The sequence below is a fragment of the Micromonospora sp. NBRC 110009 genome, assembly GCF_030518795.1.
Classification (GTDB): domain Bacteria; phylum Actinomycetota; class Actinomycetes; order Mycobacteriales; family Micromonosporaceae; genus Micromonospora.
Map to the genome: position 1 here is coordinate 2,934,684 of NZ_CP130427.1, position 56,804 is coordinate 2,991,487.

General features: G+C 73.2%; 49 protein-coding genes and 1 pseudogene (1 of these 50 only partly in view). 29 read left to right on the forward strand and 21 right to left on the reverse strand.

Annotated elements, in window-relative coordinates; genetic code table 11:
* The 3 genes from Q2K19_RS14085 to Q2K19_RS14095 all read right to left on the reverse strand — a co-directional run.
* Positions 1–1,349, reverse strand: the start of a protein-coding gene (locus Q2K19_RS14085) for a lamin tail domain-containing protein (protein WP_302771317.1). It extends 1,924 nt beyond the left edge of the window; 1,349 of the gene's 3,273 nt are visible here — the first part of the coding sequence; the start codon lies at positions 1,347–1,349; the stop codon falls past the left edge of the window.
* Positions 1,350–1,443: 94 nt separating this feature from the next.
* Positions 1,444–2,460, reverse strand: a complete 1,017-nt coding sequence (locus Q2K19_RS14090) for a GNAT family N-acetyltransferase (protein ID WP_302772484.1) — start codon at positions 2,458–2,460, stop codon at positions 1,444–1,446.
* A 72-nt stretch (positions 2,461–2,532) separates the two neighbouring features.
* A complete protein-coding gene (locus Q2K19_RS14095) occupies positions 2,533–3,930 on the reverse strand; it encodes a lytic transglycosylase domain-containing protein (protein ID WP_302771319.1) in 1,398 nt (465 codons plus the stop codon).
* 56 nt (positions 3,931–3,986) lie between these two features.
* On the opposite strand from Q2K19_RS14095, the gene Q2K19_RS14100 reads away from it, so the two are divergent.
* Both Q2K19_RS14100 and Q2K19_RS14105 read left to right on the forward strand, forming a co-directional pair.
* Complete coding sequence (locus tag Q2K19_RS14100) at positions 3,987–4,208, forward strand: FmdB family zinc ribbon protein (protein ID WP_302771321.1); 222 nt, start codon at positions 3,987–3,989, stop codon at positions 4,206–4,208.
* 156 nt (positions 4,209–4,364) lie between these two features.
* Positions 4,365–7,166: an ATP-binding protein gene (locus tag Q2K19_RS14105; RefSeq protein WP_302771323.1), complete on the forward strand. Its 2,802-nt coding sequence runs from the start codon at positions 4,365–4,367 to the stop codon at positions 7,164–7,166.
* A 63-nt stretch (positions 7,167–7,229) separates the two neighbouring features.
* On the opposite strand, the gene Q2K19_RS14110 is transcribed toward Q2K19_RS14105, so the two are convergent.
* A complete protein-coding gene (locus Q2K19_RS14110; RefSeq protein ID WP_302771325.1) occupies positions 7,230–7,769 on the reverse strand; it encodes a phospholipase in 540 nt (179 codons plus the stop codon).
* 177 nt (positions 7,770–7,946) lie between these two features.
* Positions 7,947–9,608 carry a glycoside hydrolase family 10 protein gene (locus Q2K19_RS14115; protein WP_302771327.1) on the reverse strand — a complete coding sequence of 554 codons (1,662 nt, stop codon included), beginning with the start codon at positions 9,606–9,608 and terminating at the stop codon, positions 7,947–7,949.
* A 307-nt stretch (positions 9,609–9,915) separates the two neighbouring features.
* On the opposite strand from Q2K19_RS14115, the gene Q2K19_RS14120 reads away from it, so the two are divergent.
* Positions 9,916–11,418, forward strand: a complete 1,503-nt coding sequence (locus tag Q2K19_RS14120; protein ID WP_302771329.1) for an amino acid permease — start codon at positions 9,916–9,918, stop codon at positions 11,416–11,418.
* An 89-nt stretch (positions 11,419–11,507) separates the two neighbouring features.
* Here Q2K19_RS14120 and Q2K19_RS14125 read toward each other — a convergent pair whose 3' ends face one another.
* Genes Q2K19_RS14125 through arfA form a run of 5 tightly spaced genes read right to left on the reverse strand, consistent with a single transcriptional unit; the run spans position 11,508 to position 17,203 of the window.
* The gene (locus Q2K19_RS14125; protein WP_302771331.1) at positions 11,508–12,521 is read right to left on the reverse strand and encodes a glycoside hydrolase family 43 protein; all 1,014 of its coding nucleotides are present in this window, start codon (positions 12,519–12,521) and stop codon (positions 11,508–11,510) included.
* The gene (locus Q2K19_RS14130; protein ID WP_302771333.1) at positions 12,518–13,342 is read right to left on the reverse strand and encodes a carbohydrate ABC transporter permease; all 825 of its coding nucleotides are present in this window, start codon (positions 13,340–13,342) and stop codon (positions 12,518–12,520) included. The genes Q2K19_RS14125 and Q2K19_RS14130 overlap by 4 nt, the downstream gene beginning before the upstream one ends.
* 10 nt (positions 13,343–13,352) lie before the next feature.
* The gene (locus Q2K19_RS14135) at positions 13,353–14,312 is read right to left on the reverse strand and encodes a carbohydrate ABC transporter permease (protein WP_302771335.1); all 960 of its coding nucleotides are present in this window, start codon (positions 14,310–14,312) and stop codon (positions 13,353–13,355) included.
* A 6-nt stretch (positions 14,313–14,318) separates the two neighbouring features.
* Entirely contained in the window at positions 14,319–15,653 is a 1,335-nt protein-coding gene (locus Q2K19_RS14140; protein ID WP_302771336.1) for an ABC transporter substrate-binding protein, read from the reverse strand.
* A 38-nt stretch (positions 15,654–15,691) separates the two neighbouring features.
* Positions 15,692–17,203, reverse strand: coding sequence for an arabinosylfuranosidase ArfA (gene arfA, locus Q2K19_RS14145; RefSeq protein WP_302772487.1), 1,512 nt, complete (start codon positions 17,201–17,203; stop codon positions 15,692–15,694).
* Between the two features lie 151 nt (positions 17,204–17,354).
* Here arfA and Q2K19_RS14150 point away from each other — a divergent pair, with 151 nt between their 5' ends.
* The gene (locus tag Q2K19_RS14150; RefSeq protein WP_302771338.1) at positions 17,355–18,368 is read left to right on the forward strand and encodes a LacI family DNA-binding transcriptional regulator; all 1,014 of its coding nucleotides are present in this window, start codon (positions 17,355–17,357) and stop codon (positions 18,366–18,368) included.
* Between the two features lie 16 nt (positions 18,369–18,384).
* Here the strand turns inward: Q2K19_RS14150 and Q2K19_RS14155 are convergent, their stop codons facing one another.
* The 3 genes and pseudogenes from Q2K19_RS14155 to Q2K19_RS14165 all read right to left on the reverse strand — a co-directional run bounded on the left by Q2K19_RS14155 (position 18,385) and on the right by Q2K19_RS14165 (position 21,213).
* Entirely contained in the window at positions 18,385–19,110 is a 726-nt protein-coding gene (locus Q2K19_RS14155; RefSeq protein WP_302771340.1) for a methyltransferase domain-containing protein, read from the reverse strand.
* 175 nt (positions 19,111–19,285) lie between these two features.
* Positions 19,286–19,537: pseudogene (locus Q2K19_RS14160) on the reverse strand (hypothetical protein); the annotation flags it as partial.
* A 38-nt stretch (positions 19,538–19,575) separates the two neighbouring features.
* Positions 19,576–21,213 (reverse strand): ABC-F family ATP-binding cassette domain-containing protein, encoded by a 1,638-nt coding sequence (locus Q2K19_RS14165; protein ID WP_302771343.1) that lies wholly within the window; start codon positions 21,211–21,213, stop codon positions 19,576–19,578.
* An 89-nt stretch (positions 21,214–21,302) separates the two neighbouring features.
* Here Q2K19_RS14165 and Q2K19_RS14170 point away from each other — a divergent pair, with 89 nt between their 5' ends.
* The 4 genes from Q2K19_RS14170 to Q2K19_RS14185 all read left to right on the forward strand — a co-directional run bounded on the left by Q2K19_RS14170 (position 21,303) and on the right by Q2K19_RS14185 (position 24,135).
* On the forward strand, positions 21,303–22,073 hold the full coding sequence (locus tag Q2K19_RS14170) for an ROK family protein (RefSeq protein WP_302771344.1): 771 nt from the start codon (positions 21,303–21,305) through the stop codon (positions 22,071–22,073).
* Between the two features lie 92 nt (positions 22,074–22,165).
* A complete protein-coding gene (locus tag Q2K19_RS14175) occupies positions 22,166–22,531 on the forward strand; it encodes a tetratricopeptide repeat protein (RefSeq protein ID WP_302771346.1) in 366 nt (121 codons plus the stop codon).
* A gap of 61 nt (positions 22,532–22,592) precedes the next feature.
* Complete coding sequence (locus Q2K19_RS14180; protein WP_123240206.1) at positions 22,593–22,847, forward strand: Smr/MutS family protein; 255 nt, start codon at positions 22,593–22,595, stop codon at positions 22,845–22,847.
* Positions 22,848–22,911: 64 nt separating this feature from the next.
* Positions 22,912–24,135: a low temperature requirement protein A gene (locus tag Q2K19_RS14185; protein ID WP_302771350.1), complete on the forward strand. Its 1,224-nt coding sequence runs from the start codon at positions 22,912–22,914 to the stop codon at positions 24,133–24,135.
* Here Q2K19_RS14185 and Q2K19_RS14190 read toward each other — a convergent pair.
* Entirely contained in the window at positions 24,123–26,501 is a 2,379-nt protein-coding gene (locus Q2K19_RS14190; RefSeq protein ID WP_302771352.1) for a M28 family peptidase, read from the reverse strand. The two genes, Q2K19_RS14185 and Q2K19_RS14190, sit on opposite strands and share 13 nt — an antisense overlap.
* A gap of 270 nt (positions 26,502–26,771) precedes the next feature.
* On the opposite strand from Q2K19_RS14190, the gene Q2K19_RS14195 reads away from it, so the two are divergent.
* The 7 genes from Q2K19_RS14195 (at position 26,772) to Q2K19_RS14225 (ending at position 35,512) form a co-directional block, all read left to right on the forward strand.
* Complete coding sequence (locus Q2K19_RS14195; RefSeq protein WP_446839660.1) at positions 26,772–28,010, forward strand: PP2C family protein-serine/threonine phosphatase; 1,239 nt, start codon at positions 26,772–26,774, stop codon at positions 28,008–28,010.
* Positions 28,007–29,740, forward strand: a complete 1,734-nt coding sequence (locus Q2K19_RS14200) for a sensor histidine kinase (protein ID WP_302771353.1) — start codon at positions 28,007–28,009, stop codon at positions 29,738–29,740. Before Q2K19_RS14195 ends, Q2K19_RS14200 begins: the two co-directional genes overlap by 4 nt.
* Positions 29,737–30,189 (forward strand): response regulator, encoded by a 453-nt coding sequence (locus Q2K19_RS14205; RefSeq protein WP_302771355.1) that lies wholly within the window; start codon positions 29,737–29,739, stop codon positions 30,187–30,189. Before Q2K19_RS14200 ends, Q2K19_RS14205 begins: the two co-directional genes overlap by 4 nt.
* The gene (locus Q2K19_RS14210) at positions 30,182–30,991 is read left to right on the forward strand and encodes an inositol monophosphatase family protein (protein WP_302771357.1); all 810 of its coding nucleotides are present in this window, start codon (positions 30,182–30,184) and stop codon (positions 30,989–30,991) included. Before Q2K19_RS14205 ends, Q2K19_RS14210 begins: the two co-directional genes overlap by 8 nt.
* A gap of 227 nt (positions 30,992–31,218) precedes the next feature.
* Positions 31,219–32,256 (forward strand): coiled-coil domain-containing protein, encoded by a 1,038-nt coding sequence (locus tag Q2K19_RS14215; protein ID WP_446839659.1) that lies wholly within the window; start codon positions 31,219–31,221, stop codon positions 32,254–32,256.
* A gap of 36 nt (positions 32,257–32,292) precedes the next feature.
* A complete protein-coding gene (locus tag Q2K19_RS14220; RefSeq protein ID WP_302771358.1) occupies positions 32,293–33,846 on the forward strand; it encodes a fused MFS/spermidine synthase in 1,554 nt (517 codons plus the stop codon).
* Positions 33,847–33,916: 70 nt separating this feature from the next.
* The gene (locus tag Q2K19_RS14225) at positions 33,917–35,512 is read left to right on the forward strand and encodes a serine/threonine-protein kinase (protein WP_302771360.1); all 1,596 of its coding nucleotides are present in this window, start codon (positions 33,917–33,919) and stop codon (positions 35,510–35,512) included.
* A 62-nt stretch (positions 35,513–35,574) separates the two neighbouring features.
* Here the strand turns inward: Q2K19_RS14225 and Q2K19_RS14230 are convergent, their stop codons facing one another.
* Complete coding sequence (locus tag Q2K19_RS14230; protein ID WP_302771362.1) at positions 35,575–36,243, reverse strand: potassium channel family protein; 669 nt, start codon at positions 36,241–36,243, stop codon at positions 35,575–35,577.
* Positions 36,233–37,567, reverse strand: coding sequence for a TrkH family potassium uptake protein (locus Q2K19_RS14235; RefSeq protein ID WP_302771363.1), 1,335 nt, complete (start codon positions 37,565–37,567; stop codon positions 36,233–36,235). Before Q2K19_RS14235 ends, Q2K19_RS14230 begins: the two co-directional genes overlap by 11 nt.
* Before the next feature lie 106 nt (positions 37,568–37,673).
* On the opposite strand from Q2K19_RS14235, the gene Q2K19_RS14240 reads away from it, so the two are divergent.
* Entirely contained in the window at positions 37,674–38,789 is a 1,116-nt protein-coding gene (locus Q2K19_RS14240) for a glycerophosphodiester phosphodiesterase (protein ID WP_302771364.1), read from the forward strand.
* 455 nt (positions 38,790–39,244) lie between these two features.
* On the opposite strand, the gene Q2K19_RS14245 is transcribed toward Q2K19_RS14240, so the two are convergent.
* Positions 39,245–39,475 carry a GntR family transcriptional regulator gene (locus Q2K19_RS14245; RefSeq protein WP_302771365.1) on the reverse strand — a complete coding sequence of 77 codons (231 nt, stop codon included), beginning with the start codon at positions 39,473–39,475 and terminating at the stop codon, positions 39,245–39,247.
* A gap of 285 nt (positions 39,476–39,760) precedes the next feature.
* Here Q2K19_RS14245 and Q2K19_RS14250 point away from each other — a divergent pair, with 285 nt between their 5' ends.
* The 8 genes from Q2K19_RS14250 (at position 39,761) to Q2K19_RS14285 (ending at position 46,079) form a co-directional block, all read left to right on the forward strand.
* Positions 39,761–40,060: a DivIVA domain-containing protein gene (locus Q2K19_RS14250; RefSeq protein ID WP_302771366.1), complete on the forward strand. Its 300-nt coding sequence runs from the start codon at positions 39,761–39,763 to the stop codon at positions 40,058–40,060.
* Positions 40,057–40,344, forward strand: coding sequence for a hypothetical protein (locus tag Q2K19_RS14255; RefSeq protein WP_302771367.1), 288 nt, complete (start codon positions 40,057–40,059; stop codon positions 40,342–40,344). Before Q2K19_RS14250 ends, Q2K19_RS14255 begins: the two co-directional genes overlap by 4 nt.
* A gap of 165 nt (positions 40,345–40,509) precedes the next feature.
* Entirely contained in the window at positions 40,510–41,706 is a 1,197-nt protein-coding gene (locus Q2K19_RS14260; RefSeq protein WP_302771369.1) for a substrate-binding domain-containing protein, read from the forward strand.
* 3 nt (positions 41,707–41,709) lie between these two features.
* The gene (locus Q2K19_RS14265; protein ID WP_302771370.1) at positions 41,710–42,453 is read left to right on the forward strand and encodes an ABC transporter ATP-binding protein; all 744 of its coding nucleotides are present in this window, start codon (positions 41,710–41,712) and stop codon (positions 42,451–42,453) included.
* Complete coding sequence (locus tag Q2K19_RS14270; RefSeq protein ID WP_302771372.1) at positions 42,450–43,238, forward strand: ABC transporter ATP-binding protein; 789 nt, start codon at positions 42,450–42,452, stop codon at positions 43,236–43,238. The genes Q2K19_RS14265 and Q2K19_RS14270 overlap by 4 nt, the downstream gene beginning before the upstream one ends.
* On the forward strand, positions 43,235–44,125 hold the full coding sequence (locus Q2K19_RS14275; protein ID WP_302771374.1) for a branched-chain amino acid ABC transporter permease: 891 nt from the start codon (positions 43,235–43,237) through the stop codon (positions 44,123–44,125). Before Q2K19_RS14270 ends, Q2K19_RS14275 begins: the two co-directional genes overlap by 4 nt.
* Positions 44,122–45,237, forward strand: a complete 1,116-nt coding sequence (locus tag Q2K19_RS14280) for a branched-chain amino acid ABC transporter permease (protein ID WP_302771376.1) — start codon at positions 44,122–44,124, stop codon at positions 45,235–45,237. The genes Q2K19_RS14275 and Q2K19_RS14280 overlap by 4 nt, the downstream gene beginning before the upstream one ends.
* A gap of 95 nt (positions 45,238–45,332) precedes the next feature.
* Positions 45,333–46,079 carry an SDR family NAD(P)-dependent oxidoreductase gene (locus tag Q2K19_RS14285; RefSeq protein WP_302771377.1) on the forward strand — a complete coding sequence of 249 codons (747 nt, stop codon included), beginning with the start codon at positions 45,333–45,335 and terminating at the stop codon, positions 46,077–46,079.
* 105 nt (positions 46,080–46,184) lie between these two features.
* Here Q2K19_RS14285 and Q2K19_RS14290 read toward each other — a convergent pair whose 3' ends face one another.
* Positions 46,185–46,964 (reverse strand): hypothetical protein, encoded by a 780-nt coding sequence (locus tag Q2K19_RS14290; protein WP_302771379.1) that lies wholly within the window; start codon positions 46,962–46,964, stop codon positions 46,185–46,187.
* Positions 46,965–47,184: 220 nt separating this feature from the next.
* Between Q2K19_RS14290 and Q2K19_RS14295 the strand changes: the two genes are divergently transcribed.
* From Q2K19_RS14295 to Q2K19_RS14310, 4 genes are all read left to right on the forward strand, one after another.
* A complete protein-coding gene (locus Q2K19_RS14295) occupies positions 47,185–49,008 on the forward strand; it encodes an AfsR/SARP family transcriptional regulator (protein ID WP_302771381.1) in 1,824 nt (607 codons plus the stop codon).
* A gap of 9 nt (positions 49,009–49,017) precedes the next feature.
* On the forward strand, positions 49,018–51,138 hold the full coding sequence (locus Q2K19_RS14300) for a RecQ family ATP-dependent DNA helicase (RefSeq protein WP_302771382.1): 2,121 nt from the start codon (positions 49,018–49,020) through the stop codon (positions 51,136–51,138).
* Between the two features lie 216 nt (positions 51,139–51,354).
* Positions 51,355–51,585, forward strand: coding sequence for a heavy-metal-associated domain-containing protein (locus tag Q2K19_RS14305; RefSeq protein ID WP_302771384.1), 231 nt, complete (start codon positions 51,355–51,357; stop codon positions 51,583–51,585).
* Between the two features lie 13 nt (positions 51,586–51,598).
* A complete protein-coding gene (locus Q2K19_RS14310; protein WP_458329371.1) occupies positions 51,599–52,555 on the forward strand; it encodes a hypothetical protein in 957 nt (318 codons plus the stop codon).
* 4 nt (positions 52,556–52,559) lie between these two features.
* Here the strand turns inward: Q2K19_RS14310 and Q2K19_RS14315 are convergent, their stop codons facing one another.
* The gene (locus Q2K19_RS14315) at positions 52,560–52,976 is read right to left on the reverse strand and encodes a helix-turn-helix domain-containing protein (protein WP_302771386.1); all 417 of its coding nucleotides are present in this window, start codon (positions 52,974–52,976) and stop codon (positions 52,560–52,562) included.
* Positions 52,977–53,147: 171 nt separating this feature from the next.
* Between Q2K19_RS14315 and Q2K19_RS14320 the strand changes: the two genes are divergently transcribed.
* Entirely contained in the window at positions 53,148–53,555 is a 408-nt protein-coding gene (locus Q2K19_RS14320; protein ID WP_302771387.1) for a hypothetical protein, read from the forward strand.
* On the opposite strand, the gene Q2K19_RS14325 is transcribed toward Q2K19_RS14320, so the two are convergent.
* Both Q2K19_RS14325 and Q2K19_RS14330 read right to left on the reverse strand, forming a co-directional pair.
* Positions 53,552–54,700, reverse strand: coding sequence for a class I SAM-dependent methyltransferase (locus tag Q2K19_RS14325; RefSeq protein ID WP_302771388.1), 1,149 nt, complete (start codon positions 54,698–54,700; stop codon positions 53,552–53,554). The two genes, Q2K19_RS14320 and Q2K19_RS14325, sit on opposite strands and share 4 nt — an antisense overlap.
* Before the next feature lie 233 nt (positions 54,701–54,933).
* Complete coding sequence (locus Q2K19_RS14330; RefSeq protein ID WP_302771390.1) at positions 54,934–56,577, reverse strand: DEAD/DEAH box helicase; 1,644 nt, start codon at positions 56,575–56,577, stop codon at positions 54,934–54,936.
* Positions 56,578–56,804: the final 227 nt, after the last annotated feature.

Sequence of the window (56,804 nt, forward strand, 5' to 3'; positions counted from 1 at the left end):
GGCGGGATCGCCTCGTCCACCTGCACGGCGGTGTCGACGTCCAGGCCGGAGTCGAGCTTGCGGACCAGCGAGGCGCTGGAGAGCTGGGTCTGGTCGAAGAACTCGGAGACCCGGCCGCGCAGCACCACCTCGTCGCCCACGGTCGGCGCGTAGCCGCCGATCAGCGTGGTGAACGAGCCCATGAAGACGAAGATGCCGTCCGAGCTGAGCGGGTCGCCGTCCTCGGTGCCCTTGCGGCTCTGCAGGTAGAAGCCGTACTGGTCGGCCCCGGCGGAGGAGCGGGTGAGCGACTTCTGGGTGATCACACCGCGCACGTCGTACAGGGCGGAGCTGGTGCCGTTGCCGCTGGCCGGGGCGAGCGGCGACCGGTCGGTGCGGCCGTTCTCGTCGTCGGCGGTGCGGCCCTGCACCTCGCCCACCGAGAGCAGCCTGGTCGCCTGCACGGTGAGGGTGCAGGTGGCGCTGCCGCCGTCCGCGTCCGTCGAGGTCACGGTGACCGCGTACGAGCCGGCCGGGAGGCCCGTCGCGGTCAGCGTCGCGGTGGCGGTGCCGCCGACGCCGGCGGCCGGGGTGAACGCGGTACGGCTGATCGAGCCGCTCGCCGGCGCCGGGCTGACCGCGGTGACCGCCAGGTCGGTGACGGTGTCGTCGGCGTCGGTGGCGGTGACCTGGCGGGTCGCGGTGCCGCCCGCCTCCACGGTCAGCGTGCCGCCGCAGGCCAGCGTCGGCGGCTGGTCGACCGGGCCGCCGCCGTCGGCGGTGTGGCTGCCCAGACCGTCGAAGGTGTCGATGGCGAAGCCGGCCCACTGCACGGTCGGGTCGAAGGCGTCCGACGGGTCGGTGTCGCCGGCGGTCACCGAGGGGAGCCGGCGCAACGTGTTGTCGGCCGTGCTGGTGACCCCGGTGCCCCACTCGGTGCCCGGGTCGACGCCGACCTGCCCGATCGAGTCGAGCACCGTGCTGCCCTTGCGCAGCACGACCGCGTCGTCGCCGTTGTAGAGCGAGCCGCCGTAGGTCTGGTCGGCCTGGGCGAGGATCGCCGGCGCGGCCGAGGAGGCGGCGAAGACGAAGACGTCACCGGCCGCGACGGTGCCGCTCAGGGCGACGTTCGTCGACGTGGTGGCGCCGTTGAAGAAGAACTGGAGCTGGTAGCCGGCGGCGGTCAGGTCGACCGGGGCGCCGGTGCCGTTGTAGAGCTCGATCGCCTTGTTGTTGGACGAGCCCTCGACGTACTCGGAGATGAACAGGTCGGTGGGCGCGGCGCTGGCCGCGGGAGGTGCGACGCCGATGGCCGTGACGGAGACGGCCGCCGTGGTCGCGAGCGCGGCAAGGGTGCGGCGCGGGCGCATGAGGCCTCCACGATGGGTGGACGTGAACTAACGCACGTTAAGTGCCGTTCCGGTCCTTCGTCCATCCCCCGGGCAGCCGTTTGGTGAATATCCGTCAGCGATGGGGGTCGAGGCGGTGCACCAGCTCCGCGACGTCCACGCTGTATTCGCACCAGTCCCGGTCCGGGCGGTAGCCCAGCTCCGCGTTGACCTTCAGCATCGCCTCGTTGGCCTGCGCGTTCCAGGTCTGCACCTCGGCCAGCTCCGGTTCGGCCGAGCGCAGCTCCAGCAGCATCCGCGCCTTGATGGCCCGGTCGATGCCGTAGCCGCGGTGGTCCCGGACCACGATGGTGTCGTACTGGTCGGCCCGGGTCGGGTGCTGCGCCGGCACCACCACCTCGGTCAGCCCGGCCACCTCGCCGGTCTGCTCGTGCCGGGCGAGCACGATGTAGGGCTTCATACCCCGGCGGTGCAGGGTGTCGAGGCTGTCCCGGAGCCGCTGCGGGTCGTAGGAGCTGGGGCGCAGCTCGCCGTCGTCCACGTCGCGCACCTCGGCCTTGGCCCGCGCGTACGCCGCGAGCAGGTCGTCCGGCAGGCCGCCCGGGCAGAACTCCAGGTGGTAGCCGGCGCCGACCCCGCTGGCCATCTCGGTCAGCGCCGGCCAGTCGACCGCGCCCAGGTCGAGCACGCTGCGGGTCTCCACGTATTCCCGGGTGAAGCCGAGCGACTCGTAGAACGCCACGGCCGGGGTGTCGCCGACGACCTCGACGCCGATCGACTGGAAGCCCTCGCCCCAGACCCGGCGGGCGGCCAGTCGCACCAGCTCGCGGCCGAGGCCGCCGCGCCGGACCGACGGGTGGACCAGCACCTCCAGCACGCCGATGCCGCCGAGGAGCAGCACGTGCACGTGCCCCAGGACGGCCCCCGGGGTGCCGTCCGGGGCCGGCTCGGCCTGGGCGACCCAGGAGATCCGCCGCTCACCCGGCATCACCTCGGAGAGGTATTCCCGCATGGAATTCTCCCGCCAGGGCGGATCCTGCGGCAGATCGGCCGCCAACACTGCGTTCAGCGTGTCCAGCAGCGACGCGATGTCGGCGGACGACGCGGTCCGGGGGTCCCACTCGCGCACCATCACCCGTCTAGCTTGCCGGGAACGGCAGCCCGGGGGAAGGGTTCAGTCCGCGAATGTACGCGAGCCGTCACGTCACGTACCGCTCAGCCGCCCGTACTCGTCGGCCTTGTCGAAGACGGCCTGCGCGTACCGGCGCACGTCGTTGTACGACAGGATGGCACCCCACCAGTCGCCCGGGATGGTCATGTTCCGGCCACCCTCGCAGAGGTAGTTGCCCGCGGCCAGCGCCGCGTCGTCGATGTCGTGCGGGTTCTTGACACCGTCGTCGTCGGCGTCCGCGCCGACCTCCTGCCAGGTGCTCGGGATGAACTGCATCGGCCCGAGCGCGCGGTCGTAGACGGTGTCGTGGTCGAGCTGGCCCCGGTCGGTGTCGAGGATGCGGGAACGGCCGCCCTGACCGTCGAGCGGGTCGCCGAGGATCTCCGGTGCGGAGACGCCGTTCGGCTGGAGGGTGGCGTTGTTGGCCGACCCGTGCCGGGACTCGACATATCCGATCGCGGCCAGCGTGGTCCAGCTGAGCTGGCAGCTCCGTTGCGTCTGGCCGAGCACCCACTCGGCGTAGCCGTACGCTTGGAGGGCGACCACCGGGATGCCCGTCTTCGGGCTGAGCTGCTGCGCCCACCCGGCCAGCGCGTCCGCCGGGCGACCGGCCGGCAGCGGCCCGGTCGGCAGCGCGCCACCCGGCGTCCCGGTCGGCACGGGGACCCCGGTGGCACCGGGGAATCCCAGGTCGGTCGGCCCGGGCACCGGGCCGCCCTGCGGCACGCCGCTGACCGGGGCGGTCGCGGTGCTGTCGACGGCCACCGGTTGCGGCTTGCGCACGGCTGCCGGCACCAGCAGCGCGCCCGCCGCCGCGGTGGCCCCGACCAGGGCGAGCAGGAATACTCCGGGCAGGGCGGTGCGCCCGCTGGGGCGGCGCGACCAGGCCCGGGTGGCCCGGGCCGCGCCGACGGCGAGCTGCCGGGGCGGGACCCGGACCGCGTGCGCGAACGGCACCCGCCGGCGCCGGCCGCCCGCCGCCCCGCCCTGCTCCGGCCCGGCGGACCCGGCCTTCCCGTCCGTCACGGTGGCGTCCGCCGGGGACTGCTCCGGCTGCGGGCCGGTCACGGCGTCGGTCGCGGTGGTCTGCTCCGGCTTCGGGCCGGCCTTGCCGTCCGTCACGGTGGCGTCCGCCGGGGACTGCTCCGGCGTCGGTCCGGTCGCGCCGTCGGTGGTCTGCGCCGGCTTCGGGCCATGCGTGGCGGTGGTGTCGGGCTGCCCGCTTGTCGCGCCGGCGTCCGGTGTGGTCGGTCCCGACTCCGCGCCGGTCCCGCCGGTCTCCGCCGGCTTCGGCGCCGAGCCGCTGGTCTCCGCCGGGCTGGGAGTCGTGCCGCGCCGGGGCCGTGGGAGCGGACCGGTGCCGGCGACGCCGTCGGGCGGCGCGGCCGGTCGCAGGGGTCGAACCGTCGATCGCTCCTCGCCGTGCGCCACCCGTCGAGTATCACCCATGCCCGCCGTGGCGTCAGGCCCGGCCGTACCCTGGTGGCATGCCCCGGTACGAGTTCCGCTGCCGCGCCTGCGGCGACACCTTCGAGGTCAACCGGCCGATGGCCGAGGCCGGCCAGCCGGCGTCCTGCCCCCAGGGTCACGCCGACACCGTCAAGCTGCTGTCGACCGTCGCGGTCACCGGCCGGGGCGGCGCCGGTCCGGTCGGCGGCGGTGCCGCGCCGGCCGGCGGGGGCTGCTGCGGCGGCGGCTGCGGCTGCTGATCCGGCCGCCCACCTCGTCTCGCCGGTCGACCCTGACATTGCCGGCAGTGTGATCCTTGGCACCTTGGGTCGGAATCTGCCCGACCGTTCTCACGATGCGTGATCGGTTGACCATAGGGCAGCATGAACCCGACGTCAGGGTCGGAGGTTCCACGCATGTCGCCACGGATCCACCTCCCGAGCGGATGGGTGACCTTCGTGTTCACCGACATCGAGGGCTCGACGCGGCTGGCCCAGCTGCTCGGTCCGGGCTACCGCCCGGTGCTGCGGGAACACCGTCGGCTGCTGCGTGACACGTTGGCCGACACCGACGGGGCGGAACTGTTGACCGAGGGGGACTCGTTCTTCCTCGCGTTCGACGACGCGGCTGCCGCGGTGAGCGCCTGCCTGACCGCGCAGCGCGCGCTGGCCAGCCACGACTGGCCCACCGCGGAGGCCGCACCCCGGGTGCGGATGGGCCTGCACACCGGGTACGCCGAACCCCGCGACGGCGAGTACGCCAGCCCCGAGGTGCACCGGGCCGCCCGGGTGGCGGCGGCCGCCCACGGTGGACAGGTGCTCTGCTCGGGCGCCACCGCCCGGCGCGCCCACCCGCTGCCGGACGGAGCGTCCCTGTTGGACCTCGGGCTGCACCGGCTGCGCGGCTTCGACGACCGGGAACGGCTGTTCCAGCTGGTGGCGCCCGGGCTGGAGCGAAGCTTCCCGCGCCCGCGTACCGCGGACGTGGTGGCGCACAACCTGCCCACCCAGGCCACCTCGTTCGTCGGCCGGGAGGCGGAACGGGCCGAGCTGGGTCGGCTGGTCGAGAGGTACCGGCTGGTCACCGTGCTGGGCGCGGGCGGCGCCGGTAAGACGCGGCTGGCGGTGGAGCTGGCCTCGGGGATCGTCGAGGTCTACCCGGACGGGGCGTGGTTCGTCGACGTCGCCGCGGTGACCGACCCGGGCCTCGTGGCGTTCGAGATCGCCGCCGTGCTCGGCCTCCGTCCGGAGCCCGGCCGCCCGATGGTGGACACCCTGGTGGAGTACGCGGCCGCCCGCCGGATGCTGGTCGTGCTCGACACCTGCGACGCCCAGCCGGCGGCCTCGGGCGAGGTGATCTCCCGGTTGCTGGCCGGCGGCCGGGGTGTCCGGGTGCTCGCCACCAGCCGGGAGTCGTTCGGCCTGCCCGGCGAGGTGGTCTGGCGGATCCCGCCGCTCTCGGTGGACCCCGGCCCGGACGGCGGCGCGAGCGACGCGGTGGCCCTGCTGCTCGACCGCACCGCGGCGGCCCGGGGCGGCCGCCCGCCGGAGCTCACCGAGCAGGCCGACCTGCGGCGGGTGGTCAGCCGGCTGGACGGGCTGCCGCTCGCCATCGAGCTGGCCGCTGCCCGGTTGCGGGTGCTCTCGGCCGGTCAGCTCGCCGAGCGTCTCGACGACATGCTGGGCACCCTGGACGCCGGGCGGGTGGAGCCGGAGCCGCCGCCGGTGGAGGCCGGGTGGAGCGGCAACCAGCAGGACACGGTCGACCTGATGGCCGCCGCCACCGGCATCGCGCCGCCCACCCCGGCGACCCGGGCCGTGCACCGCTCGGCGAGCACGCGCCACCTGACCATGCAGGCCACCGTCACCTGGTCCTACCGGACGCTGGGGGCCCGTTCGGCGCGGCTGCTGCGCTGGCTGTCGGTCTTCGCCGGCCCGGTGGACCTGCCGACCGTGCAGTGGCTGCTCGACGACGACCCGCTCGACCCGCTCTCGGTGCTGGTGGACAAGTCGATGGTGCTGGCCGAGCCGCACGCCTCGGGCAGCACCTACCGGATGCTCGACCCGATCCGCGCGTACGCGGCCCGCCGGTTGGTCGAGGCCGGCGAGGAGCAGACCGCCCGGGAGCGGCACGTCGCCTGGTCCCGGCACGCCCTGGACCGCGCCCACCTGGGCGAGGACGGCCAGCCGGTCACCCTCTCCCTGTACGCGCTCGACCCGCTCGCCGGGGAGTTGCGGGCGGCGCTGCGCTGGTGCGCCACCGGCGGCAGCGCCCGCTTCGGGCTGCGGCTGGCCGGTGGGCTGGACCAGTGGTGGCGGGAGCGGGGGCTGGCCCGGGAGGGGCGGCTCTGGCTGTTCCGGCTCTACGGCCGGCTCGCCGAGACCGGCGAGGAGGTCCCGGATGCCGAGCTGGCGGCGGCGTACCACATGCACTCGCTGCACGCCGGCGCGGACGGCGAGTTCGGCGAGGAGCTGCGTTACTCGCAACGGGCCGAGGCGGCCGCCCGGCAGGCCGGCGACCTGGGCCTGCTGGCCCGGGTGCTGGCGGGCCGGGCCGCGCCGCTGGTCGACATGGGACAGTTCGCCGAGGCGGAGCGGGTCTGCCGGGAGGTGATCGACTGGGCGCACGCGCAGGACGTGGTGCCCGACGCGCTGCACGCCGTCTACAACCTGGCCGAGCTGCTCTGGCGCCGGGGCGCGCTGGACGAGGCGGCCGAGCTGCTGGGCGCGGCCCGGCCGGTGGAGGCGGCCCGCCCGGTGGAGCGGGGCCGGCGGTCGGTGGACATGCTGCTCGGCCTGGTGGCGCTGGTCCGGGGCGACCTGGTCGCCGCGCACGAGCACCTGCTGGTGGCGCTGCGCTCCCGGATGGCGCACGGCTACCTTGGGGGGGCGTGCGACACGTTGAACGCGATCGCGGTGCGCTGCGCGCTGGGCGGTCACCCGGTGACCGCGGCGCGGCTGTTCGGCGCGGCCCAGGCCACCCGGGCGAGCCTGCGCGCCACGCCGGGCATCTACGGGCCGTACTGGCTGGCCCGGCAGGCGGAGCTGCGCCGGGTGCTCGGCGACCCGGCGTTCGACGCGGCGTACGGCGCGGGCGCCGAGCTGGCCCTGGAGGAGGCGGCCACGCTGGCCCTCGGCGTGGAGCACCCCGACCTCGCGGCCGACTCCCCGCGCTTCACCGCCCCCACGCCGGCCCCACGCCGGTCCTCCGCCGGCTGACCAGGAGGGTCAGGTCGGGACCCGGCGTACGGCGACCCGAACCTCCTGGTCGGCGCAGCGGCGTCAGGAGCGGGCGGCGGCGCGTTCGGCCTGCGCCTTCATCCGGGCGGCGCGGTCGATGTCGGCCTGCTGGACGGCGGCCACGGAGCCGAAGACGCTGACCGCCTGGTAGTAGGTCCAGGCCAGGCTGTAGCAGGCCGGCCGGACGATCGAGCTGTAGGTGGCGCAGACCCGCTTCAGGTCCTCGTAGAAGGCGCTGTCGAGGCGGGACTTGTTGGCGGAGAAGACGCCCATGGCCTTGTAGTTCCGGTAGCCAAAGTCGTGCCGGTAGCAGGAGAGGCTGAAGTTGAAGCCGAGCGGGTTGTCGGGGCTGGACGAGCAGTAGTCGGTCGACCAGTCGAAGGCGTACTCGGACCAGGCGGCCTTGTTGAGCCGGCCGGCGTTCCAGGCGTTGTAGCTCGTCGCGCTGGTCTGGGTCCAGCTGGACAGCACGCTCAGCTTCTGCTCGCGGCTCACGGCGGCCGCCACGGGTGAGCTGACGCCGAGGACGGTGAGCAGGGCGAGCGTGCCGGTGGCGAGAAGGGTGGCGAGACGTCTGGACACGGGTACCTCCGCTGGGGGTGTGCGGTACGGCGGGTCACCGGCGGATCACCGGATGTCGATAAGTGTCGATCAATCTCGCGGCGTCGGGGGATGGTCGAGGTGAGCTGTTGATGACATGCGTTCAAACAGACGAATGCCCCCGGGCCGCCGTGGCGGCCCGGGGGCATTCGGGCAGGGTCAGTGCACGAAGCGCGGCGGGCTGACCGGGCCCTCGTTCCAGGACCGGTCCAGCGCGCTCACGTAGTAGGTGTAGCGCGCGTCGGCCGCCGCGGTGGTGTCCACCCAGGACTGGACGTCGCCGTCCGTGCCCCGGACGGTGCCGACCAGGTGGGCCGCGTCGGCGAAGTCGCACCGCTCGGCGAGGCCGGTGCCGTCGAACCGGTAGATCGCGTACGAGGTGGCGGTGCCGAGCGGACCCTTGCCGTCGGCCGGCTGCCGCCAGCTCAGGCGCACGCCGTCGTCCTGCCGCTGCGCGCCGGTGACCACCGGGGCGAGCAGGGGCTGAGCCGGCAGCTGGGACATGGTCGGCACGAGCGCCGGGCGGGAGTAGTGCTCCGCCGTGTAGATGTCGGTGGCGCCGAGCCGGTTCGCCTTCACCTGCACCGCGGAGAAGTGCACGTTGCCGAGCACCTCCGGGTACGACCGGTTGAGCGTCAGGTGGTCCGACAGCTCGTGCGGGTTCATCCAGAACGACCCGTACGCCGGGTCACCGCTCTTGTAGTCGGCCTGGCCGATGTAGAGCTGGACGTTGGTGCCGCGCACGGTCTCCGCCCACCACGGCACCAGCCGGGCGTAGTCGGCCGCCGGGTACTGGCCGATGTACCAGTAGAGCTGCGGCACGATGTAGTCGATCCACTCCTCCTTGACCCACTTGCGGGTGTCGGCGGAGATGATGTCGTACGACTGCGAGCCGGTGGTGTCCGAGCCGTTCGGGTCGGCCGACTTGTTGCGCCAGATGCCGAACGGGCTGACCCCGAACTTCACCCACGGCTTTTCCGCCTTGATCTTGGCGTTCATCTCCTGGACGAGCAGGTTGATGTTGTCCCGCCGCCAGTCGGCCTTGTTGGTGAAGCCCCGGTTGTACTGGGCGAAGGTGGCGTCGTCCGGGTACTGGTAGGTGCCGCTCGGGTACGGGTAGAAGTAGTCGTCGAAGTGGACGGCGTCGACGTCGTACCGCTGCACCGCGTCCAGCATCGCGTTCTCGACGAACTCGCGGACCTCGGGGATGCCGGGGTTGTAGTAGAGCCGACTGCCGGCGACTCCGGCCGGCGGGTAGGCGAACACCCAGTCCGGGTGCTGGCGGGCCGGGTGGTTCGGGGCCAGCTTCGAGATGTCCGCGCCGGCGCCGCTGGGGGCCGGCATGGAGACCCGGTACGGGTTCATCCAGGCGTGGAACTCCAGGTTCCGCTTGTGCGACTCCTCGACGAGGAAGGCCAGCGGGTCCCAGCCCGGGTCCTGGCCGCGCACCCCGGTCAGGTACTCCGACCACGGCTCGTACGGGGACGGCCAGAACGCGTCCGCGGTGGGGCGGACCTGGACCACGACGGCGTTGTGGTTCAGCTTCTGCGCCAGGTCGAGCCAGGCCAGGTACTCCGCCTTCTGCTTGGCGACCTGGTCGGGTGCGGTCTGCGAGGCCTTGGTGGGCCAGTCGATGTTCGTCACCGAGGCGATCCACATGGCCCGGAACTGCCGTTTCGGCGTGGCCGGGTTGGTGACGCAGGTGGTCGAGGAGGAGTCGGTGGTCGGGTCGTTCTCAGCGGCGGCCGCGGGGGTGCCGGCGACGAGCGCGCCGAGCAGCGCCACGGCCAGCCCGGCGGCTCTGAGCCGAGTTGCCTTCATGCGGTGCAGTCCCTTCGTTGGGGCTCCCGGGCAGTTTCGGGTGGCGGCGGACGGTCGGCGCATCCGGCAAGATTCGCCGCAGGACATCTGTCGCCGGTAGAAAACTTTCACCTATCCCGATGGCGCGCAAGACTTCCGGGCGGATCGACGCCCAGATGGGGCCAAATGTCCGAGGGGTGAGCCGGCCCACAGGCTGATTCGTGACCTTTCCGACCCGCGCCGCGCGTGATTAGGGGGCGGAAGCCCTGGGTAGCTAGGCCGGTCACTGGCCGCCACCGTGGTGGTCTCACGGTCGGGAGGTGATCAGGTGTCCGTGCTGCGGACCAAGCCGATCAAGGACGTGCTGGCGCACAGCGAGGCCGACGGCAGCGAGGACACCGGGGGCCGGGGCGGCCTGCGCCGCCGGCTCGGCGCGTTCGACCTGATGGGCTTCGGCATCGGCATCGTGATCGGCACCGGCATCTTCACCCTCACCGGCATCGAGGCGAAGAACACGGCCGGCCCCGGCGTGGTCATCTCGTTCGCCATCGGCGGCGTGGTCGCCCTGCTCGCCGCCCTCTGCTACGCCGAACTGGCCTCCAGCGTGCCGACCGCCGGCAGCGCCTACACCTACGCGTACGCCACGATGGGCGAGATCGTCGCCTGGATCATCGGCTGGGACCTGCTGCTGGAGTTCGCGCTCGGCTCGGCGGTGGTGGCCCGGGGCTGGTCCGGCTACCTCGCCGAACTCCTCGGCCTGCCCAGCGCCTGGTTCGCCGAGGAGGGCAGCATCGTCAACCTCGGCGCGATCGCCATCGTGCTGATCCTCGGCGCCGTCGGCATCGTCGGCATCCGGGAATCCGCCCGGGTGACCAACCTGCTGGTCCTGGTCAAGGTGGCCATCTGCGTCTTCGTCGTGGTCGCCGGGCTGTTCTTCGTGAAGGCCGCCAACCTCAGCCCGTTCATCCCGGCCGCCGAGCCGGCCGGCGGCGGCGAGGACGGCATCCGGCAGCCGGTCACCCAGGCCATCTTCGGGCTCGAACCGTCGGTCTTCGGCTTCGCCGGCGTGCTCACCGCCGCCGCGGTGGTGTTCTTCGCGTACACCGGTTTCGAGGCCGTGGCGAACCTCGGCGAGGAGACGAAGCAGCCCCGCCGCGACCTGCCGCTGGGCCTGCTCGGCACGCTGGGCATCTCGACGGTGCTGTACATCGGCGTCTCGCTGGTGGTGGTCGGCATGGTGCACTACACCGACATCGACGAGGGCGCCCCGATCGCGTCCGCCTTCAAGGCGGCCGGCGCCGGCTGGGCCGCCATCCTGGTCTCCATCGCCGCCATCGCCGGCCTGACCAGCGTCATCCTGGTCGACCTGGTGGCCATGGGCCGGATCGGTTTCGCCATCGCCCGGGACGGGCTGATCCCGCCGTCCATCGCCAAGGTGCACCCGCGCTGGGGCACGCCGTACCGGATCTCGGCGATCATGACGATCGGCGTGGCGCTGCTCGCCGGCCTCCTGCCGCTCTCGGCCCTCGCCGACCTGGTCAGCATCGGCGCGCTCTGCGCGTTCGTGCTGGTGTCCGTCGCGGTGCCGATCCTGCGCCGCCGCCGGCCGGACCTGGAGCGGCCGTTCAAGGTGCCGTTCTCGCCGGTGGTGCCGATCGTGTCGGCGCTGGCCTGCCTCTACCTGATGCTCAACCTGTCGGTGGAGACGTGGATCCGGTTCCTCGCCTGGATGCTCCTCGGCGGCGTCATCTACTTCGGCTACGGCCACCGGCGCAACCGGCTGGCCCGCCGCGAGCAGGCCGCCGCGCCCGAGCCCGCCGCCACCCACTGATGTGTAAGCAGGGGCCCCTTCTTAACGCCCAGTGTTAAGAAGGGGCCCTGCGCTACCTGAGGCGTTAAAAGGGGGCCCTTCCTTGCACCTCAGGGCTTGGGTTGCGGGCCGGCGGTCGGGCCCTTGACGACCGGCTTGCCGTCGGTCCAGACGACCTCGTCGAGCCAGACCTGGCGGCCGGGTTCAATGGAGCCCTCCTGGCCGGGCGGCCAGGCGTGGTAGAGCAGCCAGGTGCGGCCGTCCTGCTCCACGATGGAGGCGTGGCCCGGGCCGGAGGCGGCGGCGTTGCCCTTCAGGATCGGGTTCTCCGCGGCCTTCACGCACGGCCCGGTCGGGCTCTCGCAGACCGCGTACCCCTCGGCGTAGGTTGCCTTGTCATAGGCGTTGGCGGCGAAGAAGAGGTAGAGCCTTCCGTCGTGCCGGTGGAAGAAGGGGCCCTCGACCAGGGTGCCCTCCCAGGGCTCGGTCTGCTTCAGCAGCTTCGTCGGGGTGCCGACCAGACGCAGCCCGTCGTCGCTGAGCCGCTGCGACCAGAGCCAGGTGTCCACCCCGATCGCGTTCCCGTCGTTCTTCCAGAGCAGCCAGAGGCTCCCGTCGTCGTCCCGATACGGGCTGGCGTCGATCGACCCGCCCAGCTCCGCCTGGCAGATCAGCGGCCCGGCCGAGTCGTCGCGGTACGGCCCCAGCGGGGTGGCCGCCACCGCCCGCCCCACGCACTGCCGGCCGGAGGCCCGGTCGGCCACCGTGTAGTAGAGGACGAACCGGTCCGGGGCGAGCTGGATGGCCTCCGGCGCCCAGGTCTTTCCCGCGTCCGCCCAGCCGGGCAGCTCCGGCAGAGCGTCCCCGGCCTCGGCCCAGTCGACCAGGTCGGGGGAGGTGAGCACCGGGACGTTGCGGCCGCCGGAGTTGGTGTGGAACAGGTACCAGGTCTCGCCGACCCGGATCGCCTGCGGGTCGGGGGCGTCGCTCCGGACGACCGGGTTGGTGAACACGCGCGCGTCCTCCGGCGTACTCGATGGGGTGGGTCCGCTGCCGCAACCAGCGACGAGCAGCGCGGCGGCCAGGGCGGCCGCGCCGAGTCGCCGGGTCCTCCGGTCGATCATCCCTTCAGGCCGCTCCGCGAGACACCCTGGATGACGTGCCGCTGGGCGAGCACGAAGAGGATCAGCACCGGCACGCTGGCCAGCACCGCCCCCGCCATGATCACCGGGTAGTCGGTCACGTAGGCGCCCTGGAGCAGCCCCAGGCCGGCCGGCAGGGTCAGCCGCTCCGGGCTGAACAGCACGTAGACCGGCCAGAGGAAGTCGTTCCAGTTGGCCAGGAACGACAGCACCGCGAGGGTGGCCAGCGCCGGCTTCGACAGCGGCAGCAGCACCCGGGTGAAGATCTCCCAGTGGTTCGCCCCGTCCAGCACAGCCGCCTCCTCCAGCTCGGCCGGGATGGAGAGGAAGAACTGGCGCAGGAAGAACACCCCGAACGCGCTCGCCGCGCCGGGCACGATCACCACGGTCAGCGTGTCGATCCAGTTCAGCCGCTCGGCGATCACGAAGTTCGGGATGATCAACGAGGTGGGTGGGAGGAAGAGCGTCCCGACGATCAGCGCGAAGCTCAGCTTCCGCCCGGGGAACCGCAGCCGGGCCAGGGCGTACCCGGCCATCGACGCGGTGACCAGCACGAGCAGCGTGTGCAGGCTGGCCGCCAGCATGCTGTTGACGAACCAGCGCAGCACCGGGTTGGCGGTGTTGTTGACGATCTGGTCGTAGCCGTACGTGGAGAACGGGTTCGGCAACCAGCTCGGCGGGTCCTGCTGCGCGTCGTCGTAGGTCTTCAGCGAGGTCAGGGCCATCCAGACCAGCGGGGTCACGAACACCGCCGTGATCAGGAGCAGCACGCCGTAGCGCACCGCCCGACGCACGTTCGTCATGGTCGTCCCCTCAGTCTTCCCGGTACCGGAACAGCCGGAAGTTGACGATGCTGACCACCGCCAGCAGCAGCGCGAAGAGCACGCTCATCGCGGCGGCCCGCCCGGCGTCGTAGTCGCGCAGCCCCTCGTCGACGATCCGCCAGACCACGGTCCGGGTCTGCTCGCCCGGCGCGCCCTGGGTGATCAGGAACGCCTGCCCGAAGACGTTCGCCGAGGCGAGGATCGTCGTGGTGAGCACGAAGAGCAGCACCGGGCGCAGCCCGGGGATCGTCACGTGGCGGAACCGGGCCCAGCCGTTGGCCCCGTCGACCCGGGCCGCCTCGTACAGCTCGGCCGGGATGTCCTGCAGCCCGGCCAGGTAGATCACGGCGTTGAAGCCGCAGGTCCACCAGACCGTGACGCCGACCAGGGAGACCCAGGCCCACGGCACGTCGGTCACCCACGGGGTGTCGGGCGGCAGTCCGACCGCTCCGAGCAGGCGGTTGACCAGGCCGAGGTTGGCGTCCAGCAGGAAGCGCCAGAGCAGGCCGATCACCGCGACGCCGAGCACGTACGGGGCGAAGAAGGCCGCCCGGAAGAACGTCCGGCCGGGGAACTTCTGGTTGAGCAGCAGGGCCAGGCCCAGCGGGACGACCACCAGCAGCGGCACCGACAGCACGGTGAAGATCGCGGTGGCGCGGACGCTGGACCACCAGTCCGCGTAGATCGCCGAGTCGCTGGAGAACAGGTCCCGATAGTTGTCGATGCCGATGAAGGGGCGGTTCGGTAGCTGGAGGTCCCACTGGTGGAGGCTGATCCAGATCCCGAAGAGGATCGGCGCCAGCCCGAAGACCAGGAACAGGACCAGGTACGGCGCGAGGAAGAGGTACGGGGTCGCCCGGTGGCCCCGCTGCGTCACGCCCCGGCGGGGGCGCCCCGCCGGGGGCGGCGCGTCGTCACGCGCCGCCCCGACCTCGATCACGTCCGCCACGGCGGATCAGTTCCCGTACTTCTTGCGGTTGTCCTCGAGCTGCTTGTTCGCCTTGGCCACCCCGTCGTCGAGCGCCTGCTTCGGCGACTTCTTGCCGAGCGCGGCCTCGTTGAAGCTGTTGTAGAAGGTGGTCATGACCTCGCCGAGCCCCGGCGCGGCCGGCGGGAAGGCGGCGTACTCCAGTTCGGGGGCGAGCGAGCTGATCTCCGGCAGGGCCTTGAACTCGGCGCCCTCCCGGACCGCCTTGCGGGCCGGGATCTGGCCGCCCTTGGCCCAGTCGAGGGAGTGCTGGCTGAGCCAGTTGATGAAGACCTTCGCCCCGGAGACCTTGTTGTCGTTCGCCGCGCGCTGCTTGACGATCGTGAAGTTGTGCGAGTTCGCCCAGGCGGCCTTCTGGCTGCCGATCTGCGGCAGCGGGGCGACGCCCCACTGCACCGAGGGGCTCTTCTTCAGGTCGTTGACCTGCCAGATGCCGTTCCAGTTGAACGCGTTCTTGCCGCTCTTGAGCGCCAGGTAGTCGGCGTCCTGGCCGACGTTGGCGGGGGAGAAGCCCTGCTTGATCATGTCGACCAGCCAGGTGCACGCCTCGACCGCCGGGTCGGAGTTGAAGGTCGCCTTCGCCACGTCGGCGTCGAAGAGCGTCCCACCCCACTGGTGCAGCAGGCTGTAGAAGGTCATGCCGCCGGTGAACTGGAACGGGCTGACCCAGAAGCCCTGCACGCCGGACTTCTTCAGCTCGGTCAGCGCCGCGGTGTACTCGTCCTTCGTCGTCGGCGGCTTGTTCGGGTCCAGGCCCGCCTTCTGCATGACCGCCTTGTTGTAGTAGAAACCGAGCGGGTGCATGTCCAGCGGGATGCCGTACCGCTTCTCGTGGTAGATGCCGCCCTTCCACACCGTCGGGGCGAAGTCGCCCTCGCTCAGCTCCAGGGCCTTGGCCACGTCGTCCAGCTCGGTGATCACGCCCCGGGCGGCGAAGGTCGCCAGCTGGTCCATGTGCATGACCGCGATGTCCGGGCCGTTGCCGCTGGAGACCGCCCCCGGGAGCTTGCTGTAGTAGTCGTCCCACTGGTAGGTGATCACGCTGACGGCAATGTTCTGGTGCTCGCTGTTGAACTGCTCGACGAGCTTCTTGAAGATGTCGCCGTCGCCGCCGGTGAAGCCGTTCCACAGCTTCAGGTCGACCTTCGGCCCGGTGTAGTCCTTGCCACCGTTGCCGGCCGCGGCGGACCGGTCCGAGCTGCTGCTGCCACCGCCGCAGCCGGCGAGTGTCAGCGTGGCCGCCGCGCCGAGCCCGACGCCGAGGCCGAGCAGGCGCCGCCGGCTCATCTCATTCTGGATCATGCGGTTCTCCTTGGGGGACGGGATGAGATCTTGCCTTGTCAGGGCTGGGGCGCGAAGCGCAGCAGGTTCCAGGAGCAGGCCGGCAGCGCCACGGCGCACCGGCCGTCGTCGAGGGTGGGGGTGGTGAGCTGACGGGGCGTCACCCGCTCGGGCTCGGCCTCGGTGTTCGCGCCCGCCGGGTCGGCCCCGGCGGCGATGGTCGTGTGTTCCCGGGCGCGCAGGCCGGGCAGCCCGCGCAGGTCGAGGTCGAGGGGGAGGTCGTCGGAGCCCCGGTTGACCGCCAGCACGGTCAGCTCGCCGGTCTCCTCGTCGTGCAGGGCGACGGTGTCCAGCACCGGCACGTCGCCGTACCGCTTCGTCGCGTAGCTGGGGCAGACCGGTTCGGTGCGCAGCACCGTGCCGCGGGCGTGCCGGGCGGTGAGGGCGAACGGGTGGAAGATGCTCTGCCGCCAGGCCGGCCCGCCGGTCCGGGTCCGGATCGGGGCGATCACGTTGGCGAGCTGGGCCTGGCAGGCCACCCCGACCCGGTCGGCGTGCCGGAGCAGGGTGATCAGCAGGTCACCGACCACCACCGCGTCGACCGCGGTGAAGTCGTCCTCGATCAGGGCCGGCGCCTCGACCCAGCCCCGCCGGTCCAGGTCGGCCTGGAGGCGGGACTGGTACCAGACGTTCCACTCGTCGAAGGAGATCTTCAGCTTGCGCTTCTGCCGCTGCTTGGCGGCCACGTGGTCGGCGGTGGCGACCACCTCCCGGATGAAGTGGTCCATGTCCACCGCGGAGGCCAGGATGCTGGCCCGGTCGCCGTCGGACGGGTCGTAGTAGGTGTGGGCCGAGATGTAGTCGACGTGTTCGTAGGTGTGCTCCAGCACGGTCGCCTCCCAGGAGGCGAAGGTGGGCATCTGCCGGTTGGAGCTGCCGCAGGCGACCAGGCTGATCGACGGGTCGATCAACTTCATCGCCCGGGCGGTCTCGGCGGCGAGCCGGCCGTATTCGTCGGCGGTCTTGTGACCCACCTGCCACGGCCCGTCCAGCTCGTTGCCGAGGCACCAGAGCTTCACCCCGTACGGCTCCTCGGCGCCGTGCTTGCGGCGCAGGTCGGAGAGCTGGGTGCCGCCCGGGTGGTTGGCGTACTCCAGCAGGTCGCAGGCCTCCTGGACGCCCCGGGTGCCGAGGTTGACCGCCATCATCGGCTCGACGCCGGCCTCGGCCGCCCAGGTCATGAACTCGTCCAGCCCGAACGCATTGGTCTCGATGGTCTTCCAGGCCAGGTCGAGCCGGCGGGGCCGGTCGCCCACCGGTCCGACGCCGTCCTCCCACCGGTAGCCGGAGACGAAGTTGCCGCCCGGGTAGCGGACCACCGAGACGCCCAGCTCCCGGGTCAGCGCCAGCACGTCCCGGCGGAGGCCGCGCGGGTCGGCGTCCGGGTGCCCGGGCTCGTAGATCCCGCCGTAGACGCAGCGCCCCATGTGTTCGACGAAGGAACCGAAGAGCCGGCGGTCCGCCGGCCCGATCCGGAACGCCGGGTCGATCGTCAGCTGCGCGTTCGGCACGAGTGCCACCCTTTCCTCGGTGCTGCCCCGGGTGACCTGGGTCACCGGGTGTCCCTGGTTTGTACAACGTTGTAAGCAACGATGTAAAGAGGTCGTTACGTCGTCGTGACGCGGTAGAGTGCGCCCCAGCAGACCCCGGGAAGGAAGCGCAGTGCGGCACAGGCTCAAGGACGTCGCGGAACGGGCCGGCGTGTCGGTGAAGACCGTCTCCAACGTGGTGAACGGCTACCAGCACGTGCGCGCGGACACCCGGGCCCGGGTCGAAGAGGCCATCGCCGAGCTGAACTACCGGCCCAACCTGTCCGCGCGTAACCTGCGCAAGGGCCGCACCGGGGTGATCGCCCTGGCCGTGCCGGAGTTGGACATCCCCTACTTCGCCGAGCTGGCCCGGCACGTGGTGACGGCCGCGGCCGAGCACGGCTGGACGGTCCTGATCGACCAGACCGGCGGCGGCCCGGAACAGGAACGCAAGGCCGCCAGCGGGATCGGCGACCACATGATCGACGGGTTGATCTTCAGCCCGCTGGCCCTCGCCGCCGACGACCTCGCCGGCCTCGACGGCATGCCCATGGTGCTGCTCGGCGAGCGGGTCGACCACGGCCCCGCCGACCACGTGGTGGTCGACAACGTCGCCGCCGCCCGGGAGGTCACCGCCCACCTGCTCGGGCTCGGCCGCCGGCGGATCGCCGCGATCGGCTCGCAGCGCACCCCGGAGGGGGCCAGCGCACGGCTCCGCCTGGCCGGCTACACCGCCGCCCTGGCCGACGCCGGCATCGGCTACGACGAGCGCCTGGTGGCGCCCGCGTCCGCCTGGCACCGCGCGGACGGCGCGGCCGCCATGCGGCACCTGCTCTCCACCGACGTACGCCCCGACGCGGTCTTCTGCTTCAACGACACGCTCGCCCTCGGCGCGCTGCGCGCCCTGCACGAGGCCGGGCTGCGGGTGCCCGAGGACGTCGCCGTGGCCGGGTTCGACGACATCGAGGACGGTCGGTTCTCCATCCCCACGCTGACCACGGTCGCCCCGGACAAGGAGCGCATCGCCCGCCTCGCGGTGGACCTGCTCGCCGCCCGCGTCACCGGCGACCGCACCGCCCCGCCCCGCGAACTCGTGGCCCCGCACCGCCTCGCCCTGCGCGAGTCCGCCCCCACCCTGCCCGGGTGAGCGGGGGCCGGGGGAGTCAGTCGAAGAAGCGGGCCAGGTGGGTGCTGGGCGGGGGTGGGGCGTCCGGTGGCAGCGGGGTGAGATCGGCGAAGACGGAGGCGCCGTCGCAGCCGACGTGCAGCGGGTACCAGCGCGGGGTGCCGGGCGGCCGCTGACCGCAGATGCCCTTGAAGGTCTGCACGTCCAGCAGCCGGACGTGGGTCGGGTCGGCCACCGCGTTCACGTGCCGCCACCAGGGGCTCATCACGTGCAGCACGCCGCCGGGCCGCAGCGCGCGGTGGCACTCGTCGAACAGCGGCAGGAAGTCGATCAGGTGCTCCATGATGTGCACCGCGAAGAAGACGTCCACCGAGTCGTCGGCGAGGGGCAGCGAGCCGGAAAGGTCGGCCACCGCGTTCACCCCGGGCGCCGGGTAGATGTCCAGCCCCAGGTTGCCCGGCCACTGCTTGGTCGCCCCGCAGCCCAGGTCCACCACCACCGGCGCCCGGCCGTCGACCGCCACCCGGCTCCAGACGCCGAGCACCCCGGCGAGACGACCCACCAGGTCCCGGACCAGCCGCAGCTCGGCCGGGTCGGCGACCGCGCCGTCGAGGTGGGCCACCCCCCGGTCGAAGCGCACCTCGACGGTCAGCCCACCCAGCCGGTCGTCGTGCCGGGTCAGGTCGGCCCACGCCTCGGCGAGGAAGCCGTCGATCTCCCGCAGCCGCTCGCCCGAGAGCGCCGATTGCCCCATCGCCACCATGCGCCCACCTCCGGGCGGCCCGATACCCGCATCGTCGCCCGGTATGCCTGCCGCGTCCGACACGCCCGGACGCGGGCCTGTCGCCCCGGCACGGCGGGGCGCCGGGTCAGCCGGCGATCGTGCGGCGGGTGGCGCGGCCGGCGCCGCGCATCCGTTGACGCGGCGGTGGGGCGGCGGACTTCGGCCGCTTGAGGTGGTAGCGGTGCAGCTCGTTGTTGCCCGGGAGGGACGGGTCCTCGCTCATCGCGACCAGCTCCCAGCCCTGGTCACCGGCCCGGTTCAGGTGGGCCAGCGCGGTGTCGCCGTACGGCGTGACGTCGATCATGGAGCCGTCCGGGCCGTACCAGATGAACACGACCTCCCACCCGATGTCGGTGGTGGCCGCCTGGCGGCGACGGACCAGCAGCGCGTACTCCCACTTGAGCATGGGGTCATTGTCACCCCGCGCGACCGGGTCGGCACGGATCAGTCCTCGACGACCCGTCCGGCCGCCACCCGCAGCCGCCGGTTGACGCTCACCGCGTCCAGCATCCGCCGGTCGTGGGTCACCAGCAGCAGCGTGCCGGGGTACGTCGCCAGGGCCGACTCCAGCTGCTCGATGGCCGCCAGGTCCAGGTGGTTGGTCGGCTCGTCCAGCACCAGCAGGTTCACTCCCCGCCCCTGGAGCAGGGCCAGCGCGGCCCGGGTCCGCTCACCCGGGGAGAGGGTCGCCGCCGGCCGCAGCACGTGGTCCGCCCGCAGGCCGAACTTGGCCAGCAGCGTCCGCACGTCGGCCGGCGCCAGCTCCGGTACGGCGGCGCCGAAGGCGTCCACCAGGGGCTGGTCGCCGAGGAACAGGCCCCGGGCCTGGTCGACCTCGCCGACCACCACGCCCGGGCCGAGCGAGGCGTGCCCCTCGTTCAGCGGCAGCCGGCCGAGCAGCGCGGCGAGCAGGGTGCTCTTGCCGGAGCCGTTCGCCCCGGTGATCGCCACCCGGTCGGCCCAGTCGATCTGGAGGTCCACCGGGCCGAGGGTGAAGCCGCCCCGGCGTACGACGGCGCCGCGGAGCGCGGCCACGACAGCGCCGGCGCGGGGCGCGGCGGCGATCTCCATCCGCAGCTCCCACTCCTTGCGGGGCTCCTCGACCACCTCCAGCCGCTCGATCAGCCGCTCGGTCTGCCGGGCCTTCGCCGCCTGCTTCTCCGAGGTCTGCCCCCGGAAGTACTTCACGTGCTTGTCCGGGTCGGTGGCCTTGCGGCGGGCGTTGCGCACGCCCTTCTCCATCCAGGCCCGCTGCGTCCGGGCCCGCGCCTCCAGGTCGGACCGGGTTTCGGCGTACTCCTCGTACTCCTCGCGGGCGTGCCGGCGGGCCACCTCCCGCTCCTCCAGGTACGCCGCGTAGCCGCCGCCGTAGTGCCGCACCTGCTGCTGATGCAGGTCCAGTTCCAGCACCCGGGTCACCGTCCGGGTCAGGAACTCGCGGTCGTGGCTGACCAGCACCGTCCCGGCGCGCAGCCCGGTGACGAACCGTTCCAGCCGGTCCAGCCCGGCCAGGTCCAGGTCGTTGGTGGGCTCGTCGAGCAGGAAGACGTCGTAGCGGCTGAGCAGCAGGGAAGCCAGCCCGGCCCGGGCCGCCTGGCCGCCGGAGAGAGCGGTCGTCGGGTGGTCCAGGTCGACGGTCAGCCCGAGCTCGGCGGCGACCTGCTCGGCGCGCTCGTCCAGGTCCGCGCCGCCCAGGTCGAGCCAGCGCTCCAACGCCCCGGCGTACGCGTCGTCGGCGCCCTCGGCCCCGGCGGTGAGCGCCTCGGTGGCGGCGTCGAGCGCGGCCTGCGCCGCGGCCACCCCGGTGCGTCGGGCCAGGAAGTCGCGGACCGTCTCGCCGGGCCGGCGCTCCGGCTCCTGCGGCAGGTAGCCGACGGTGGCGGTGGGCGGGTTCAAAGCCACCGAGCCCTGCTCCAGCGGCTGCAGCCCGGCGAGCGTACGCAGCAGCGTCGACTTGCCGGCGCCGTTCACCCCGACCAGCCCGATGACGTCCCCGGGGGCGACGACCAGGTCCAGGTCGGCGAAGAGCAGCCGGTCGGCGTGGCCGGCGGTGAGGTCCTTGGCGATCAATGTGGCGCTCATGAGGAGATCGAGCCTACCGAGACGGCGGCCCGGAGCCGATCGGTTAACCGGGCCTCCGGGGGAAACAGAGGTGAGGGACACTCACTCCCGTGGTGACCACTCTGGCGATCGACTGCGGGGGCGGCGGGATCAAGGCCTCCGTGCTGGACGCCGCGGGGACGATGCGGGCCCGCCCGCTGCGCGTTCCCACGCCGTACCCGCTGCCGCCCGCGCTCTTCGTGAAGACCCTGCTGGACCTGGCCGGCCAACTGCCGGCGGCGGACCGGCTCACCGTCGGGATGCCCGGCATGATCCGGCACGGCGTGGTGGTGGCCACCCCGCACTACGTGACCCGCTCCGGCCCGCGTAGCAAGGTCGACCCGGGGCTGGTCGCCGAGTGGTCCGGCTACGACGCGCGGACCGCGCTGGCCGAGGCGTTCGGCGTCCCGGCGCTGGTGCTCAACGACGCCGAGGTGCACGGCGCGGGCGTGGTCGCCGGGACCGGCTGCGAGCTGGTGCTGACCCTCGGCACCGGGCTGGGCAGCGCGCTCTTCGACGGCGGGATGCTCGCCCCGCACCTGGAGCTGTCGCACGCCCCGGTGCGCTGGAACACCACCTACGACACGTACGTCGGGGAGCCGGAACGCCGGCGGCTGGGCGACGCCTTCTGGTCGCGACGGATCCGGCAGGTGGTGGACGGGCTCCGGCCGGTCTTCCGCTGGGACCGGCTCTATCTGGGCGGGGGCAACTCGCGGCTGATCCGGCCGGAACAACTGGCCCGGATGGGCGATGACGTCGTGGTCGTCCCGAACACGGCCGGAATCGTGGGCGGTGTCCGGGCCTGGGAGCTGGTGGGCGACCGGTACGACCCGACCCCCTGAGGCGCAACTTCCACCCGAGGAACACTCGCGGTACGGCTGGTGTTGTGTCAGCGTCGGACAAGAGGGCGGCGCGACACGAGGGGGTGGGTCAAGTGGATCTTCTGGCGGACTACCGGCGGGCGACCATGTACTTCGAAGCGGGCGACCCGACCGGAGCGGCCCGGCTGCTCGAGCCGATCATCGAGGCCGAGCCCGGCAACTCCTCGGTCCGGCAGCTGCTGGCCCGGGCGTACTTCCAGTCGGCCCAGCTCAACCGGGCCGAGGAGCAACTGCGCGAGCTGGTCGACCGGGACCCGAGCGACCACTACGCGCACCACGTGCTGGGTCGGACCCTGGAGCGGCTGAACCGGCCCGCCGACGCGCTGCGGCACCTGCGCATCGCGGCGGCCATGCACTCCACCAACACCGACTACACGGCGGCGCTGCGCCGGGTGGAGGGCAAGGTCGGCGGTCGCTGACGCGGTTCGTGTCGAAGGGCAGCCCGGACGGGCTGCCCTTGGTCGTATCTAGGATGGGCGAGTGAAGCTCAAGCTCGATCTCCACGACATCTACAACAGGGGCTATGAGATCGACCGCGCCCTGCGCGACATCATGAACGAGGCGGTGGCGAAGAAGGCCACCCTGGTGGAGATCATCCCCGGCAAGGGCTCGGGCCAGCTCAAGAAGAAGGTGCTGCGCTTCCTCGACCAGAAGGACGTCAAGCAGCTCTACCACCGGGTCGAGAAGGACTCGAAGAACTTCGGCCGCCTCTTCGTCCACTTCCGCTGGAAGTAGGCGCGGCGCGGCACCGGGCACCGATAATCCTCGGGGGTGCGGCGCCACGGGCGGGAGGCCGGGCATGACGACCGGGGGCAGCGGCGAGCTGGTGCGCCGGCCGAGCGGGTCGACCCGGGCGACCCTGCTGGAGCTGCTCTTCGACGTCGTCTTCGTGGCCGCCCTGGCGTTGATCTCGATGCAGCTCGCCGACCGTGGGTCGTGGCCCGGTATCGCGCCGGTCGTGCTCATGCTGATGGCGGTCTGGTGGACCTGGTCGATCACCTCGACCACCACCGACTTCTACGACCCCGACCAGCGGCCGATCCAGGCGATCCTGATGGTCACCATGCTCGGTGCGGTGGTGACGGCGGCCTCGCTGGCCGCCGACGCCCACCCGCTGGTCTTCGCTGTCGGCTACGTCGTCCCGCACCTCTTCCGGGGCGTGGTGCTGGTGAGCGTGCTGCACCTGCGCCGGCACCAGGCCGAGGAGCGGGCCGCGCGCTTCTTCTTCTGGTTCCTGGTCTCCGGCGTGTTCTGGATCGGTGGGGCGTTGCTGCCGGACGCCGTGCGCTGGACGGTCTGGACCGTCGCCGTGACGATCGACTACGTCTCGGCCGCGGTCCGCTATCCCACGCCCCGGCTCGGTCGGGTCCCGAACATGCAGTACGAGCGGACGACCGCGCATCTGGGTGAGCGGTACCAGCAGTTCGTCATCCTGGCGCTCGGCGACGTCATCCTGGTGCCGACCCTGGAGATCAGCCGCGCCGACTTCACCGGCGCCCGGTCGATCGCCTTCCTGGCCGCCTTCGCCACCATGCTGCTGCTCTGGCAGATCTACGTCCTGGGGGCCGGTGAGATCGCGCGGACGACCGCCCCGCGAGTGCTCCGGCGGGCGACCCGGCTGGCCCCGTACACGCACCTGGCCATGCTGTCCGGCGTGGTCGGCATCGCCGCCGGTTTCGACCTGGTCGTCGAGCGGCCCACCGGCGACACTCCGGCGCGCTGGATCGGGCTGATCCTGGGCGGGCCGGCGCTCTTCCTGCTCGGGCGCACCGTGTTCACCTACCGGATCCTCGGCACGATGCCGTGGCACCGGGTGGTCTGGCTGCTGGTCCTCGTGGCCGCGATGCCGTGGCTGGGCCGCTGGCCCCCGGTGCTGGTCACCGCCTTTGTCGTGCTGGTGCTGGCCGGGGTGGTGGTCGGCGATGCGATGCGCGGGCGGTCGACCGGCCCCAGGTCGCGGAGCCGGAGCGGTGCCGGTGGCCCCCGGGACCACCCGGGGGCCACCGCCGGTCAGAGCGGGTAGGTCCGGGCCACCGCCAGCATCTCCGAGCTGTGCGAGCCGACCACCCCGACGTCGGTGGGCCGCGCCCGGAACCCGGGCAGGCCGGTCAGCCCGTCGCTGGCGTCCATGGCGCGCAGGTTCACCTGTCCGGCCTTCGGCACCAGGGTCAGGGTCACCTCGACGCCCTCCGGTGGCGGGGCATGGAAGACGATCCCGAAGCCCCACCGGCCGTCGCGGGCCTTGACCGGCACGTCCCGCCCGGCCACCGTCGCCGAGCGAACGGTGGCGGTGGTCGTGTCCACGTGCAGGGAGAGCAGCCGGACCGGCCGCTGCGGCACCACCCGCAGCCGCAGCACCCGCTGGTCGCCGGTGCGGGTGTCGGAGAGCGTCTCCAGCTTCGGGGCCGGCAGGTTGGCCGCTGCGGCCGGGCCGGCCCGCAGTTCGCCGTCGCCGAGGCCGGGGAACTCGTCGGCGACGTCGACCGGCTTGTCGACGTAGCCGTCGGTCCAGGGCTGCGGGGCGTCCTCGTGGCTGAGCCACCGGGCCTGCCCGGTGCCGGCGTCGAGCGCGTACATCAGGTGGGTCGGCACCGGGTGCGCGGCGTCGAAGCGGTCCACGGCCAGGCCGACCCCGGCGAGCACCAGGGCGGCGAGCGCGGCGGCGCCGGCCGGCAGCGCGCCCAGCCGGCGGGCCCGCAGCGCCCCCAGGCCGCGCTGGCCGCCGGCCTGCGGGTGCAGCAGGTCGACCACCGGCAGCGCGGCCAGGCCGAGCAGCACCGCGAAGAGCGCGGCCACGCCGCCCATGGCCATGCCGAGCGCGGGGAAGAGCAGCACCACGGTCGGCAGCAGGATCACCACGGCCACCGCGGCGGCCAGGGTCACCGCCACCACCGGCCAGGGGCCGTCCCGCCGGGTGGCCAGGGCCAGCAGGCCGGCGAGCGCGCCGGCCAGGGCGGGCAGCGTGGCCAGGTACGCCCCGCCGGGCACCAGCACGGCGAGCAGCACCCCGAACAGGGCCAGCCAGAGCAGCCCGCCGAAGGCCAGCGCGGCCGGGCCGGCCCAGCGGCGGGTCAGCGCGTACCAGGTGGACACGACGGCGGCGGCCAGCGCCACCACGGCCAGCCGGTACCAGACCGGCCGGTACGGGTCGAGCAGCTCGGCGTACCCCGGTCGGATGGTGGTGATCGCGGCCCAGAGCAGCCACGCGGCCAGCGGGGCGGCGACGATCGGGATCAGGGCCAGCCCGACGCCGGCGGCGAGCCGGCCGGCGCCGGCGCGGCCGCGCCGGCGCAGCAGCCAGCCGAGCACCCCGACCGCGACCAGGGCGGCGAGCGCCAGCGGCAGGGTCAGCCAGCCGGGGTAGCGGATCAGGCCGCCCGGCACCGGGAAGTAGGTGGCGTCGTGGTCGGCGCGCAGCTCCCGCAGGTCGGTCCGGCCGAACTCGCGGGCCACGCCGAGCGCGTTGTCGCCGTGCATCTGCAGGCTGCCCCGGTCCATCGCGGCCGGGGTGTCCAGCGGCGTGTGGTAGACCGCGCCCCCGTCGATGTACGCCGAGTTCAGTCCGACGAAGTCGTGGTCCAGGAACGCGGTGAAGTCGGTGTCGTTGGGCAGCGCCCGGTAGATCTCCACGGCGAACGAGGTGCCCACCGGGTGCGGTGCCGCCCGGCCGAAGACGTCCACCAGCTTCGCGTTGTTCCGGGACGTCTCGAACATGATCACCGGGCCGGTGGAGCCGCGCGCCTCCAGGTTGAGCACCACGCCGCCGTCGGCGGCCAGCGGATGGCTGGCCGCGAACCCGGACGCCCCGCAGAGGCAGGCCTCCTCCGCGTCGGTGAGCACGAAGACGATGTCGTTGCGGGGGCGCGGGCCGGCGGTCAGCGCCCGGGCCACCTCGAGGATGCTGGACGTGCCGGCGGCGTCGTCGTTGCCGCCCGGCCCGGACTGCACCGAGTCGTAGTGGGCCACCAGGAAGACCCGGCCGGTCGGGTCGGTGCCGGGCAGCCGGGCCACCACGTTGCGGACCCGGGCCAGCGTGGCCCCGCCGGCCGCCCCGCTGAGCTGCCCCGCCTCGGGGGCGACCGTGTCCTGCACCTCGGTCTCCAGGCCCAGCCCGCGCAGCACGCCCACGACGTGCTCCCGGACCTGGTCGTTGGCGGCGCTACCGGCCACGTGCGGCCGCGCGGCGATGACCTTGACGTTCTGGTAGGCCCGCGCGGCGCTGAACTCGCTCGCCGGCGCGTCGGCCGGGCGTGGCGCCGGGGTGGCCAGGTCGACCAGGACGCCCGCGCCGACGGCGAGCAGCGCGACGAGCGCCGCGACCGCGGCGAGCGGTCGCCGGCGGGGCCGGGCCAGCGCCCGGTCGGCGGGGCGGGTGGGGGGTACGCCCACGGGAACTCCTCGGGGATGGGTCGGGGTGGGGATCATCCTGCACCCCGGCGACCTGCGACGGCACTCCCCGGCCGGTCGGCGCGCTCCGTGCCCGACCCGGGTCGCGGCGTAACATCATTGGTCTGCCCGGACGCTTCCCGCTGGGTGGGCCGTGCCCGCCCCGCCCGCGCCGACTTCCGTCGTGTTGTGTGCGACCGTTGTCTGATACAGGATCAGCAGGGCACTCGGAAGGAGCCCGACATCACCAGCGAACTCCCGCGTCTCGCGGCGGTGACCCGGCCGCACCGGGGGCCCGGCCTGCCCGGGTCCGCCGTCGTGCCGCAGGCCGGCGTCGGGCGCCACGCCAGCCTGCCGCCGGGTGAGCGGCTGCGGGTCCTGCTGGTCGAGGACGACGAGGGCGACGCCTTCCTGGTCGGCGAGCTGCTCGCCGAGACCAATTCCATGATCGACCTGCTGGTCGCCACCAGCCTCAGCGAGGCCCGGCAGCGGGTGATGGGGGTCGACTGCGTCCTGCTCGACCTCGGCCTGCCCGACGCGCAGGGGCTGGACGGGCTGCGCCGGGTGCTGGAGATGGCGAGCGGCGCCGCGGTCTGCGTGCTCACCGGCCGCTCCGACGAGCACCTCGGCATCGTCGCGGTCGCCGAGGGCGCCCAGGACTACCTGGTCAAGGGCCAGGTCGACGGGGTGCTGCTGACCCGGGCCCTGCGCTACGCCGTGGAGCGCAAGCGGGCCGACGAGAACGCCCGCCGGCTGCGCGAGGTGGAGCTGCGCCAGGCCGAGTCCGCCCGCCTGGAGCGGGGCCTGCTGCCGCAGCCGTTGATGACCACCGACCAGGTCTCGGTGCACACCTTCTACCGCCCCGGCCGGCACGCCGCGCTGATCGGCGGCGACTTCTACGACGTGGTGCAGACCCGGCCGGACCGGATCGAGATGATCATCGGGGACGTCTGCGGCCACGGCGTCGACGAGGCCGCCCTCGGCGTCGAGCTCCGGGTGGCCTGGCGGGCCCTGATCCTCGCCGGCGTGCCGGACGAGGAGGTGCTCCCCGCCCTGGAGCAGGTGCTGATGAGCGAGCGCCGGCTCCAGGAGATCTTCGCCACGGTCGCCACCATCCGGCTCGACCTGGCGGCCAACCGCGCCACGGTGAGACTCGCCGGCCATCCGCCGCCGCTGCTGCTCAGCGGGGGCAAGGTCACCCCGGTGCCGGCCCGGGGCGGCCTGCTGCTCGGCGTACGACCGCGCCGGCCCGTGGCCTTCGACCTGGAGTTCGACACCGATGACTGGTCCCTGCTGATGTACACCGACGGCCTCATCGAGGGTCGGGTGGGCGCCGGAGACGATCGGCTGGACGTGTCCGGGCTCACCGACCTGCTCGCCGACCCCGCCAACCGGGCGGTGCCCCTGGCCGAACTGCCCGCGTGGCTGGTCGGCCGGGCCGAGCAGCTCAACGGCGGCCCGCTCGCCGACGACGTGGCCATGCTGCTGATCACCCGGGGCGGTGGCCGGTGAAGGCCTACCAGCAGGGCTGGACCCTGCGCCGTCGGGTCATCGCGCTGCTCAGCGTGGTGTTGGTGCTGCTGCTCGGGCTGGCCGCCGCGGAGGCGGCCGTGGCGGCGCAGAACCGGCAGAACATCGACGCGGTGCTGATCAAGACCGGTCCGCTCCGGGTCCAGGCGCAGCAACTGATGAGCGCGCTGCTCGACCAGGAGACCGCCGTCCGCGGCTACGCGGTGAACGCCGACCGCAACGACCTGGGCCCGTACCAGGACGGGGTGAAGCGGGAGCGGGACACCGTCGCCTCGATGGAGGCGCTGGCCGCCGACTACCCGGACGTGCGGCGTGCGCTGACGGTCGTCGAGCAGCGGGCAGAGCAGTGGCGGGCGAACGTCGCCGAGCCGGTGATCACCACCACTGAGCGCTCCGGGCCGGCCGCCGGCCGGGCGCTGATCACCGACCAGACCCGGCAGCAGTTCGACGGCATCCGGAGCGCGGTGGATGGCCTCCAGAACGAGATCCTCGTCGTCCGGCAGCAGACCGCGGACGAGGTGAGCACCACCAGCAATGTGCTGGTGGTGCTGCTGATCATCGCGGCCCTGGTGGTCGCGGTGGCCGGCGCGGTGATGCTCCTCTCGCTGGACCGGATCCTGATCCGGCCGCTGGCCGGGCTGGTCGGCCAGGTGCGGGAGGTCGCCGCCGGCGACTACCGGCACCACATCGAGGGCTCCGGCCCGCCGGAGTTCCGCCGGCTCGCCGACGACATCGACGTCATGCGGCAGAAGATCGCCCGGGAGCTGGACGAGGTCCGCGAGGCCCGGGAGCGGATCGAGTGGGTCAACAGCCAGCTCCAGAAGCAGGCCGAGGAGCTCACCCGGTCCAACCGTGACCTGGAGCAGTTCGCCTATGTCGCCTCGCACGACCTGCAGGAGCCGCTGCGCAAGGTGGCCAGCTTCTGCCAGCTCCTCCAGCGGCGCTACGCGGGCCAGCTCGACGAGCGGGCCGACCAGTACATCGCGTTCGCCGTGGACGGCGCGCAGCGGATGCAACGCCTGATCAACGACCTGCTCGCGTTTTCCCGGATCGGTCGGCTCACCACCGGCTTCACCGAGGTCGACCTGAACAAGGTGATGGGCGACGTGGCGGCCCAGACCGAGGCCGCCCGCCAGTACGCCGACGCCGAACTCACCTGGGACGAGCTGCCGGTGATCCGCGGCGAGGAGCCGCTGCTCACCAACCTGCTGGCCAACCTGGTCAGCAACTCGATCAAGTTCCGCCGCCCGGACGTGCCGCCGAAGGTGCACGTGTCGGCCCGGCTGGTCGACGACGAGTGGGAGTTCACCTGCCAGGACAACGGCATCGGGATCGAGCCGGAGTTCGCCGACAAGATCTTCGTGATCTTCCAGCGGCTGCACTCCAAGGACGCGTACCCGGGCACCGGGATCGGCCTGGCGATCGTCAAGAAGATCGTGGAATACCACGGCGGCCGGGTCTGGGTGGACACCGACACCGAGGAGGGCACCGCGATCCGGTTCGCCCTCCCCGCGCTGCCCGAGGACGTCGAGGCGGCGCGGGCGGCGGCCGGTGAGGAGTCGACCGGGGAGCCGGAGTCGACCGCCGACGGTGCGGATGGCACCCTGACGGCGGCGCCCGTCGGCCGGCAGGCGGACGGCGCGGAAGGCGGGGACACGCCGGCCGAGGCGGCCGGGGGGACAACGGGTGGCATGAGGGAGACGGTGGGATGACCGCACCGGCGGACGGCAAGAGCCCGATCGAGGTGCTGCTGGTCGAGGACGACCCGGGCGACGTGCTGATGACCCAGGAGGCGTTCGAGGAGCACAAGCTCCGCAACCGCCTCACGGTCGTCTCCGACGGCGCCGAGGCTCTCGCCTACCTGCGGCGCGAGGGCCAGTACGGGGACGCGGTGACCCCCGACCTGATCCTGCTCGACCTGAACCTGCCCCGCCGGGACGGCCGGGAGGTGCTGGAGGAGATCAAGCAGGACGAGCAGCTCTGCCGGATTCCGGTCGTGGTGCTCACCACCTCCCAGGCCGACGAGGACATCCTGCGCAGCTACCAGCTGCACGCCAACGCCTACGTGACCAAGCCGGTAGACTTCGAGCGCTTCATCGCGGTGGTCCGCCAGATCGACGAGTTCTTCGTCAGCGTGGTCAAGCTGCCCCCGCGTGGCTGACCGGCTGCTGGACGACGTCGGCGCGCTGCTGCGGGAGGCCGCGGCCGAGATCGTGGTGCCGATGTTCCGACGGCTCGACGACGCGGACATCTCGGAGAAGGCACCCGGCGAGGTGGTCACCGTCGCCGACCGACAGGCCGAGGCGTTCATCTCCGAGCGGCTGCGGCGGCTGCGCCCCGGCTCGGTGGTGGTCGGCGAGGAATCCGTCGCCGAGGATCCGGGCCTGCTGCGGCACCTGCGCGGCACCGGTGACGTCTGGCTGGTCGACCCGGTTGACGGCACCTCCAACTTCGCCGCGGGCCGGCGCCCGTTCGCCCTGATGGTGGCGCTGCTGACCGACGGTGTGCCGGCCGCCTCCTGGGTCTACGACCCCTTGGACGGGACGATGGCCGTGGGCCGCGCCGGCGCCGGGACCCGGCTGGACGGCGCACCGGTACCCGCCACCCGCGCGCTGCCGGAGCTGGGCGCGCTGCGCGGCACCGCGATGACCCGGTTCCTCCCGCCGGACGCCCGGCGGACCGCCGAGGAGGGCGGCGCGCGCATCGGCGAGCTGCTGCCCGGCCAGCACTGCGCCGGCCGGGAGTACCTGGACGTGCTCACCGGAGCCCAGCAGTTCGTTCTCTTCTGGCGCACCCTGCCCTGGGACCATGCCCCCGGCACGCTGCTGGTCCGTGAGGCCGGCGGGGTGGCCCGGCGCTTCGACGGCACCGACTACCGCCCGGGCGACGACGGCCGGGGCCTGCTGGTGGCGGCCAGCGGCGAGATCTGGGACGAGGTCCGGTCGGCGCTGCTCGACGGCTGAGGCGGCTCTCCCCGGGGCCCGCGACGGCCATGATCGTCACGCCGGAGCGACCGCGTCGGCACACTGCGTCGACATTCGGCGACGTCCGAGGTCGGGGGCCCGGTCCGACGGGCGTGGTCCGGTATCGTGACCGGCGGTTTCGCCAGCAGGCCGCCGTCCGGGGCCGGCGGAACCGCCGCCGCGCAGAGTTCGTCCGGGGGGCCGGCGGTCGACGGAAGGACGCCTTCGTGCCCAGGACCAGGCTGATCCGGCGGCGAGCCCGCCGGCCGTTGCTCGCCCTGCTCACCGCGACGGCCCTGCTGCTCGGCGCGGGTCTCGCCCCGGCCGCGCCGGCGGCCGCCGCGCCCAGCCCGAGCGCGCCCGACGAGGGTGGCAGCAAGCAGCTCCGGGCGGCTCTCGAAGCGGCGGCGAAGGGGCACATCGAAGCCAAGGCCCGCCTCGACAACTCCAAGCGCCGGCAGGTGGCGCTGACCGCGCAGCTCAAGCAGCTCGAGGTACGCCTGGTCGAGCTGACCGCGCAGGTGGGCGAGGTGGCCGCGCAGTCGTACCGGGTGGGTCGGCTGACCCCGGTGTCGATGCTGCTGGCCAGCTCCGACCCGAACGCCTTCCTCAAGCGGGCCGCCGAGCTGGACGTGATGGCCCAGCGGGACAGCAAGCGGCTGCACGACCTGAGCGAGGCGAAGGCCGAGGCGGCCCGGGCCAAGCTGGCCCTCGACGGCGAGGTCCGCGAGCAGCAGAAGCAGCTCGCCATCCTGGCGAAGAAGAAGCGGGACGCCGAGGTCGCGCTGGCGAAGGTGAGTTCCGGCAGCGGCTCCGGCTTCGGCGGTGGCTCCGCCTCGGCCAGGCCGGCCCCGCGCAACCCGGACGGTTCCTGGCCGTCGGAGTCCTGCTCGGTAAACGACCCGACCACCTCCGGCTGCATCACGCCGCGCACCCTGCACATGCTCGAGCAGGCCAAGGCGGCCGGCTACAAGCGCTACGTGTCCTGCTACCGCAGTGGCGGCGACGGCGAGCACCCCAAGGGGCGGGCCTGCGACTTCGCCGCCGCCAGCGGCGGCTTCGAGAACGTCTCGGCCACCGGCGGGGACAAGGCGTACGGCGACAGCCTGGCCAGCTGGGCCAAGAACAACGCCAACCGCCTCGGCATCATGTACGTCATCTGGTATCGGCAGATCTGGATGCCGAACACCGGCTGGCGGGCGTACAGCGGGGGCGGCAGCCCCGCCGCCGACCACACAAACCATGTTCACATCTCGATGTACTGAGCCGGGTGCCCGGGAACGCTGCGTACCATCGCGACGGTGAGCAGCACATCGTCCGACGTCACGGTGGAGTCCGCGCCCGCCGCGCCGACCCCGCCACGGGCCCTGCCGAACGGGCTCGCCGCGTTCCTGGTCTTCCTCTCCAGCGGGGCAGTGCTGGTGCTGGAGACCGTCTCGCTCCGCCTGGTCGGCCCGTACGTCGGGGTGACCCTCCAGGTGACCAGCTCGGTCATCGGCATGGCGTTGGGCGCCATCGCGTACGGGGCGTGGATGGGCGGGTGGCTGGCCGACCGGCGGGACCCGCGCACCCTGCTCGCCCCGGCCCTGGTGCTGGCCGGCATCGCCACCGCGGTCACCCTCCCCGTCGTCCGGTACGCCGGTGAGGTGCTGCGCGGCGGCGCGGCGAGCGGGATCCTCCTGCTGACCGCGCTGGCCGTGCTGGTGCCCGCGGGGCTGCTCGCCGCGGTGACCCCGCTGGTGGTGAAGCTCCAGCTCGCGGACCTGCGCCGGACCGGCCAGGTGGTCGGGCGGCTCTCCGGCATCGGCACCCTCGGCGGGATCACCGCCACCCTGGTCACCGGTTTCGTGCTGGTGGCCGCGCTGCCCAGCACGGTGATCGTGCTCGGGCTGGGCGCCGTGCTCGGGGTGACCGGGCTGGTGCTCGGGGCGTACCTGCGCCGGGGGGCGGGGGCCGGGCTGCCCGGTCCGGGCCGGGCGAAGGCGGCCCTGGCGGTGCTCGGCCTGGCCGGGGCCGGCCTCTCCGCGGTCGCCCCGAATCCGTGCGACGTCGAGACGGCCTACCACTGCGCGCGCATCGAGGTGGACGAGCAGTGGACGCAGGGGCGGACGCTCTTCCTCAACTCCGCCGAGCACTCGTACGTCGACCTGGCCGAGCCGACCCGCCTGAAGTACGCGTACACCCAGTGGATCGGCCTGGTGGCCGACGAGGCCGCGCCGAAGGGGCAGCGGCTGGACGCCCTGCACCTCGGCGGTGGTGGCTTCACCATTCCGCGCTACCTCGCCGCCACCCGACCCGGCACCGACAGCCTGGTCTTCGAGATCGACGGCGAGCTGGTCGAGCTGGACCGGCGGGAGCTGGGCGTGCGGACCGGCCCGGAGCTGACGGCGAAGATCGGCGATGCGCGGGTGCTGCTCGGCGCCGAGCCGACGGACAGCCGGGACTTCATCGTCGGCGACGCCTTCGGCCATCTGGTCGTGCCGTGGCACCTGGCGACCCGGGAGATGGCCGCCGACATCCGGCGGGTGCTCCGCCCGGGCGGCAGCTACGTGCAGAACGTCATCGACTACCCGCCGGGCAGGTTCATCCGGGCCGAGCTGGCCACCGTCGCGGCCGAGTTCCGCAACGTCGCGCTGATCGCCCCGCCGGGGGCGATCGCCGGCCGGTCCGGCGCCAACTTCCTCATCGTCGGCTCGGACGCGCCGCTGCCGCTGGCCCGGCTGACCGACGGGCTGCGCGGCCTGCCGGAGCAGGCGGTGCTGCTGCAGGGCGACGAGCTGGCCGCGTTCGTCGGGGACGCCATGGTGCTGACCGACGATTACGCCCCGGTGGACCAGCTCCTCGCGACCGCCTAACGGGTGACTTTTCTGACCGATTCCGACCCATCAGGTGTACGACCGCTCACCCCGGGCAACAGCACCGACCATGGGTGCAGCGGAACGGGGCGGCGCGCAGCTGCTGGGTGAGCGATACCGGCTGGTCGAGCAGCTCGGTGCGGGCGGCATGTCGGTGGTCTGGCGCGGCTACGACGAGGTGCTGGGCCGGCAGGTGGCGGTCAAGGTGCTCGCCTCCCGGCTGGCCAGCGACAAGGCGTTCCGGCACCGGATCCGGATCGAGGCGCAGTCCGCCGCCCGGCTCTGCCACCCCAACATCACGAACGTGTACGACTACGGCGAGTCGGTGCAGGTCGGGCTGACCGTGCCGTACGTGGTGATGGAGCTGGTGGACGGCGGCCCGCTGAGCAGCCGGCTCGGTCGCGGCGGGCAGCTGCCCTGGCGGGAGGCGGTGACGATCGGCGCGGAGGTGGCGTCGGCGCTGGCCGCCGCGCACGCCCGGGGCGTGGTGCACCGGGACGTCACCCCGAACAACGTCATGCTCACCTCGACCGGGGTGAAGGTCGTCGACTTCGGCATCTCGGCGCTGGTCGGGGAGAGCGAGAAGGGCCCGGACGGCACGCTGCTCGGCACGCCCGCGTACCTGGCGCCGGAGCGGCTGGACAACGGCCAGGTCTCCCCGGCCACCGATGTGTACGCGGTCGGCCTGCTGCTCTACCGGATGCTCACCGGCCGGCTGCCCTGGCAGGCCAGCACCACCACCCAGATGCTCCGGGCGCACATGTACAACCAGCCGGACCCGATGCCCCCGGTGGTCGGGCTCCCGGACGAGGTGCAGCAGCTGGTCGGGCGCTGCCTGGCCAAGCGTCCCGAGGACCGGCCGGCGACCGCCGAGGTGGCCCGCGCGCTCGCCGAGGCGGCCGGGATCGCGGCGATCGTGCCGGTCTCCCCGGCGCTCGGCCGGTTCGACCCGGCGCTGCTGGAGAACGCGGGGACGACCATCCTGCCCTGGTCGTCGGAGACCGACGCGCTGCCCTTCTCCGCCATCCGCACCCGTACCCGGAAGGCGGCGGCCCGTCGGCGCCGGGTGGAGGCGGGGGTGGCGGCCGCGGGTCTGGTCGCGGTCACCGCCGCCCTGTGGGGGGTGACCGCGAAGAGTTCGGCCAGCGGCGGGGTCGAGCCGACCGAGGCGCGGATCGCCCTGCCCCAGCCGATCTCCTGCGCGGTCGACTACGTGCTGCGCCGCGACTCCGGCAAGGACTTCACGGCGGAGCTGACCCTGACCAACACCGGCGACCGGGAGCTGCGCGACTGGACGATGAGCTTCGCCTTCCCGGGCCGGCAGACGGTGACGACGACCGAGCCGACGGTCCTCCAGCAGGGGCGCAACGTGCAGCTCCTGGCGCCCGCGGCGGATCCCGCGCTGGCCCCGGGGGCGTCGAGGAAGGTCTCGCTGACCGGCCGGTACACCGGGGTGAACCCGCTGCCGGTGGAGTTCAAGGTCGGTGACAGCACCTGCGGCGTGCAGGTCTCCGGGCTGGCCGGGTCGACGCCGACCACCGCACCGCCGTCGGCGGCCAGCGCGACGCCGAAGAGCGCCACGCACAGTTCGAGCGGCTCCGGCAGTCGGGCGAAACCCGAGAAGTCCCGTAAGGGCAAGGAGGACGGCAAGGGAAAAGGTCGGTGAAGCAGCCGAAGGGGGGTGGTCACGGCGGTAAGGGCAAGAAGTGAGGCGTGGCCGGGATTGGTTCAGCCGAGCGAGGCGAAGCGCTGCACCTGCCCGATGCTGCCCTCCACGATGAGCACGCTGCCGCGTTGCAGCACGGTGTCCGGGCCGGCGTAGCGGAACCGTTCGCCGGGGAGCTTCGCGCCGACCACCATCACTCCGTACCGGTCCGCCGGGGCCAGTTCGCGCAGCAGCCGCCCCACCATCGCCTCCGGTACGCGTACCTTGGCGATGGCCAGCTCGTCGTCGAACTCGATGAAGTCCAGCATCCTGCTGACGATCAGGTGAGCCACCCGCTCGGCGGTCTCCGCCTCGGGAAAGATCACGTGGTGCGCGCCCACCGAAGCGAGGATCTTCGCATGCTTCTCCGAGGTGGCCCGGGCCCAGATCTGCGGGATGCCCAGCTCGGTCAGGGCCAGCACGGTCAGCACGCTTGCCTCCACGGAGGCGCCGATGGCCACCACCACCCGCTGGAAATCCGCCACGCCGACCTGGCGGAGCGCGTTCCCCTCGGTGGAGTCCGCCTGCACCACCCGCTCCAACTGGGACGCCCAGCGCTGAACCCGCTCCTGACTGCCGTCGATGGCCAGCACGTCGTGATCGAGATGCAGCAGCGAGCCGGCCAGGCGGGAGCCGAACCGGCCGAGGCCGATCACTGCAATGCTGCTGTCGTCCGTCTTCCTAGCCGACAATGGGTTGCTCCTCCGGGTAGCGGTACATGCGTCGCCGGGTGTTCAACGCGATTGCGGACCCGAGGGTGAGCGGCCCGACCCGGCCGATGAACATGAGCGCGGTCAGCACGTACTGGCCGGGCTCCGGGAGTTGCTGGGCGAGGCCGGTGGAGAGGCCGGTGGTGCTGAACGCGGAGGTGACCTCGAAGAGCGCGGCGTAGTAGCGGACGTTCTGGGTGAGCAGGATCAGCCCGAGCGTGCCGCCGACGACCAGGGCCACGCTGAGCAGCGCCACCGTCAGCGCCTGCCGCTGGCTGGCCGTGGCGACCCGCCGGCTGCCCACCGTCACGTCCGGCTCGCCGCGCAGCTCCGCCCAGATGACGAAGGCGAGCAGGAAGAACGTGGACACCTTGATGCCACCGGCGGTGCTGGCACTGCCGCCGCCGATGAACATCAGCACGATGAACAGCGGATAGCTCTCCTCGCTGAGGTGGTCGATGTTGATCACGTCGAAGCCACCGGTACGGCTCAGGGCGATCTGGGTGAACGAGGCCAGCACCTTTCCCGCGACGTCGTAGGTGCCGATGGTCGCGGCATTGGTCCACTCAGCGAGCAGCAGGAAGCCGAAGCCGAACGCGATCAGCACGAGGCTGCCCCAGATGGTCAGCTTGGTGGCGACCGCCCAGCCCGCCGGCCGACGCCACTCCCGCACGGCCTCGAAGAGCGCCGGGAAGCCGAGGCCGCCGATGATCGCGCCCAGGCCCAGCGGCAGCGCCACCCACGGGTCGCGGGAGAAGGCGACCAGGCCGTCGGAGTACAGGGCGAAGCCGGCGTTGTTGAAGGCCTGGATGGAGTGGAAGGTGGCGGACCAGAGCGCCTGCTCCGGCGGGTAGTGGTAGGCCCACCAGAGCCGGCCGGCGATCACGGCGGTCATCACCGCCTCGGTGGCGAAGACCGTCGCGGCGATCCGGATCAGCAGCCGACCGACGTCGCCGACGCCGAACTCGGCGGTCTCCGCCTGCACCAGCAGTCGATTGCGCAGGCCGAGCTGCCGGGACACCACCAGGATCACCAACGCGGCGACGGTCAGGATGCCCAGGCCGCCGAGCTGGGTGAGCACGGTGATCATCGCCAGCCCGAAGTCGTTCCAGTAGTTCGGCGTGTCGTTGATCGCCATGCCGGTGACCGAGACGGCCGAGGTGGAGGTGAAGAGCGCGGTGACGAACGGGGTGTAGTAGGCCTCGCTGGTGGCCCAGGGCAGCATCAGCAGGCCGGTGCCGAGCAGGATCACCGCCAGGAACCCGAACGGCACCAGCCGTACGGGGTTGCGGAGGAGGCGGCGCACGAGGTCATCTTCCGTCCGGAGATTCACCGGCAGGTCAGGAACCGACCAACTGCCGGTCAACCGCAGCCGGTCTGCTGGGCGTACCCATCGATGACAGGAGACCGCGTTGCGACGTACCCTTTCCGCCCTCGGCGTGGCCGGCGGGCTGCTTGCGGCGGCCGTGGTGGCGCCGACCGTGGCGGCCCAGGCCGACCCGGATTCGCGTGCCGAGCGGTCGCCCGCGGCGCACCGGCCCATCGTGATCGGCCACCGGGGCGCCAGCGGCTACCGGCCGGAGCACACCCTGGCGGCCTACCGGTTGGCGATCCGGATGGGCGCCGACTACATCGAGCCGGATCTGGTCTCGACGAAGGACGGCGTGCTGGTGGCCCGGCACGAGAACGAGATCTCCGGTACGACGGACGTGGCCGCGCACCCCGAGTTCGCCGCCCGGAAGGCGACCAGGACCATCGACGGGGCGCCGGTGACCGGCTGGTTCACCGAGGACTTCACCCTGGCCGAGCTGAAGACGCTGCGGGCCAAGGAACGGCTGCCCCAGGTGCGGGTGGCCAACACCGCGTTCGACGGGCAGTTCGAGATCCCGACCTTCCAGGAGGTCATCGACCTGGCCCAGGCCGAGTCCAGGGCGCGGGGCCGGACCATCGGCGTCTACCCGGAGACCAAGCACCCCAGCTACTTCGCCTCGATCGGGCTGCCGCTGGAGGAGCCGCTGGTCGAGGTGCTGCGCCGGAACGGGCTGACCCACCGCAACGACCCGGTCTTCATCCAGAGCTTCGAGATCGCCAACCTGTGCAAGCTCGACGGCATGACCGACGTGCGGCTGATCCAGCTCATGGACGCCGCCGGCCGGCCGTACGACTTCACCGCCGCGGGCGACCCGCGCAGCTACGCCGACCTCGCCTCCGCCGCCGGCCTGCACTGGGTGGCCGGGTACGCCGACGGCGTCGGCCTGAACAAGAACCTGATCGTGCCCCGGGACGCCACCGGCAAGCTCCTCGCCCCGACCACGGTGATTCGGGACGCGCACCGGGAGAGGCTGCTGGTGCACGCCTGGACGTTCCGCGCCGAGAACCAGTTCCTGCCGGCCGACTACCGGATCGGCGCCGACCCGAATGCCCGCGGCGACATCACCGCCGAGTACGAGCTCTTCTTCGGCCTCGGCCTGGACGGCGCCTTCGCCGACCAGCCGGACACCGCCGTCGCCGCGCGCGCCGGCCGCTAGACGGCGTCCGCGCCGGGCGACTCGGGGCCCGGCGCGGCCGCTCCTGCGACGTGGGGTGCCTCGGACCTGTCCGGGCGCCCCACGTCGCGTTTTTCGCCGGGCATCGGTGGGCGGCCGGCGCACGCTCGGGCCGGCGCGGCCATCCCCGCCGCCGGGAAGTGCTCGGGTACGGCGCTACCAACCGGATGCCGCCCTGCCGCTCGCCGGCTCGGCTCCGGTTGGGCGAGGTGGGCGCTGGCGGAAGGTGTCTCCGTCAGCGCCTTTCGAGCTGACATCACCAACGACTCAAGCGGGCCCGCCCGGTCCCGTGCTCGTCTCCGCGGTCCGGTTCGAACCGGAAGCAGTGGTGCCGAGGCTGGCGGAGGCCACTACATCCAGGGTCGAGAACGTCTCGGAAGACAGCCCCGGTTCGGTGTGAGTCGTTTACGACATCAGCTCGACAGGGGGCGAGGAGGTTACTGTCCGGGCCGCTCGGCCACGTAGGTGCCGCGCCCCGGCTGGCCGGTGATCAGTTCCCGGTCGTGCAGGAGCGACAGGGCCCGCGAGGCGGTGTTCATGTGGACGCCGTAGGCCTCGGCCAGCTCGCGGGTCGACGGCAGCTTGTCGCCGGGCTTCAGCTCGCCACTCTTGATCTTCGCGGTGAGGTCGTTGGCGATCGTTCGGTAGGGCGGTTCCGCTGTGGGCATGGTGAGGACTCCGGTTGGTTCGGCGTCCTCGATCATGCCGAACTTACATCAGTAACTGCAACAAGCTGTCGACACGTCGCAAGCAGAGGGTCGACCTACACAAGCATTTTGTGTAGCCTCACGATGTCCGGCTCCGGTTGGTTCGGCAAACCCTCGGAGTTCGGACCCAGAGGTGGGCTCCGGGGTCGTACCGCCGACTTGGGCTGCGGTCGCGGGGCCGGGCGGCCCGGCCGCGTCCCCTATCTGCGGGCGGGCCGCCTTCCAGGTCCGGTGAGGAGGGTGTCGGTGCGCAACGTGCTCGACCTGTTCCGATCGCGGCCGAGCGCCGCGAGCAGGCCGCCGAACGGCGGCTGGTACCGCTCGGAATCCTGCCGTCCGCTCAGCCCGGGCCAGGTCCGGGAGCGGCACTTCCGTACCGTGCGGCGCGGGCTGGACCCGGAGGAGGTGCACGCCTTTCTCTACCGGGTGGCCGGTGACCTGGCGCTGGCCCGCCGTGAACTGGCCCGGACCGCCGAGGAGAACGTGCGGATCAAGCGGGCGCTGCGGAGCTGGCAGTCCCGGTTCACGCCGGGAGCGGGCTGGTGACCCGGGAGCGGTTCGTCGTGCACCTGCCGGTGCTCGCGACCGACCTGGACGGGGCGCGCCGCTTCGCCCGGGCCATCTGCCGGGCGCTCGGCTTCCTGGCCGACGTGGACCGGCCCGGCACGACCGTGTCGACCGAGGACGCCCAGTCCGTACGGCACTGGGTGTGGTGTGACCGGTTGCTCGACGGCGGCCGCCGCTGCCCACTCCCGGCCGACCACGACGGCGACTGCGGTCCGCCCCGGCGGTGGCGGGCCGCGACACAGCGGCACCCGGGCCGGTGGTGACGGCGGCCACCGGGAGTGGGGGAGCCGCCCACCGGTGGCGAGCGGTTGTAACAGCCGGCCACCCTCCCTGGATCACTTGTGTGTTTCGGCCACATAGCCCGTGGGTGACGTCACTTCTAGCGTGAGCCGACAACTGACATTCCCCTGTCCCCACCTGGAGTCGCAATGACGATCCGGCACACGCGACGGGTGTTCCTTTCCGCCGCCACGATGATGGCGGCCGCGCTCGCCGCCACCGCCTGTGGCAGCCCGCAGGACACCGCCTCCGGCGGCGGCGACGCCGCACCGGTCAAGGTCGGCCTGGTCTACTCCCAGTCCGGCCCGCTGGCCAGCTACGGCAAGCAGTACATCGACGGCTTCAAGGCGGGCCTCGACTACGCCACCAAGGGCACCGGCAAGGTCGGCGACCGGAAGATCGAGCTGACCGAGGTCGACGACGCGGGTGACCCGGCGAAGGCGGTCTCCGCGGCCAAGGACCTGATCGGCAAGGGCACGAAGATCATCGCCGGCTCCACCGCCTCCGGCGTGGCCCTCCAGGTGGCCCCGATCGCCGCGCAGAACAAGGTCCTGTTCATCTCCGGCCCGGCCGCCACCGACGGGGTGACCGGCGCGAACAAGTACACCTTCCGCTCGGGCCGGCAGTCGTACCAGGACGTGGTGACCGCCAAGTCCTTCATCGGCGACGCCAAGGGCAAGAAGGTCGTGGTCTTCGCCCAGCAGGGCGCGTTCGGCGACGCGAACGAGGCCGCGGTCAAGGCGGTCATCGGCGGCGCCGGCGCGACCGTGAGCAGCGTGCGGGCGCCGGCCAGCGCCACCGAGTTCACCCCGTTCGCCAGCCAGATCAAGGCCGCCAAGCCGGATCTGCTCTTCGTCGCCTGGGCCGGCACCACTGCCCCGGCGATGTGGCAGACCCTCGACCAGCAGGGCGTGCTCGCCTCCACCACGGTCGTCACCGGTCTGGACATCCGCGCCTCCTGGCCGACGTTCGGCGCGGCCGGTAGCAAGATCTCCTTCCTGTCGCACTACTTCGACGGCGCCAGCGACACCGAGGCGGCCAAGGCGCTGAAGGCCAAGGTCGGCACGCTCGACCTGTTCCACCCGGACGGCTTCGCCGCCGCCCAGATGGTGGTGCGCGCCGTGCAGGAGGGCGGCGACGACGTCGACAAGATGGTCAAGGCGCTGGAGGGCTGGCAGTTCGACGGCGTCAAGGGCAAGATGACCATCCGCGCCGAGGACCACGCGCTGCTCCAGCCGATGTACCAGGCCAAGCTGACGGGCAGCGGCACCGCGTTCACGGCGGCCGCCGAGAAGACCCTGACCGGCGAGGAGACGGCCCCGCCGGTCACCCAGATGAAGGGCTGATCTGTGCTCGCCACCCGTGGTCTGACCTGGCGAATCGGTGAGGTCGCCATCGTCGACGGCGTCTACCTCGATCTCGCGCCCGGGGAGTTCCTCGGCGTGATCGGGCCCAACGGCGCCGGCAAGACCTCGCTGTTCAACCTGATCACCGGCCTGCGCCGGCCCACCGACGGCCGGGTCCTGCTGGACGGGGAGGACGTCACCGCCCTGCCCCCGCACCGGCGGGCCCGGCTCGGGCTGGGACGTACCTTCCAGGCGTCCTCGGTCTTCGGGTCGCTGACGGTGCGGGAGAACGTCCGGCTCGCCGTACAGGCGCACCGGGGTGGCTCGATGAAGCTGTGGCGGCGGGCGGCGGCCGACCGGGAGGTGGTCGCCGCCGCCGACGCGGCGCTCGACCGGGTCGGCCTCGCCCACCGGGGTACGGCGCTGGCCGGCACCCTGGCCCACGGCGAGAAGCGGAAGCTGGAGATCGCCCTGCTGCTCGCCGGGGAACCCCGGGTGATGCTGCTCGACGAACCGATGGCCGGGGTCAGCGCCGAGGACGTCCCCGAGCTGGTCAGCGTCATCAAGTCGCTGACCGGCGACACCGGCCGGTCGGTGCTCATGGTGGAACACCACATGGACGTGATCCTGGAACTCGCCGACCGGATCGCCGTGATGCACCACGGCGCGCTGTTGGCCTGCGACACCCCGGACACGGTGATGGCCAACGCCACCGTCCAGGAGGCCTACCTGGGGGAGTCGCTGTGACCGAACCGATCCTCTCGGTCGAGAACCTGTCGGTGCGGATCGCCGGGCTGCACATCCTCCAGGGGGTGTCGTTCGAGGTCGCGCCGACCGGGGTGACCGTGCTGCTCGGCCGCAACGGCGTCGGCAAGACCACCACCCTGCGCGCGATCGTCGGCCTGACCCCGCGCAACGGCGAGGTGCGCGGCGCCATCCGGATGGGCGCGCAGAGCCTGCTGGCCCGCCCCACCCACCGGCTGGTCCGCGGCGGCCTCGGCTATGTGCCGGAGGACCGCTGCGTCTTCGCCGGGCTCAGCGTCGCAGAGAACCTGCGGCTCGCCGAACGGCGGGGCACCACCCCGGCGTACGACAAGGTCTTCGCGCTCTTCCCGGAGCTGGACCGGCGCGGACGGCAACGGGCCGGTTCGCTCTCCGGCGGGCAGCAGCAGATGCTCGCCATCGGCCGGGTGCTGCTCAACGACAACCGGCTGCTGCTGGTCGACGAGCCGACCAAGGGGTTGGCGCCGAAGGTGGTGACCGAGGTGGCCGAGGTGCTGGAACGGGTGGCCGAGTCCGTGCCGGTGCTGCTGGTCGAGCAGAACCTGGCCGTGGTGCGGCGGCTGGCGACGGACGCGGTGGTGCTCTCCGCCGGCCAGGTGGCCTGGACCGGGAACGCCCAGGACCTGCTGCTGGAGACCGCGCTGACCAAGTCCCTGCTGGGCGTCGGCTCCGGCGAGGTGCCGGTGAGCGCGAGGAGTGAGCCGGGTTTGCGAGCCCCGCAGTCGCGAACGAAGGATGGCATGGCGTGAGCACGGTGATCCTGCTGACCCTGACCGGGCTCGGCCTGGCCGCGCTCTACTTCCTGGTCGCCTCCGGCCTCTCCCTGGTCTTCGGCCTGGCCGACGTGCTCAACTTCGCGCACGGCCTCTTCCTCGGCGTCGGGGCGTACGCGACCTGGTGGGCGGCGGGCAACCTGCCCGGGGCCGGCTCGGACGGGTTCGGGTTCGTGGTGGCGGTCGCCTTCGGCGTGCTCGCCGGGGCCCTCGTCGCGGTGCTGGTCGAGCTGGTGCTGATCCGGCCGCTCTACTCCCGCACCATCGAACAGGTGCTGGTCACCGTCGGCCTGTCGCTGGCCGGGGTGGCGCTGCTCCAGGCCACCTGGGGCGCCGACCCGCGGCCGTTCCCGCGGCCCGCGTGGACCCGCGACGTCACCTCGGTGCTCGGCGCCAACGTGCCGAACGCGGGGCTGCTGCTGATCGTGGCCGCGGTGCTGGTGCTCGGCGGGCTGCTCGCCTTCCTCCGTTTCACCCGGTACGGCCTGATCATCCGGGCCGGGGTGGAGAACCGGGAGATGGTGACCGCGCTCGGCATCGACGTGCGGAAGGCGTTCACCCTGGTCTTCGCGATCGGTGGGGCGGCCGCGGCGCTGGCCGGCGCGCTCGGCGGCGTCTACTTCGGCACCGTCTCGCCCGGGCAGGGCGGCTCGTTGCTGATCTTCGCGTTCATCGTGGTGGTGATCGGCGGCATGGGCTCGGTGGTCGGGTCCGCGTACGCGGCGGTCGCGGTGGGGCTGCTGCAACAGTTCGTCAACTACTACGGCACCTCCGGGCTGGGCGACCTCTGCGTCGTGGGCCTGCTCGCCGTGGTGCTGCTGCTGCGTCCGCAGGGCCTGGCCGGAAAGGTGGCTCACGCATGACCGAGGTGAAGAGCCCCGAGGTTCCGGCACCGCCAGCGGCGGTGCCCGACGAGCTGACCCCCGGTCACTCCCGCTGGCACGGGCTGCGCCCGTACGCGCCGCTGGTCGCGCTCCTGGTGGCGGCGATCGTGCCGTACTCGACGCTGAACCTGCCGGGCGTCTTCGATGGGCCGCTGAACTCGCCCGGCACCCTGCAACTGCTCGCGATCTGCCTGGTGTTCGGCGGCCTCGCCGCCGGGTACGACCTGCTGTTCGGGCGGACCGGGATGCTCTCCTTCGGGCACGCCCTCTACTTCGCCGCCGGCGTGTACGGCACCGACGTGCTGGTCACCCGGGCCGGGCTGCCGCTGTGGCAGGCCGCGCTGCTCACCGTCACCGGGGGGACGATCCTCGCCGCGCTGCTCGGCGCGGTGGCGCTGCGCACGGTCGGGATCGCGTTCGCCATGGTGACGCTCGCCTTCGCCCAGGTCGGGGCGATCCTGGTGGCCCGGGACTTCGGCGGGCTCACCGGCGGCGAGGAGGGACTGCCGCTGGACGTGTCCGGGCTGCCGTCGGCCCTGGTCGGGGTCGCCAACACGGTGAACCTGTACTGGCTGGCGCTGGCGTACCTGGCCCTGGTGGTCTTCGTGGTGCACCGGCTGAGCGGCTCGCCGACCGGGCGGGTGCTGGCCGGGCTGCGCGACGACGAGCGGCGGATCGGGGTGCTCGGGCTCGACCCGTACCGGTTCAAGCTGGTCGCGTTCACCCTGGCCGGCGGCCTGGCGACCGGCGGCGGCGCGGTCTACTGCCTGATCGTGGGCGGCGCCTCGCCGCACGTGACCTCGTCGGAGCTGACCCTGTCGCTGCTGGTCATGGTGGTGCTCGGCGGCCCGGGCACCCGGTGGGGTCCGGTGCTCGGCGGCATCCTCTACATGTACCTGGACCACCGCCTCACCGCGTTCGGCAGCAGCGCCGCGGTGGACAACCTGCCCGCGGTGCTCAGCCACCCGCTGTCCCAGCCGCTCTTCGTCCTCGGCACCGTCTTCATCCTGGCGGTGTACTTCTTCCCCGGCGGCCTGGCCAGCCTCCGCTCCCGCCTGTCCCCGCTCCGCACCGCCCTCCGTCGCCGCTGACCCGACGCTTTCCCGCCTGTTGACCAAGAAGTTTGCGTCACGATTCGGCCGTAGGATGACGCAAACTTCTTGATCAACGGCGCGAGGGGTGGGCCATGGGGGAGCGGTTGGCAGTGGTCAGCGGGGGCGGGACCGGGATCGGGGCCGCCGTCGCGCGAGGGCTGGTCAGCGACGGGTACGACGTGCTGATCGTGGGGCGGCGGGCGGACGTGCTGCTCGGCACCGCGGAACGGATCGGGGCGGAGTGCGGGCGGCCCGAGGCGGTCAGCGCGGTGACCGCCGACCTCACCGACCCGGCGCAGCTCGCCGGGGTCGTCGAGGCAATCGGGGAGCGGACCGTCGACGCGGTGGTGAACAACGCCGGCGGCTACCTGGGCGGGCCGACCGACACCCTGGCCGACGTGGCGGCGTGGTGGCGGGCCAACCTCGACGCCAACGTGCTCACCGCCGTGCTGCTCACCGAGGCGCTGCTGCCCGCCCTGCGCCGCCCCGGCGGCCGGGTGCTCCTGATCAGCTCGATCGCCGCCCAGCGCGGCGGGGCCGGGCCGTACTCGGCGGCGAAGGCGGCGCTGCACGGCTGGGCGTACGACCTGGCCAGCCAGCTCGGACCCGAGCAGATCACGGTCAACGTGGTCAGCCCCGGCTACGTCGCCGAGACCGAGTTCTTCGGCGACCGGATGACCCTGGAGGGGCACACCAAGCGGGTCGGCGCCACCCTGGTCGGTCGGGCGGGTGTGCCCGACGACATCGCGGCCGCCGTCCGCTACCTGGTCGGCCCCGACGCCGGCTACGTCACCGGCCAGGTCCTCGGCGTCAACGGCGGCTCGGTCCTCGGCCGCTGAGAAGTAAGGAGGGGTCCCTTGTTAACGCCAGGCGTTAACAAGGGACCCCTCCTTACACCGGGACGGCGGCCCCCCGTGTGGCCGCCGTCCCTCACCGTCGCAGGGTCAGCCGTTCAGGATCTCGTACGCCAGCGCCGGCGCCTTGGTCGCCGCGCTCCCGGTCGGGGCGGTGATCTTCGAGGTGCTGCCGAAGCCGGTGTAGTTCACCACGTACCGGTACGCCTTCCGCTTGCCGGCGGCCGGCATCTCGAGCACCAGCGAGGAGAGGTGCCCGTCCGACCCGACCAGCGCGGTGAACGGCACGTGCTTGCCGGCCTCGCCGAGCGCCGCCGCCTCCCCGTCCTCCAGCGCCTTGGCCGCCTCGCCGCCGGTCACGTCGATGAACCCGGTGTACTTCCCGGGGCCCTCCTGCGCGACGGAGGTGGCCGCCTCGATCAGCGGGCCGGCGTTGCCCTGGTCCGCGCCGTCGTAACTGGGCACCCCGTCGCCGTCGTTGAGCTTGGCCCGGTCCAGCGCCAGCCACTTGTCCGGCAACTTCGGCAGGCCCGGCTGCCCGCTGAACTTCGCCTTCATCCAGATCTTCTCCTCGACGACCAGGAACGACATCTTCACGGTGACGCCGTCCTTGTCCGGGGCCATCGCCATGTTCATCTCGAACGCCTTCGCCGCCGGGTCGATCCGCCCGCGCAGGTCACTGGAGGCGTCCTTGCCGCTGAACTGGAAGGCGCCGTCGGTCTCGTCCGGGACGGCGTCGAGGAGCGCCTGCCTCGGCTCGGCGGTCGGGCTGGCGGCCGAGCTGGTGCTCGGCGCGGCGGCCGGGTCGCTCTTCGACCCGCAACCGCCGAGCAGGGTGGTGGCGGCCAACATGGCCGTGACCGTGCCCATCGTCCGTCGGACGGTTCCGACGCTGCCCGTTGCCTGTGTCATCGCATTTCTCTTTCTCATTCGCCTGGCATCTGCCGGCGACGATGCTAGCGAGCCGCCACGGCGGTTCGGCTGCCGATATGCTGCGGTCCGGCTGCCGGGCACTGCCGTCCGGCCCGCCGGGGTTGTCAGGAGCGGAAACTCGCATGTCAGGACCGAAGGTGCCGGCCGGTGGTGCGGCATGAGCCCGCCGCCTGCGCCGCTGCGATTCGCGCTCCTCGGTCCCCAGCGGGCCTGGTACGCCGACCGCCCGCTCGACCTCGGCCCCGGCAAGCAGCGCGCGGTGCTCGCCGTGCTGCTGCTCTCCGCCGGCCGGCCGGTGCCCACCGGGCAGATCGTCGACGCGGTCTGGCCGGAGGAGCCGCCTGCGAACGGCCCCAACGTCGTGCAGAAGTACGTGGCCGGGCTGCGCCGGGTGCTCGAACCCGACCGGTCCCCGCGTACGCCCGGGCAGGTGCTGACCCTCACCGACGCCGGATACCTGCTGCGGATCCCGCCGGAGGCGGTCGACGCGGTCCGCTTCGAGCGCGGCGTGCACCGGGCCCGGCAGCGGCACGCCGAGGGCCGCACCGACGAGGCGCTGGCCGAGCTGACCGGCGCCCTGGAACAGTGGCAGGGCGAGCCGTTCACCGGGTTCGCCGGGCCGTACTTCGACAGCGCCCGGCACCGGCTGGTGGAGCTGCGCGCCGTCGCCCTGGAGACCCGCGCGGAGCTGGCGCTGGAGAGCGGGCGGCACCGCGAGCTGGTGGGCGAGCTGGTCGAGCTGGTGGCCGAGTTCCCGGTCCGGGAGCGGCTGCGGCACCAGCTCATGCTGGCGCTCTACCGCAGCGGTCGGCAGGCCGAGGCGTTGGCCGCGTACCGGGAGTTCGCCGGGCTGCTCCGCGAGGAGTACGGCATCGAGCCGGGCGAGGCGCTCCAGGCGCTGCACGGGCGGATGCTCCGCTCGGACCCGGCGCTGATCGTGGTGGACGCCCACCAGCCCGCGACCGTCCCCACCTCTCGGGCGGACACCGCCGCCGTCGCTCCGGAGCCGAGCGGCGGGCCGCCGGCGGAGGACCTGCTGCCCGCCTCACCCAGGTCGGGCGTCCCGCCGGAGCCGGCCGCGCCGCCCGGGTCGGCCGTCCCACCGCCGCCGGTCGCCCAGCCCGGGCGCTTCGTCCCGGTGCAGCGGGCTGACCCGGCGGCGCTGGTTCCGCCGGGACCGGTCGGCCCGGCCGTGCCGGGCGGTGCGATTTCGCCGGCCCTCCTGGTCGGGATGCCCCCGCCGTTCGCCGCTCCTGCGGAGCGGCAGTCGCCCCGATGGGTCCCGGCCACCGCGACGGTCGTTGGCACGGCGGCCGCGCTGCTGTCGTTCGGCGCGCTCACCTGGGCGGTGGTCCTCGGCTACGCGTTGTGGCGGCGCAGTTGGCGGCTCGCGGTGGCCGGGTTCGGCTACTTCCTGCTGGTCGCCAGCCTGTTCGTCCTCGCTGTCCGGTCCGGGCCGGTGGACGAGGACGCCCCGGCCGACGGCGAGACCCTCTACTTCGTCATCGTGGTCGGGATCTGCTGGGCGGTGGGGAGCGTCCACGTGCTGCTGCTCAACCCGTTCCTGAAATCGGCGCTCGCCCGGGCGTTCGGGTCCGGCGAGCAGCGTGCCGCCGAGGAGCGGCGGGTCCGCCGGGAACAGGCCCGCCACCTGCTCCAGCACTATCCGGCCGCCCGGCACGAACTGCGTATCGGCCGGCCCGACCTGCTACGCACCTTCGACGACGGCGGTCTGGTCGACGTGAACGCCGTGCCGGACCAGGTGCTGGCCGGGCTGCCCGGACTGACCGGGGAGCAGCGCCGCCAGATCGCCGTCGACCGGTGGGCACGCGGCCCGTACGGGTCGCTGGAGGAGCTGGGCGGGCGCTGCCGGCTGCCGGTCGCGGCGACCGAACCGCTCCGGGACCTGCTGCTCTTCCTGCCACCCCCGCCGCCCCCACCCGGACCTGCTGATCCCGGGCGTGGCCCGGTTGCCTGGTAGAAATGCCGGATGAGCCAGGATCGGGTGGCCGTACGGGAGCGGGCCGAGGCGGTGCTGCGGCGGCTGGCGGGTGACCACGCCCGGCTCCGCGAGGACCAGTGGCGGGCCATCGAGGCGCTGGTGGTGGACCGGCGCCGGGTGCTCTGCGTGCAGCGCACCGGGTGGGGCAAGTCGGCGGTCTACTTCGTCGCCACGGCGCTGCTGCGGGAGGGTGGGGAGCACGGGCCCACGGTGATCGTCTCGCCGCTGCTGGCGCTGATGCGTAACCAGGTCGAGTCGGCGGCCCGGGCCGGGATCCGGGCCCGCACCATCAACTCGGCCAACCTGGACGAGTGGGACGAGATCACCGCCGAGATCCACGCGGGGGCGGTGGACGTGCTGCTGATCAGCCCGGAACGCCTCAACAACCCGGACTTCCGGGACGGCGTGCTGCCCAAGCTGGCCGCCACCACCGGGCTGCTGGTGGTGGACGAGGCGCACTGCGTCTCCGACTGGGGGCACGACTTCCGGCCGGACTACCGCCGGCTGCGTACCTTCCTCGGCAACCTGCCGGAGCGCACCCCGGTGCTGGCCACCACGGCCACCGCCAACGCCCGGGTGACCCAGGACGTGGCCGAGCAGCTGGGCGATGCGCTGGTGCTGCGCGGCACCCTCGACCGGGAGTCGCTGCGGCTCGGCGTGCTCGACCTGCCCAGCCCGGCGCACCGGCTGGCCTGGCTGGCCGACCACCTGGACGCGCTCCCCGGCTCCGGGATCATCTACACGCTGACCGTGGCGGCGGCCGGCGAGACGGCGGAGCTCCTGCGCTCGCGGGGCTGGTCGGTGGCCGCGTACACCGGGCAGGCCGAGGACGCGGACCGGCGCGCGGCCGAGCAGGACCTGCTCGACAACAAGATCAAGGCGCTGGTCGCCACCAGCGCACTCGGCATGGGCTTCGACAAGCCCGACCTCGGCTTCGTGGTGCACCTCGGCGCACCACCGTCCCCGATCGCCTACTACCAGCAGGTCGGTCGTGCCGGCCGGGCCGTCGAGCACGCCGAGGTGCTGCTCCTGCCCGGCGTGGAGGACGCCGCGATCTGGCGCTACTTCGCCTCGCTCGCCTTCCCGCCGGAGGAGCAGGTCCGGGCGGTACTGGCCGCGCTGGACACCGAGCGGCCGATCTCCACCCAGGCCCTCGAACCGGTGGTCGACCTGCGCCGGGCTCGGCTGGAGCTGATGCTCAAGGTGCTCGACGTCGACGGCGCGGTCCGTCGGGTGCGCGGCGGGTGGCTCGCCACCGGCGAGCCCTGGGTCTACGACGAGGCCCGGTTGCGCCGCGTCGCCCAGGCGCGCACCGCCGAGCAGCAGGCCATGCGGGAGTACGCGGCCACGCCCGGCTGCCGGATGCGCTACCTGCGGGAGTGCCTGGACGACGCCGGTGCCGGCGACTGCGGCCGCTGCGACACCTGCGCCGGCCCGCTGTTTACTCCCGAGGTCTCCGCCGCCGCGCTCACCGCCGCGCAGACCTTCCTCGGCCGCCCCGGCGTGGAGATCGCCCCGAAGAAGCTCTGGCCGACCGGCCTGGAGGCGGTCGGCGTACCCCTGAAGGGGCGCATCCCCCCGGCGGAGCAGGCGCTGCCCGGGCGGGCCGTGGGACGCCTCTCCGACCTGGGCTGGGGCGGGCGGCTGCGTGGCCTGGTCGGGCCGGACGCGGCGGACGGCCCGGTGCCCGACGACGTGGCGGCGGCGGTGGTCGAGGTGCTGAAGGCGTGGGCGCACGGCGACGATCCCTGGCCGCGCCGCCCGGTCGGCGTGGTCGCCGTCGGATCCCGCGCCCGTCCGGTGCTGGTCGGCTCGCTCGCCGAGCGGATCGCCGCGGTGGGCCGGCTGCCGCTGCTCGGCCGGGTCGTGCCGACCGGTCCGCCGGCGGGCGGCGGGCCGCGCGGCAACAGCGCCCAGCGGGTACGCGCCCTGCACGACGCCCTCACCGTGCCCGGTGACCTGGCCGACGCCCTGGCCGGGCTGGACGGACCGGTGCTGCTCGTCGACGACCTGGTCGACTCGGGCTGGACGATGACCATGGTGGCGCGGCTGCTCCGCCGGGCCGGCGCCCCGAACGTGCTGCCCCTGGCCCTCGCCGTCGCCGGCTGAAGTTGTCGTCGACGGCTTCAGGTCGCGGCGCGGCGTCAGACGCGCCGAGCTGAAGTTGTCGTCGACGGCTTCAGGTCGCGGCGCGGCGTCAGACGCGCCGAGCTGAAGTTGTCGTCGGGTGGCCGGGAAAAGTTCCCCGCCCGGCCGGAGTGCGAGCGCCGCCACCGTCACGGACCGTCCGCGGGCCGGCACTCCGGTCGCCGGTACCGTGGTGGCATGACCGAGCAGCGATCCGTCGTCCAGACGTACGCCGTCACCGGGATGACCTGCGAGCACTGCGTGCGGGCGGTGACCGCCGAACTCTCCGCCCTGCCCGGCGTCGACGAGGTGCGGATCGACCTGGCCGCCGGCACGGCCACGGTGACCAGCAGCGAGGCGCTGCCGATCGAGTCCGTCCGGGCCGCCGTCGACGAGGCGGGCTACGAACTGGCGGGCGGCATTGCCTGAGTCGCCGCCCGCCGTGGAGGTGTCCGCCGCCGCGGCGCCACCGGCCGGCCCGGCCGAGCCGGCCGGGGTGGATCAGAGCACGCTGCGGCTCGCTCTCGTGGTGGGCGGGCTGGTGCTCGCCGTGCTGCTCGGCTTCGGCCTGGGCCGGCTGAACCCGCCGCCCACCGCCGCCCCGGGCACCGCCCCGGTGACCGCCGGGCACACCCACGCCCCGGGCACCGGCGCGCACTCACACGACGGGGCCGACGTCACCCAGGCGGGGGGCGCGGACGCGGCCGGCCTCTCGATCAGCTCGGGCGGTTACACGCTGGCCCCGTCGACCGTGGAGTTCCCGGTCGGCCGGGCCGGGGAGCTGCGGTTCCAGATCCGGGACGAGCAGCGGCGGCCGGTCACCCGCTTCGCCGTCGTGCACGACAAGCCGATGCACCTGATCGTGGTGCGCCGCGACCTCACCGGCTTCCAGCACCTGCACCCGACCATGGCCGCCGACGGCACCTGGTCGGTGCCGCTGACCCTGCCGCAGGCCGGCGCGTGGCGGATGTACGCCGACTTCACCGCCGTGGCCGACGACGGCCGGCAGACCGCCGTCACGCTCGGCGCCGACCTGGCCGCGCCCGGCCCGTACGCGCCCCGGCCCCTGCCGGCGCCGGCCACCTCGACCACGGTCGACGGGTTCACCGTCGGCTACGAGGGCACGCCGAAGGCTGGGGAGACGGTGCCGGTGCGGTTCACCGTCCGGACCGGTGGCGCGGCCGCCGCCCTGGAGCCCTATCTCGGCTCGTACGGCCACCTGGTCGCGCTGCGTGAGGGGGACCTCGGCTACCTGCACGTGCACCCGGGGCCGCAGGCCGAGCCGGGCAGCGTGACGTTCTGGATGACCGCGCCCGGGCCGGGTCGATACCGGATGTTCCTGGACTTCCAGGTGGGCGGCGTGGTGCGCACCGCCGCGTTCAGCCTGACGGTCGGGTGAGCCGTCAGCCGGCCCGGCGGACCGGGCGGCGGGCCAGGTAGCGGAGCAGGTCGCGGATGTGGTGCTTCTCCTCCGCGGGCACACTCGGGTCGGCCAGCCGTTCCAGGATCACCCGGACGTCCGCCTCCACCGGGCCGTCCTCGCCGCGGCGGCGGGGGACCGGGCCGGCGTCGGGCAGCCCGAGCGCGCGGAACGCGGCCGCCACCGGCAGGTCGAGGGCCGCGCAGAAGCCGCGCACCTTGGCCAGCTCGGGGTAGTCCTGCCAGTCGCCGGCCAGCCAGCGGAACACGGTGGAGCGGCCCACGCCGGTGTGCGTGGCCAGGTCGGTCACCGTCCAGCCGCGTTCCTCGCGGGCATCGTCGATTGCGCGCCGTACGAAGCGCGCGAAGGCCATCTGCGGCGAAACCTCTGCGGAACCCATCCGTGGGGTCTTCCCTTTCCGCCGGAGCACCCGACTGTGCGCCATCGAGGGTAGTACGGCGGCACGCGGAAACAACTGACTGATCGGTCGGAAGGTCCCCTGGGCGGGACTCATTGATTGTCCATCATCAATTAGAGTGGGTGGACCGCCGTCGCAGCGCCGAGGAGCAGCATGTCCGAGTCGAGCCGTCCGGTGTCGTACCGTCCCGGGCCGGTCAGCCTCTTCTTCGTGGCCAAGGCCGGTCTCTTCGCCCTGGTCGGCTGGAGCTGGCTGCTGGTGTTGGTGCTCACCGGCGAGCAGGCGACCGGGGCGCACGTGCTCGCGGCGGCCTGCTCCGTGACCTTCACGCTGGTCGGGGTGGCGCTCGGCGTACGGGTGGCGCTGCAGCACAACGCCGCCGTCCGGCACGCGGAACTCAGGCGGCTGCTGGTCGACATCTCATGGAACGCGTTCACGGCCGCCGGCAACGCCGGGCAGCCGGCCAAGGTGGTGCCGTTCCCGACCGCGTCGGGCGACGGCGAGCGCCTCGGCGACGGGGTGCCCGGCCACGACCGGCGGGACCGGCCCCGGCGCCGCTAGTCCGCCGCGCCGAGCAGCGTCGACAGCCGGGGCGTGATGCCCCACTGGCCGACCAGCTCCCGATATTCGGCGCGCTGGTCGTCGGTCGGCGCGCTCCCGGTCCGCCGGGCCCGGATCAGCAGGTTCCGCGGGGTGTGTCGCGAGTCGACGAACTCCACCACCTCGGCCCGATAGCCGTGCAGCCGGAGCAGGCCGGCCCGCAGCGCGTCGGTCAGCACGTCGGCGAACCGCTCGCGCAGGATCCCCTGCCGGGTGAGCAGCTCGTACGGCGCGGGCGTGGGCCGGGCCCGCAGTTGGGCCGCCAGGTCGTGGTGGCAGCACGGGGCGGCGAGCACCCACCGGGCTTCCCACCGGACGGCGCGGGCCAGCGCCTCGTCGGTCGCGGTGTCGCAGGCGTGCAGCGCCAGCACCAGGTCGGGGGCCGGCTCGACCACCGCGTCGGCGATGGTGCCGGCCACGAAGCGCACCCGGTCGGCCCAGCCCAGCCGCTCGGCCAGCGCGGTGTTGCGCTCGCGCTGGTCCTCCCGGACGTCCACCCCGACCAGCTCGACGTCCAACCCGCGTCGGGTGAGGAACCGGTACGCCGCGAAGGTCAGGTACGCGTTGCCGCAGCCCAGGTCGACCACGCGCAACGGCCCGGTCAGGTCCTCCGGCAGGGTGGCCGACAGCGCCCGCAGGAACGCGTCGACCTGGCGGCGCTTGGCCGCCGAGCCGCCGATCTCGGCGAAGAGCGGGTCGCCCGGGTCGAGCAGCCAGTCCTTGGCCCGGTCGTGCCCGCCCGGCTCCGGAGCGGGGCGGGTCGCCGCCGCCCGGTGCACCTGCGCCTCGCCGGACTTGGTCACCCGGAGCTGGAGCGTGGTGTCGGCCGTCTCCACATGCCAGTTGCCGAACGGCTCGGCGAGCAGCGCGTCGACCGCCGCCCCCGCCTCCGCGCCGGGCGCCACGTTCCGGGTGTACGGCCGGGCGCCGTCCGAGGTGGAGATCTGCAGCCGGGGGCCGGCCTTCAGGGTGACCGGGCGCAGCTCGGCCCGGACCACCGTGGGGCGCTGCCCGCGCTGCCGGCCGGCGGCGACCGCCCGGGTCAGGGCGGGGTCGAGCAGCAACGCCCGCACCTCGGTCAGCGCGGCGTCCAGGGGTTCCGGCATCGCTCCATCATCCTTCCCGGCCTCCGGCTCCGGGCCGGGCCGGCCGTGCGTGTCTGGGCCGTGCGCCCCGCCGGGCGCGGTCCCCGAGTGCCTGTGGCCCCCTTTGCTCTGCTGCCGCGGACGCAACAGCGGGAGGCCGTGTTGCGTGTGCGGCAGCAGAGCAAAGGGAGTCGGGGAGAGACGACATCCCCCGCGCCGTCGGCGGCACGGGGGATGTCACGGGTCTCGCAGGGTCAGTCGGCGGTCGCCTCGGCCGGCGTACCGGTGCCCGAACCACCGCCACCGCGACGGCGCCGGCGGCGGCGCGGCTTGGGCGCCGACTCGCCGTCGGCGGCCGCGACGGCCGGCTCCGCGCCACCCGCGGTGGAGATCGCCGCGGTCGGCTCGGCGGCGACCACCTCGCCGGCCCGGCGGCGCCGGCGGTGGCGCGGAGTACGGGTGCCTTCCTCGGCGGACGCCTCGGTGGCCTCGCCCTCGGGCGCCGCGCCGGTGTCGCCCCCGCGACCATGGCGGCGCTCCCGGCCCCGGCCTTCGCCGCGCCGCGAGCCGCGCTCGCCGCGCCGCGACCGGCCACCGCCCAGGTCCTCCTCGACCTCGGCCGACAGGCCGGCGCGGGTGCGCTCGGCGGTCGGCAGCGTGCCGCTGATGTCCCGGGAGATGTCCAGGTCGGTGTAGAGGTGCGGGGAGGTGTGGTAGGTCTCCGGCGGCTCCGGCATGTCGAGCCCGAGGGTCTTGTCGATGATCCGCCAGCGGGGCATGTCGTCCCAGTCGACGAAGGTCACCGCGACACCGGACGCCCCGGCTCGGCCGGTGCGGCCGATCCGGTGGGTGTAGGTGTCCTGGTCCTCGGGGCAGTCGTAGTTGATGACGTGGGTGACGCCGGTGACGTCGAGCCCGCGGGCCGCCACGTCGGTGGCGACCAGGATGTCGATCTTGCCCGCCCGGAACGCCCGCAGCGCCCGCTCGCGCGCCCCCTGGCCCAGGTCGCCGTGGACGGCGGCGACCGCGAAACCGCGGAAGTCGAGGTCCTCGGCCACCCGGTCGGCGGCCCGCTTGGTGCGGGTGAAGATCATGGTCAGCCCGCGGCCCTCCGCTTGGAGGATGCGCGCCACGATCTCGACCTTGTTCATCGAGTGGGTGCGGTAGACCAGCTGCTGCGTCTGCGGCGACGGGCCCGTCTCGGCGGTGTGCCCGGCGTGGATGGTCACCGGCCGGCGCAGGAAGCGCCGGGAGAGCGCGACGATCGGGTCCGGCATGGTGGCCGAGAAGAGCATGGTCTGCCGGTCCTCCGGCAGCATCGCCAGGATCTTCTCGACGTCGTCCAGGAAGCCCAGGTCGAGCATCCGGTCGGCCTCGTCGAGCACCAGCGCGTGCACCCGGTCGAGCCGGAGGTGCTTCTGCTTGGCCAGGTCCAGCAGCCGGCCGGGAGTGCCGACCAGGATCTCGACGCCCTTGCGCAGCGCGTCGATCTGCGGCTCGTACGCGACGCCGCCGTAGATCGGCAGCACCCGGACGCCCCGGGTGCGACCCGCGGCGTCGAGGTCCTTGGCGACCTGGAGGCCCAGCTCGCGGGTGGGGACGACGACCAGCGCCTGCGGCACGCCGTCGCCGCCCTCGGCGGGGGCGAAGACGCGCTCCAGCAGCGGGATGCCGAAGCCGAGGGTCTTGCCGGTGCCGGTCGGCGCCTGGCCGATCAGGTCGACGCCGCGCAGCCCGATCGGCAGCGCGTACTCCTGGATGGCGAAGGCGCGGGTGATGCCGGCGGCGGCCAGGGCCTCGACGGTCTCCTGGCGGGCGCCGAGCTCGGCGAACGTGGGAGCCTCCGGACGGACCGGAGCGGTGGGGGCCAGTACCTGGCCTTGAGTCTGCTCGCTCATATGGATTTGGGGGTGCCCTCTCGTGGTACGCCCCTCATGTCCTCAGGGCGCGGTCGGTATGGCGCGGGCCACACGGTCGGGGGCGATACGCCGAGCCGGACCGGGCCGCACGCGCGCCGGGGATCCGGCGGTGACCAGCTCCGCTGGCCGCATCGGTGCCCACGGCAACTGTCTCATCCTACCTGAACCACCCCTGGGGAGTTCTCATTCCGGGTGACCGCCCGACG

Coding starts and splice junctions, on each gene's coding strand:
- Q2K19_RS14280 (WP_302771376.1), top strand. CDS start 44,122: ATGACCGAGGTGAAGAGCCCCGAGGTTCCGGCACCGCCAGCGGCGGTG.
- Q2K19_RS14305 (WP_302771384.1), top strand. CDS start 51,355: ATGACCGAGCAGCGATCCGTCGTCCAGACGTACGCCGTCACCGGGATG.
- Q2K19_RS14115 (WP_302771327.1), bottom strand. CDS start 9,608: ATGAAGGCAACTCGGCTCAGAGCCGCCGGGCTGGCCGTGGCGCTGCTC.
- Q2K19_RS14185 (WP_302771350.1), top strand. CDS start 22,912: ATGACGACCGGGGGCAGCGGCGAGCTGGTGCGCCGGCCGAGCGGGTCG.
- Q2K19_RS14100 (WP_302771321.1), top strand. CDS start 3,987: ATGCCCCGGTACGAGTTCCGCTGCCGCGCCTGCGGCGACACCTTCGAG.
- Q2K19_RS14140 (WP_302771336.1), bottom strand. CDS start 15,653: ATGATCCAGAATGAGATGAGCCGGCGGCGCCTGCTCGGCCTCGGCGTC.
- Q2K19_RS14295 (WP_302771381.1), top strand. CDS start 47,185: ATGAGCCCGCCGCCTGCGCCGCTGCGATTCGCGCTCCTCGGTCCCCAG.
- Q2K19_RS14325 (WP_302771388.1), bottom strand. CDS start 54,700: ATGCCGGAACCCCTGGACGCCGCGCTGACCGAGGTGCGGGCGTTGCTG.
- Q2K19_RS14290 (WP_302771379.1), bottom strand. CDS start 46,964: ATGGGCACGGTCACGGCCATGTTGGCCGCCACCACCCTGCTCGGCGGT.
- Q2K19_RS14125 (WP_302771331.1), bottom strand. CDS start 12,521: ATGATCGACCGGAGGACCCGGCGACTCGGCGCGGCCGCCCTGGCCGCC.
- Q2K19_RS14285 (WP_302771377.1), top strand. CDS start 45,333: ATGGGGGAGCGGTTGGCAGTGGTCAGCGGGGGCGGGACCGGGATCGGG.
- Q2K19_RS14090 (WP_302772484.1), bottom strand. CDS start 2,460: ATGGTGCGCGAGTGGGACCCCCGGACCGCGTCGTCCGCCGACATCGCG.
- Q2K19_RS14155 (WP_302771340.1), bottom strand. CDS start 19,110: ATGGTGGCGATGGGGCAATCGGCGCTCTCGGGCGAGCGGCTGCGGGAG.
- Q2K19_RS14330 (WP_302771390.1), bottom strand. CDS start 56,577: ATGAGCGAGCAGACTCAAGGCCAGGTACTGGCCCCCACCGCTCCGGTC.
- Q2K19_RS14320 (WP_302771387.1), top strand. CDS start 53,148: ATGTCCGAGTCGAGCCGTCCGGTGTCGTACCGTCCCGGGCCGGTCAGC.
- Q2K19_RS14260 (WP_302771369.1), top strand. CDS start 40,510: ATGACGATCCGGCACACGCGACGGGTGTTCCTTTCCGCCGCCACGATG.
- Q2K19_RS14225 (WP_302771360.1), top strand. CDS start 33,917: ATGGGTGCAGCGGAACGGGGCGGCGCGCAGCTGCTGGGTGAGCGATAC.
- Q2K19_RS14130 (WP_302771333.1), bottom strand. CDS start 13,342: ATGACGAACGTGCGTCGGGCGGTGCGCTACGGCGTGCTGCTCCTGATC.
- Q2K19_RS14245 (WP_302771365.1), bottom strand. CDS start 39,475: ATGCCCACAGCGGAACCGCCCTACCGAACGATCGCCAACGACCTCACC.
- Q2K19_RS14205 (WP_302771355.1), top strand. CDS start 29,737: ATGACCGCACCGGCGGACGGCAAGAGCCCGATCGAGGTGCTGCTGGTC.
- Q2K19_RS14165 (WP_302771343.1), bottom strand. CDS start 21,213: ATGAGCGCCACATTGATCGCCAAGGACCTCACCGCCGGCCACGCCGAC.
- Q2K19_RS14300 (WP_302771382.1), top strand. CDS start 49,018: ATGAGCCAGGATCGGGTGGCCGTACGGGAGCGGGCCGAGGCGGTGCTG.
- Q2K19_RS14315 (WP_302771386.1), bottom strand. CDS start 52,976: ATGGGTTCCGCAGAGGTTTCGCCGCAGATGGCCTTCGCGCGCTTCGTA.
- Q2K19_RS14105 (WP_302771323.1), top strand. CDS start 4,365: ATGTCGCCACGGATCCACCTCCCGAGCGGATGGGTGACCTTCGTGTTC.